This is a genomic window from Pseudonocardia nematodicida (assembly GCF_040105385.1).
Lineage (GTDB): Bacteria > Actinomycetota > Actinomycetes > Mycobacteriales > Pseudonocardiaceae > Pseudonocardia > Pseudonocardia nematodicida.
In genome coordinates this window covers 1-57,671 of sequence record NZ_JBEDNQ010000003.1, presented here as the reverse complement: position 1 = coordinate 57,671, position 57,671 = coordinate 1, and the positions used below count along the sequence as shown (strand labels likewise).

Genomic DNA, 57,671 nt, shown 5'->3' with positions numbered 1-57,671 from the left:
GGCGGCGTCGGCGAACCAGCGCAGCGACAGCCCCTCCGGCGGGAACGCCAGCGCGGTGCCCGCGGTGACCGCGATGCCGACCACGACGACGATCGGGAAGAGCAGGAAGAACACCGCCAGCCCGGCGACGAGCGTGAGTACGGGACGGCGGATCACCGGCGGGCCCCGATCGCCGAGACCCGGGACAGCAGCAGCGTCACGACCAGCAGGACGACGGTCATGATGATCGCGACCGCGGACGCCGCGCTCCAGTTCACCGAGGTGTTCGCCTCCTGGTAGAGCAGGGTGGCCAGGGTGCGGTTGCGGGTCCCGCCGAGCAGCGACGGCGTCGTGAAGGCCGTGACCGACCCGGCGAACACGAGGATCGCGCCGACCGCCGTGCCGGGCAGCGCCAGCGGGAAGACGACCCGGGCGAACACCGCGGTGTTGCCCGCGCCCATCCCGCGCGCCGCGTCCTCCAGAGCCGGGTCCACCGAGGCCAGCGAGCTGTAGGCGGTGAGGATCAGCAGCGGCATGAACAGCTGGGTCAGCCCGAGCACCATCGCGGTCTCGGTATAGAGCAGCTGCACCGGTCCGGAGGCGAGCCCGACGCCCTGCAGCGTCCGGCTGATCAGGCCCTCGCCGCCGAGCAGCACGATCCAGGCGAAGGTCCGGACGACGGTGCTCAGCAGCAGCGGGAACGTGACGGCCAGCAGGAGCAGTGCCCGCCACCGGGGCGCGGCCCGGCTGATCAGCCAGGCCACCGGGAATCCGAACAGGACACTGGCCAGCGTCGCGAGCCCGGCGACCCGGGCGGTGCGGGCGACGATCTCGATCACGTACGGGTCGGTGACCGCGGCCGCGAGCGCTCCGGGGACGTCCGGGTCCGGGTCGGCCGCCGGGGCGACGAGCATGGTCAGGTAGGGGTAGAGAAACCCGACGACGAGCAGGACGACGGCGGGCAGCAGCAGCGCCCCGGTCGCCATCCGTCGCATCGCGTCTCCGATCCCTCACTGAGTGCAACCGGTTGCTGCAACCGGTTGCGGCGGGACGCTACAGTTGCCCGGCACGGCGCCGCAATCCACTCGAACGGGATTTACGGCGGGGAAACATCGAGGGCGGGGGACTCGGCGAGTGATCAGGCTGGAGGACGTCGCCCGGGCCGCCGGTGTCTCGAAGTCGACCGCGTCGCGCGCGCTGAGCCGCCCCGACCTCGTCGCCGCGGGCACCCGGGAGAAGGTGCAGCGCCTCGCCGCGGAGATGGGTCTGAGCCTCAATCCGGCTGCTCGTGCCCTGTTCACGGGCCGCACCGGCACCGTCGCGATGGTCGTGCCGTCGCTGACCAACCCCTACTTCGGACCGATCCTCGCCGGCGCGCAGCGCGAGCTCTCGGCCTCCGGCGGGCACGCGCTGATCTCCTCGGCGTCCGACGGCGACCGGGAGGTCGAGCTCGCCGCCAGCCTGCTCGGGCACGCCGACGGGGTGTTGCTGGTCACCCCGCGCGCACCGGAGGAGCGGCTCCGGGAGCTCGCCACCCGGATCCCGCTCGCGGTGATCGACCGGCCGGTCCCGGAGCTGCCCGCCTACGTCGCCGACACCCCGCGCGGGGTGGGCCTGCTCGCCGCGCACCTGCTCGAGCTGGGGCACCGCCGGATCGGCTACGTCGGAGGGCCGGACGGCTCGTCGCTCGACCGGCTGCGGATCGACGCGGCCCAGGACCGGGTCCGGACCGCGGGCGGGCGCCTCGACGTCGTCGGGTCGGAGAGCCCGGACCTCGACACCGGGCTGCGGCTCGCGGCGCACTGGCCGTTCGACGACGACGTCACCGCCGTCGTCGCCTACTCGAGCTACATCGCGCTCGGCCTGCTGATCGGGCTGCGGGAGCGCGGGGTGGAGGTGCCGGGACGGATGAGCGTCGCGGCCGTCGACCACCTGGCCGCGGTCGGCGGGAACGGCTCGGGCCCCCTGCTCACCGCGCTGCGGGTGCCGCTGGAGGAGCTCGGCCGGGCCGCCGCGGCGGCGCTGGTCGGCAGCACCCCGGCCCCGGCCGAGGTGACCAGGATCGGCACCGAGCTGCTCCTGGGGCGCAGCACCGGCGCCCCCGCCCCACGATCACCGAGGGGTACCTGAGGGCTCTCGACGGCCCGCCCCACAGCCCTCACGTACCCCTCACCGGGTCGCGCCGGACCGCGCGGCACCCACCGGGCGTCCCGCGCGTCAGCGGGCGGCGCCGGGCGGGAGCAGCTTTCCCCAGCGGGGGTCGAGCTCCCAGGCCGCGATCGCCGCCGACGCGTCGGCGGCGATCGCGTCCAGGATCGTCCGCCCCTCGGCCGCGCTCGCCCCGGCCGGGTCCCCGAGCACCCCGTTCGGGCTGACCGCCGCGACCCCGCGCGCACGCAACCCGGGGAGCACCTCGCGCAGCGGCCGGGTGTCCCCGGCGGCCGCCCGGTCGGCCCGGACCCGGTCGGGCGCCAGGTGCAGCAGCAGCGACGTCTCGATCCGTCCGGCGTGCGCGTCGGCCGGGACGCCGGGCACCCGCGCCGCGCACGGCAGCCAGGCGGCGTCGCGGCCCTCCTCGCGCAGCAGGGTCACCGCCGACCGCAGCGCGCCGACGTTCCCGCCGTGCCCGTTCACGAACACCAGCCGGGCCGCCCACCGGCAGGCGGAACGGCCGTACTCGACGAGCACCCGGTGCAGGACCTCCTCGCCGATCGACACCGTGCCGGGGAAACCCTCGTGCTCGCCCGCGGCCCCGTACGGGAGCGCGGGCGCGAGCACCAGGGCCGGATCGGCGTCGTGCACGGCCGCCGCGACGACGGACGCGACGAGCGTGTCGGTGCCCAGCGGCAGGTGCGGGCCGTGCTGCTCGGTCGAGCCGACCGGCACGAGCACGGTACGCCGGCCGGTGTCCACATCGGTCCAGGTCAGGTCCGCGAGCAGCACGGGATCTCCGTTCCGGTTCAGGTGCGGCGCAGCGCGGTGAGCGCGAGCCCCACGACGGTGGCGAGCAGCCCCGCCGCGACCAACCCGATCGTCGAGAAGCCGGCCGTGAACGCGTCCCGGCCGGCGGCGAGCAGCGCGGCCCCGGCGTCGCCGGGCAGGGTCTCCGCGACGGTCGCGGTCGCGGCGAGCCCCTCGCGGGCCTGCGCGGCGGCCTCGGCGGACAGCCCCTCGGGCAGGACCAGCCGTCCGGTGTAGACGGCGGCGAGCACGCTCCCGGTGACCGCGACGCCGAGCGCCACCCCGAGCTCCCCCGCCGTCTCCGAGATGGACGCGGCGGAGCCGGCCCGGGCCGGCGGGACCGACCCGATGACCAGGTCGGTGGCCAGCACCCCGATCGGGCTCAGCCACAGCACGGTGCCGGTGACCAGCGCGACGACCGAGACGGTCGACCCGTCGAGCCCGACCAGCCAGAGCACGAGCCCACCCGTGGCGCCGAACCCGGCCGCGACCGCGACCACCGACGGCACCCCGAACCGCCGGGCCAGCGCCGGCGTGACCAGCGACCCCACCACGGTGACGCCCGCCAGCGGCAGCATCCACAACCCCGCGACCAGCGGCGACGCGCCCGCCACGAGCTGCAGGTACTGCGGCAGGACGAAGAACAGCCCGTTGACGGCGAGCAGCGAGACCAGCAGCACCGTGACGGCCGCGGTGAAGGCGGGCCGGGTGAACAACGCGACGTCGAGCAGTGGATCGGGCAGCCGCCGCTGGCGTCGCACGAACAGCACCGCGGCGAGCACACCGACGACGGCCGCGGCCCCGGCCCGCAGGTCCGGGCCGTAGGCGGCGGTGTTCTTCACGGCGTACACCAGCGGGAGCATCGCGACGAGCGAGAGCGCCACGCTGACCGCGTCGAGCCGGCCGCTGCGACTGCCGCGCTCCTCGGGCAGCAGCCACGGGCCGAGCACCAGCAGCACGACCATCACCGGCACGCCGACCAGGAACACCGCGCCCCACCAGTACGCCTCGACCAGGGCGCCGCCGACGAGCGGGCCGATCGCGACCCCGACCGAGAACGTCGTCATCCACACCGCGACCGCGAACCGGCGCTGGTTCGGATCCGGGAACAGCGTGCTGATCAGCCCGAGGGTCGACGGCATCAGGGTGGCCCCGGCGACACCGAGCAGCGCGCGGGCGGCGATCAGCAGCTCGGCGGTGGGCGCGAACGCGGCCAGCACCGACGCGACCGCGAAGGCGGCGCCACCGATCAGCAGCAGGCGTCGCCGGCCGATCCGGTCGCCGAGGGTGCCCATCGTGATCAGGAACCCGGCGATGAGGAAGCCGTAGATGTCGAGGATCCACAGCTGCTGGGTGGCCGACGGCGCGAGGTCGGCCGAGAGCGCGGGCGCCGCGAGGTAGAGGACGCTCACGTCGAGCGAGAGCACCAGCAGCGGCAGGGCGAGGACGGCCAGGCCCGCCCACTCGCGGGGGCCTGCCCGTTCCGGGGTCGTGGGTGTCTCCGTGTGCATGGTTCCCGACGCTAGAATCTAGAGTTCACTTCAGGTCAAGACCCGGTCGGGACGATCTCGGCACCCTCACGGATCGCGGCGTTCATCCGCCGCGGCGCGCACGCGTCGCCGATCCGGTGCACGGTCCACGGCCCGCCGCCGAGCTCGGTCCACAGCCGTGTGCACGCCATTGTGTACGACGCGACGACGACGGCCGCGACCTCCCGCCGCTCGGTCCGGCCGGTCGGATGGTGCAGCAGCTCGACCGTCCCACCGGTCGTGATCCCGAGCACCGCGCGGTCGGTGCTGCACCGGATCCCCGCCTCGTACGCCCGCCGGCGGAACCCGGGGCGGTCCAGGGTGAGGCCGAGGTCCTGCCCGACGACCAGCGCCGGCGTGACGATCTCGACCGGGTGCCCGCGGGCGGCGAGCAGCTCGGCGACCGAGGTCGCGTCGTGGAACCCCGAGGTGTCGACGACGAGCACCGGCCCGTCGGGCGGTGTCGCGCCGGCGAGGACGTCGCCGGCCCCGAGGGACAGCCCCTCCGGGTCCCACGGCGGCGGGACCGAGCGCGCCCCGGTGGCGACGACGACCTCGTCCGCCCCGTGCGCGGCGACGAACGCACGGTCGACGGCGGTCCCGAACCGGATCCGCGCCCCGGCGTCGCGGGCCTCGCGCAGCAGGTCGTCGACGACGTGCGCCAGCTCGGCCCGGCCGGGTGCGCCGGCGGCGAGGGCCAGCCGGCCGCCGGGGGTCTCCGCGCGCTCGCAGAGCAGGACGTCGTGGCCGCGGCGGGCGAGCGACGCGGCGGCCGAGAGCCCGGCCGGTCCGGCCCCGGCGACGAGCACCCGGCGCGCGGGCCCCGCGACACCCGGGCGCCCCGCCAGGCCGGCCGATCCCGCGGCTGCGACGGGCCGGACCGGCGCGGGGCTCTCCCGGCGGCGCTCCCGCGTCCGGACGGCCGGCTCCGCGAGCCACTCGCGTCCGGCGGCAGGGTTCACCGCGCAGGTCAGCGGGAGGTTCAGCCCGACCCGGCCGATGCAGTCCTGGTTGCACCCGACACACCTCCGCACCGGGGTCCCGGCGAGTGCCTTCGCCGCGAAGTGCGGGTCGGCGATCTGCCCGCGCGCGACGCCGACCAGGTCGCACTCCCCCCGCTCCAGGGCCCCGGCGACCTGTTCCGGCGTGGTGAACCGCCCGACGCCGATCACGGGTGTGTCCGAGCCCGCCGCACGCACCGCGCGGCGCACCGTCGCGGCGAGATGGCCGGCGTACCCGGACGCGGTGTGCATGGACGGCTCGATCAGGTGCAGCGTCGAGGTCGCGACGCCGATCGAGGTGTTGAGATGGTCGACCTGCCCGGTCGCGACGAGGCGGCGGGCGAGGTCGGCGCCGTCGGCCGGGGTGATGCCGCCGGGGATCCCTTCGTCGACACCGATCCGCAGGCCCAGCACCGGATCCGGCCCGATCGCCTCGCGGACGGCCGCGACGACGTCGAGCACGAGCGTCGCCCGGTCGGTACCCCAGGCGTCGGTGCGCCGGTTCGTGGCCGGGGAGAGGAACAGCCGCAGCAGCGAGGCGTGCGAGCACTGCAGCTCGACGCCGTCGAACCCGCCGGCGACACAACGCGCGGCGACGTCGGCGAACCCGGCGACGATCTCGGCGATGCCCGCGGAGTCGAGCTCGGCGGCGACCTCGCGGAACATCGGGTCCGGCAGCGGGGACGGCCCCGGCACCGGCTCGCGGGAGTACATCCCGGACCCCTGCGCACCGTTGTGGTTGAGCTGGGCCAGCACGACGGCGCCGTGCGCGTGCACCGCGTCGGTGATCGCCCGGTAGCCGGGGAGCACGGCCGGGTCGTGGCCGCGGATCAACCGCTCGTAGGGCCGGTCGTGCGGGTGGACGGCGTGCTCCTCGGTGATCACGAGTCCGGCGCCGCCCGCCGCCCGGGCCGCGTAGTACGCCGCGTGCCGCGCGGTGGGCATCCCGCCCTCGGCGAACCCGGTCAGGTGCGCGGTGAACACGATCCGGTTGCGCAGCTCGCGACGGCCGAGGCGCAGCGACTCGCCCGCCGCGACGGGCGCGCCGGACCCTGTGGCACGGCCACCCCGGCCCGGCACGTGCCCGCCGGTCACGGCGCGCGAGGGTGACTCCCGGTGGCGCGCGCTCCCGTCCGGCACGGTCCCGGCCTGCTGCCTCCCGTGGTGATCGGACGCCGCGACCCGCCCGGCCGACGCGATGCCGAGCGCTGCCCGGCGCCCCTCCCGGACGGCGTCGGCGAGCGTCCGCGGCGCGACCCGGTCACCGGCGCTCCACCGCCCGTCCGCGTCCGGGATCGCGCACTCCGGCAGCCGGGCGCCGCAGTCGACGACCGCGGCGCACGCCACCCGGGTCGTCTCACCGGTGTGGGTGTCGACGATCTCGGCGACCCCGTCGCGCACATCTCTCAGCTCGGTGGACAGCGCCCGGACGACACCGGCCCGCTCCAGCCGGACGTTCGCCGGGGCCAGGTCCCCGCAGCGGCCCAGCTGGTGCCCGGCGACGGCGTCCGGTGTGGACAACGTGACCCGGTACCCCGCGACGGCGAGCAGCTCGGCGAGCCCCGGACCCGTCCAGTCCCCGAGCGGGTCGCGGACCAGCACCGGGCCGCCGTGCGGCACACCCGACCCGGCGAGGACCACGCGCACCGCCCGCGCGGACGGGGAGACACCGTGCCCGCCATGGACGCCGTCACCCTCACCCACCCCGTGGTGCGGCGCGCCGTCCGCGACGGCATCGCCGAAGCCGGCGACCGCGGCCGCCAGCTCGGCAGCGGTCCACACAGGAACGTCGACCGGGTACTCCACGGACGCCGCCCGCGACCCGGTCGCAGACAGCACGGTCTCACCCCGCTGCTGCGCGGCGGCGACCATCTCGTCGTCCACAGCGGACCCGAGACGCACCCCGACGCCCAGACGCGCGAGCTCCCGCTGCCACCAGGCGATCGGCAGCGCCATCCGGGCCCGGCCGGGGAGCACGGCCGCGGCGTGCAGCATCCCGCCGAGCCGGTCCGCACGCTCGTGCAGCACGACGGGGTGTCCGCGCAGCGCCAGGGTGCGCGCGGCCTCCAGCCCCGCAGGCCCGCCCCCGACGACGAGCACCGGGGCCGCGGTCCGGGCCACGATCGTCCGCTCCGCGATCTCCGGATCGGTGGTCTCGTGCCCGGCCCGCGGCTCCAGCTCGTCGCCGACGACCGGGTTTCGGGGATCCCGCGCCGCGGCCAGCGCGTGCGAGAGCGTGCACGGCCGGATGCGTTCCGGGGTACCGGCCCGGACGAGCGCCACCAGATCCGGATCGGCGACCTGCGCTCTCGTCATCTCGACGATATCGGCGTCGCCGCAGCTCAGAGCCTTCTCGGCGAGCGAGGGCGAGGCGACGCTCCCGGCCAGCACGACGAGCGCCGCGCCGTCCACCGCCCTGCGCACCTCGGCACATCGGGCGCGCAGGAAGGCCTCGGGGGTGTGCAGGTCGGGCCGGGTCGCCCCGACCGACAGCCCACTCCCGACGACCGGGACGAGCAGGTCCACCCTCGGCGCGACCTGCCGGGCGAGCGCGAGGCCGTCGTCGGGGGTGATCCCGGCCCAGGGGGCGAACTCGTCGACACACAGCCGCAGCGACAGCAGCGGTTCCGGGCCGATCGCCTCCCGGACGGCGGCGAGCACTTCGCGCAGCAGGAGAGAGCGGTCCCGGCCGTAGCGGTCGGCGCGGTGGTTGGTCAGCCCGGAACAGAACTGGCGGAGCAAGGAGTGCTGTCCGGCGGAGATCTCCACACCGTCCACACCGTTGTCCACAGCGGATCGGGCTGCGTCGGCGAACCCCCGCACGACGGCGTCGATCCCCACCCGGTCCAGCGCGACCGGGGTCTCCCGGGACACCGCGTCCGGCACCGGCGACGGCCCCCACAGCGGGTGTCCCGAGTGCGCCGTCGATCCCTGCGCGCCGGCGTGCGCGAGACCGGCCAGCACCAGGGCCCCGTGCGGCCGGCACGCGGCGACGACGGCCGCCCACCCCGGCGCCAGGTCTCCCCTCACCGGATCGTCCGTGCCCGGACGGTCCCCGCCGAGATACGCCTCATCGGGCTCCGGAGATCGACAACTCCCGCTGAGACGTATCTCGGCGGGGATCCGGAGTGCGTCCGGGCGGGACGAGGCGCCCGGGTCGGGCGAGGCACGCGACGGGTCGCCGGCCCCGAACGCGGCGGGCGCGTAGGCGTAGGGGTGGTCCGACCGATGCACCGACGCCGGCTCGACCACGACCAGGCCGGCACCCCCGGCCGCACGAGCGGCGTAGTAGGCGACGTGCCGGTCGGTGATCTCCCGGGCCGCGTTGCCGAGGTTCGTCTCGTGCGGCCCGAACAGCACCCGCGACGGGGCCCGCCGACCACGCAGGTCGACGGGCCCCGTCAGCAGGTCCGTCTCAGCTCCCGGCTACGGGAACGGCCGGTACCTGCGGGGAAGCGGACGTCGGTGCGAACCCGGCGAGCGGGTTCTCGTCGCAGGCCCGGTCCGGCCGGCGCGGCGGCGGGGCCAGGGACAGCATCGTCGGCTGCTTCGGCGTCCGCGAGTTCCGCGGCGCCGACCGCGAGTGGTCCACATCGGACTTCGGGATCACGGTCCCGGCGTCACGGGCCGCGAGCATCTGCTCGCCGTAGCCCTGCACGCACTCCGGGTCCGGGCCGTCGAGCGGGAGGCCGGTGAAGAACTTCGCCGCCATGCAGCCGCCCTGGCACGAGTCGTAGTGCGCGCACGACGAGCAGGCCCCGCCGGTCTGCGGCTTGCGCAGGTCGGTGAACAGCTCGGAGTTCGTCCACACCTCCCCGAAGCCACCGGCGTCACGGACGTTCCCGGCCAGGAAGTTCTCGTGGATCGCGAACGGGCAGGCGTAGACGTCGCCGACCGGGTCGATCAGGCACACCACCCGGCCCGCGCCGCACAGGTTCAGCCCGGGCAGGGCCTCGCCATAGGCGGAGAGGTGGAAGAACGAGTCGCCGGTGAGTACCTGGTCGCCGTGCGCGACCAGCCAGTCGTAGAGCTGCTTCTGCTGCGCCTGGGTCGGGTGCAGCTCGTCCCAGACGTCGGCGCCACGCCCGGACGGGCGCAGCCGGGTGATCCGCAGCTGGGCGCCGTACTTGTCGGCGATCGCCTTGAACTCGTCGAGCTGGTCGACGTTCTGCCGGGTCATGACGACCGAGATCTTCGGTGCGGTGAACCCGGCCTCGGCCAGGTTCTCCAGCGCGGTGATCGCGGTGTCGAACGAGCCGGGGCCGCGGACGTGGTCGTTGACCTCGGCCGTCGCGCCGTCCATGGAGATCTGGATGTCGACGTAGTCGGTCGCGGCCAGCTGCGCGGCGCGGGCCTTGTCGAGCTTGACGCCGTTGGTGGAGAACTTGACCCCGACGTCGTGCGCGATCGCGTAGTCGAGGAGCTCCCAGAAGTCCGGCCGCACGGTGGGCTCGCCACCGCCGATGTTGATGTAGAAGACCTGCATCCGCTGCAGCTCGTCGATCACCGCCTTGGCCTCGGCGGTGGTCAGCTCACGCGGGTCGCGCCGGCCCGAGCTGGACAGGCAGTGCACGCACGCGAGGTTGCACGCGTAGGTGAGCTCCCAGGTCAGGCAGATGGGCGAGTTCAGGCCGTACTGGAAGTGGTCGACCAGCTTCACGGGCACACCTCGTTGGATCGCGGTGGTGGGGGTCTAGCGGGCGACGATCGTGCGGGACCGCAGCAGCCCGGCGAGCGCTCGCAGGTAGGCCTCGTGCTGCGCGGGCGGGACACCGGCCGCCTCGACCGCGGCGCGGGCGTCGGGATGGTGCTCGAGGCCACGGACGACCTCGACCAGCTCCGGGGTCTTGAGGAACGACAGCTTGCGGGTGACGAAGTCGTACACCAGGGCGCCGAAGGGCTCCGGGCGCAGCGAGACGCTCTCGCTGACGCGGTACGGGGCCGCGGGGTCGAACGACCCCGCGGCGCCGTCCGGGCTCGTGCCCGGCACCGCGGTGTCGACGGGCTTAGTAGACACCGCACATGCCGTCGATGGAGACCTCCTCGACGAGGGTCTCCTCGACCAGGGGTTCCTCGGTGCGCTGCTCGTCCATGGGACTACCTCCGCGGGATCGGCTCTGTGACGAGAGAGGTGGAACCGCCCCCGCCGGCCGGCGTGGGCAGCGGATCGGACGGTATTGGCACCCGGTGCCGGAAATCAAGGCTCCGTCATTGCGCCCGTCCGTTCGGACGGGCGGGCATGCTGCACCCATGGCGGTGGACACCTCTCCCGAACCCGATCCGGCCCCGGCGGTCCTGCTCCACCTGTGCACCCCGGGCGAATGGCGGTCCTGGCTCGACGCGGGGCGGATCGCGCCGGCGTCGCTCGACGAGGTGGGCTTCGTGCACCTGTCGACCTCCGACCAGGTAGCCCTGCCCGCACAGCGCCTGTTCGCCGGCCGGACCGACATGATCCTGCTGGTGGTCGATCCGGCCGTACTGGAGACCGCGGGCGTCGAGGTGCGCTGGGAGCCCGGCGTCCCGACCGACCCGGCGTCGATGGTCTTCCCGCACGCCTACGGTCCGATCCCGGTCCCGGCCGTCCGGGCGGTGCTGCCCTACCGGCCCGGCCCGGACGGGTTCACCGCGCCGGAGCCGCCGGTGCCCGACGACGACGGGTTCCGTGCGGCCCACTTCGAGCCGTCGATGCTGCGCCGGGTGGCCGACGCCGAGGAGCCGGTCACCGGTGGCGTCGCGATCCGGACCGCGACGTTCCCGGCGTCGCGGGTGCACAACCGGCTGCTGATCGACCGCGCGCACCTGTCCGACTCGGACACCCTCGTCGCCGAGGCGGAGCGGACCCTGACCGCGCACGGACTCCCCGCGGCAGCGCTGCTGAACGGCCCGGGCGCCCGCGAGCTCGCGACCGACCTGACCGCCGCGGGGTGGGAGGTCCACGAGCTCGAGCTGCTCGCCGGACCGGCGGGGCGGGACGCGACCGGCGCGGCCGCGGTCGTGTCCGAGGTCGCCCTGGACGACGTGCGGGAGTTCCGGAAATCCGCGTGGGGGACCGACCCGGCCGGGTTCGGACCCGACGAGCTCGCCCAGCTCGTGGAGCGGACCGGCGACGAGGACCGGGTGCTGGCCGTGCACCTGCTCGCGGTGGTCGAGGACGGAGCGGTCGTCGCGGCCGCGACACTCCGGCGGGACGGCGCGACGGCCTGGGTCGAGGGGATGGACACCGCGCCGGAGCACCGCGGTCGCGGGCACGGCCGGGCGCTGCTAGCCCGGGCCCGCGAGCTGGCCGCCGAGCACGGGTGCGACCTCGTCGCGCTGTCCGCCGACGTCGCCGACCGGCCACGGGACTGGTACCTGCGGGCGGGCTTCGCGGTGGTCGGCACTCGGTTCCAGGCGAGGCGGCCCGGCTGAGCGCACCGAAGATCCACCCACCCCATCCGGTTGTCACCCGGAACGGGCATTCTGTGCCCGTGCCCCCGCTCAGCCGACGCTCGTTCCTGCGCGCCACGGGTGCCGCCGCGGCACTGGCCGGGATCCCGGCGCTCGCGGCCTGCGGGGCTCCGGCGGACACGGTGGCGCCGCGGTTGCGGGTCGCGTTCGCCGGCGCGGGCCCGCTGGCGGTGCCCGACCCGCACCTCGTCCCGCGGGCGGTCGACCGGGCCCGGGCGGTGGCCGTCGCCGACACCCTGATGGCGTGGGCACCGGACATGAGCGCGGTGCCGCACCTCGCCGAGTCGGTCGAGCCGGACCCGACGGGCACCGTGTGGCGGGTCCGGCTGCGGCCGGCCGTCGCGCACGACGGGGCGCCGCTCACCGCCGCCGACGCGCTGGCGTCGCTGACCCGGGTCGCCGATCCGGCCAGCGGTGCGACCGCCGCGCCGCTGCTGGCGAACGTCGACCTCACCGCGAGCCGGGCGGTCTCCCCGACCGAGCTCGAGCTCGTCCTGGGCGCGCCGGACTTCCTGTTCCCGCTGGTCCTGGGCGCGCCGGGAACCGGCGTGGTGCGCGACGGCCGCGGGGACCGGCCGGTCGGGTCCGGCGCGTTCCGGGTCGACGACACCGCGCCCGAGATCCTGCGCCGGCACGACGGGCACTGGGACGGCCCGGCCGCGTCGTCCGAGCTGGAGTTCCTGGTCGACGACGACGAGGAGCAGCGCTACCAGTCGTTGATCGACGGGCACGTCGCCTACGCGCACGACCTGTTCCCGCACAGCGTCCGGCGGATGCTGAGCCGGATCGCCGTCGAGGTGCTGTCCGCGCCGGGCTCGGCGAGCCGGTTCCTCGAGACCGGCAGCGGTCCACCCGGGGCGGTCGGCCGCGGCGACCTGGGCGGCCCCGAGGACGGCGCGCCCGACGGCCCGGCGACCCCGTTCGACGACCCGCGGCTGCGCGAGGCGGTCCGGCTGGGCATCGACCGCGAGGTGCTGGTCCGCCGGGTGCTGCTGGATCTCGGCGACCCCGGCGACGACCTGTACGGGCCCGGTCTGGCCCACCACCCGGACGGCCTGGCGCCGGTGGAACGGGACGTCGCCCGGGCCCGCGAGCTGGTCGGGGCGGCCGGGGTGGGCGACGCCGTCGTCCCGCTGCGGCTCGACCCGTTCGACCCGCTGTCCAACCTGGCCGCGCCGCTGGTCGCCGAGCAGCTCGACGAGATCGGCCTGCGCACCGAGATCCGGCTGCCGGACGACCCGGACGCCGCCGGCGGACTCGCGTTCCGCAAGGTGGGCGCCCAGCCGATCCCGCTGCATCTGCGGGGCATCGCGCAACCGCCCGCCGAGGCGGAGCAGGCGCCGCGGACGGACGTCGCGGAGCTGCTCGCCACGGCCGCCGGCACCCCGGAGGACGCGGTCCGCGCGGACGCGCTGCGGCGGGCGCAGGTGCTGCTGCGGGACTCGACGACGGCCTGGTCGGACTGCCCCGAGCACGTCGGGATCTCCGCCGACCTCACCGGCGTGGAGGCCGCCCGGCCGGACACCGCCGCCTGGGCCCGGTTCCACCGCGCCCGGCTCGGCTGACGCGCCACCGGGACCCGCGCCGAGATGCACCCCACGGCGCTCGCGAGATCGACACATCGCCCTGACGTGCATCTCGGCGAGGATCCCGACCCCACGCCGCTCCCGGCAGCGCCGGGCAGGGAGACACGCCCTACGCCGTCACCGACGACTCCCGGAGCAGCGCCGCGGTCTCCCGGGTGACCTCCGCGTGCAGACGGCAGTGCTCGTGATGGTCCGCGTGCGCCGCGCAGGCCGTCGACGCCGCCTCGCAGGCGATGACCGCGGCCGACGCGGCGGCCTCGGAGACCGAGCGGTCACCCTCCCGGCGGCCGAGCACCCGGGCCGCCGCCGCACACATGTCCGCGCAGTCGAGCGCGAGCAGGACCTCCCGCTCCATGCCGCCGAGCGCGGCCATCGCCGAGGCGCAGGCGGTGCTCGCCCGTTCGGCGTCGTGCAGCTTCTCGACGACCGCCGCGGGCGCGGCGACGTGCGCGGCCTCCAGCACGTGGTGGCTCATGCTCGTTCCCTTCGCAGATGGTTCGGCCGCACAGAGGGTTCCCGCGACCCCGGGCCGCCACTCGCCACCTGCGGCGTGAGAAATCACCTCGTACCTGAACAGCCCCTCATGTGTCACGTAGCCTCCGCACCGTGCCCGCACTCCCCGCCGTGACGGTCTGCCGCGGCTGCTGCTGTGGCTCGGGCCGGAGACACCCTGGCGTCGACCACGCCGCCGTGCTGGACCGGCTCGCCGCGGGCACCGACGGCCACGCCCGGCTGCGCACCAGCGAGTGCCTCGGTCCGTGCTCCGACTCCGACGTCGTCGTGGTCGTCCCGGCCCCGGACGCCCGGCGGGCGGGCGCGCGGCCCGTGTGGCTGCGCCACGTGCTCGACGTCGCCACCGCCGACACGGTCGGCGTGTGGGTGCGCGCCGGAGGCCCGGGGACGGCCGAGTGCCCCGCCGCCCTGGACGAGCACGTGTTCACGCCCGGCCCCCGAGCCTCCGACACCGGACGGGCGGCCGGCTGAACCCTCGGGGCCGCGATGATCGTCACCCCACGCAAGTGTCGGCTCGCGACACTGCGCACCCCCCACCGCACCGGACCAGCACCCTTCACGGCGTGTGACGATCTCGACCCCAGAACCGGACAGGTAGGGGCCTCCAATGGGGACCGACCCAAGATGTAGTGTCGGCCGTGCTGGTGGTTCACCGTCCCGCCCGGGCCGGTGAGGCAAGAGGGAACCCGGTGCGAATCCGGGACTGCCCCGCAGCGGTGAACGGGAACGACCGCCGTCAACAGCACTGGGAACACTCCCGGGAAGCGACGGTCAGTAGGTGGGCGGCTCCGCCGCCTGTGAGTACTTTTCGTGGCTCCGGCAACGAAAAGTACTCACAGGCGCGAAGCGCCTGGGCCCGTGAGTCCGAAGACCTGCCACCGGTGCGCGTACCGCCGGTGCGCGCGCTCCGGGCCCCGCGGGAGGGCGCCAGGCTGCGGCGGGCACGCGTGTCCCCGGGTCTCCTTCTCGCGCACGGTCACGGACCGACGGCGACTCGCGAGGAGAGAGCCCGTGACCATCACCGCCCCACCCGCTCTCCGGGTGATCAGACGCGACGGCTCCGAGGCGGCGTTCGACGCCTCGAAGATCTCCGTCGCCGTGACCAAGGCGTTCCTGGACGTGGAGGGGAGCTCCGGGGCGTCGTCGTCCCGGCTGCACCCTCTCGTCGCCGGGCTGACCGAGCAGGTCGTCGCCGCGCTGAGCCGGCACCCGAACCCGGTGATCCACATCGAGCAGATCCAGGACCAGGTCGAGCTCGCGCTGATGCGCGGCGAGCACCACAAGGTCGCCCGCTCGTACGTGCTCTACCGGGAGCAGCACGCGCAGGCCCGTGGGGACGCCGACGAGAGCACGGCTCCGGTCGTGCACGTCACCCGGCCCGACGGCACCCGGGCCCCGCTCGACCGGAAGCGGGTCGAGACGGTGCTCGCCGAGGCCCTGGACGGGATCGACGATGTCGAGGCCGACCCGGTGCTGTCCGAACTGGACCGCACCGTCTACGACGGCATCACCACCGACGAGCTCGCCCAGGCCCTGGTCATGGCCGCCCGGACGCTGGTCGAGCGGGAGCCGGGATACTCGCTGGTCGCGTCCCGCCTGCTGCTGGACCGGCTGCGCGCCGAGGCGGTCTCGCATCTCACCGGCACTCCCGAGACGCCGGACCAGGCGACGATGGCCGAGCAGTACCCGTCGTACACGAAGGACTACCTGCGGCACGCGATCGCGATCGGGCTCGTCGACCCGGAGCTCGCGACGTTCGACCTGGACCGGGTCACCGCCGCGATCCGCCCGGAGCGCGACCTGCAGATCGGTTTCCTCGGGCTGCAGACCCTCAACGACCGCTACTTCCTGCACGAGCACGGCGTCCGGTTCGAGCTGCCGCAGGCGTTCTTCCTGCGGGTCGCGATGGGACTGGCGGTCCGCGAGGTCGACCGCGAGGCCCGGGCGATCGAGTTCTACGAACTGCTGTCGAGCTTCGACTTCATGGCCTCCACCCCGACGCTGTTCAACTCGGGCACCACCCGGCCGCAGCTGTCGTCGTGCTTCCTGACCACCGTCGACGACGACCTGGACTCGATCTTCGGCGGCTACCGGAACAACGCGCTGCTGGCCAAGTACTCCGGCGGGCTGGGCAACGACTGGACCCCGGTCCGCGGGCTCGGCGCGCACATCCGCGGCACCAACGGCGTCTCGCAGGGTGTCGTGCCGTTCCTGAAGATCGCCGGGGACACCGCCGTCGCGGTGAACCAGGGCGGCAAGCGCAAGGGCGCGGCGTGTGCCTATCTGGAGACCTGGCACGTCGACATCGAGGAGTTCCTCGACCTGCGCAAGAACACCGGCGACGACCGCCGGCGCACGCACGACATGAACACCGCGAACTGGGTGCCCGACGAGTTCCTGCGCCGGGTGGAGGCCGACGCGACCTGGACGCTGTTCTCCCCCGACGAGGTGCCGGACCTGCACGACCTCTACGGCAACGCGTTCGCGGCGCGCTACGCCGAGTACGAGGCGGCCGCGGAGCGCGGCGAGATCCGGGTGCACCGGACGGTCCGCGCGGTGGACCTGTGGCGCCGGATGCTGACCATGCTGTTCGAGACCGGGCACCCGTGGATCACGTTCAAGGACCCGTGCAACCTGCGCAGCCCGCAGCAGCACGCCGGGGTGGTGCACTCGTCGAACCTGTGCACCGAGATCACGCTCAACACCAACGCCGGTACCGACGACGGCGAGGTCGCGGTCTGCAACCTCGGCTCGGTGAACCTGGCGGCGCACGTCGGGCGGGTGGGGGACGGCACCGCGCTGGACGCCGACAAGCTCCGTCGCACGGTGACCACGGCGGTCCGGATGCTGGACAACGTCGTGGACATCAACTTCTACACGATCCCGGAGGCCCGCCGGTCCAACCTGCGGCACCGGCCCGTCGGGCTGGGGATGATGGGCTTCTCCGACGCGCTGTTCCTGCAGCGGATCGCGCCGGGCAGCGAGGCAGCCGTGGAGTTCGCAGATCAGAGCGCTGAGCTGCTGAGTTTTCATGCGATCTCCGCGTCGTCCGGCCTCGCCGCCGAGCGCGGCCGTTACGCGAGCTTCGGCGGGTCGCTGTGGAGCCGCGGGATCCTGCCGATCGACTCGCTGCAGCTGCTGGCCGACGCCCGCGGCCCCGGCGAGCTCGAGATCGACCGGTCGTCCAGGCTGGACTGGGACGGGCTGCGGGACACGGTCCGCACCCAGGGGATGCGCAACTCCAACGTGCTGGCGATCGCGCCGACCGCGACGATCTCCAACATCTGCGGGGTCGGGCAGTCGATCGAGCCGATCCACCTCAACCTGTACGTGAAGTCCAACATGTCCGGCGACTTCACCGTGGTGAACCCGCACCTGGTCCGCGACCTCAAGGAACGCGGGCTGTGGGACAAGGTGATGGTCTCGGACCTGAAGTACTTCGACGGGTCGCTGGCCGAGATCGACCGGGTGCCGGCCGAGCTCAAGGAGCTGTACGCGACGGCGTTCGAGATCGAGCCGCGGTGGCTGGTCGCGGCCGCGTCGCGCCGGCAGAAGTGGCTCGACCAGGCGCAGTCGCTGAACCTCTACCTGGCCGGGCCGAGCGGGCGGAAGCTCGACGAGCTCTACCGGCTGGCCTGGCGCAGCGGCCTGAAGACCACCTACTACCTGCGGACGCGGGCGGCGACGTCGGTGGAGAAGTCGACGCTGAAGGGCACCGACGGGCGGCTCACCGGCGTGCCCAGCGGCGGCGCGGTCACCAGCACCGCCCCCTCACCGGCGGCCGCCGTTCCGGCCACGCCGCCGCCCGCACCGGCGACCGGCACCGCGCCGACCGCCGGCACGGAGCTCGACCTCGATCCCGCCGCCGCCTGCTCGATCGACGACCCCGACTGCGAGGCCTGCCAGTGACCACTGTGGAGCACAGCACCGACACCGCCGACGACCCCGACACCACCGGCCTCGGCGAGATCGCCCGCGGCGCCGCGCCGATCGACGCCGACGACAAGCGCATGATCAACGCCCGCGCCGACGTCAACCAGCTCCTCCCGCTCAAGTACCACTGGGCCTGGGACAAGTACCTGGCCGGCTGCGCGAACCACTGGATGCCCACCGAGGTCGCGATGCAGGCCGACATCGCGCTCTGGCGCACCCCCGGCGGCCTCACCGACGACGAGCGCCTGATGCTCACCCGCAACCTCGGCTTCTTCGCCACCGCGGAGTCGCTGGTCGCGAACAACATCGTGCTCGCCGTCTACAAGCACCTGACCAACCCGGAGTGCCGGCAGTACCTGCTGCGCCAGTCGTTCGAGGAGGCCGTGCACACGCATACCTTCCAGTACGTCTGCGAGTCGCTCGGGCTCGACGAGGGCGAGCTGTTCAACGCGTACCGCGAGGTCCCGTCGATCACCGACAAGGACGCGTGGGCGCTGCGCTACACCCAGGCACTGTCCGATCCGGACTTCCGGACCGGGACGCCGGAGAACGACCGCGCGTTCCTGCGCGACCTGGTCGCGTTCTACGTGATCTTCGAGGGGATGTGGTTCTACACCGGGTTCGCGCAGATCCTGGCGCTGGGCCGGCGGAACAAGATGGTCGGCGTCGCGGAGCAGTACCAGTACATCCTGCGCGACGAGTCGATCCACCTGAACTTCGGCATCGACTGCATCAACCAGATCAAGATCGAGAATCCACACCTGTGGACCGACGAGTTCGTCGCCGAGATCCGCGGGATGCTGCACGAGGCGTGCGAGCTGGAGGTCGCCTACGCCCGGGACACGATGCCGCGCGGGATGCTGGGACTGACCGCCGGGTCGTGCGAGCAGTACCTGCGGTTCATCACCGACCGGCGGGCCGAGCAGATCGGGATCGCGCCGCTGTTCGGCGAGCCCGAGAACCCGTTCCCGTGGATGAGCGAGGCGATGGACCTGCGCAAGGAGAAGAACTTCTTCGAGACGCGGGTGACCGAGTACCGCACCGGCGGCTCGCTGGAGTGGGACTAGGGCGGCGGGGCGCCTCAGCGGATCAGGTCGAGGGCCACGTAGTCCCAGCCCAGCGCGGTGGTGGCGCCGACCTCCCAGCCGGCCCGGCGGGCGAGCTGCGCGTAGCGGGTGGCGTCCCGGGACCCGGTGCCGGTGGTGACGAGCTGGCGCAGGTCGTGCTGCCTGCGGTGCGCGAGTCCGGCCGGACCGGTCCGGGTCACGGCGTCGACCACGACCACCCGGGAGCTCGCCCGGTGCAGGTCCCACAGCAGGTCGACGACCTCGCCGTCGTCGCGGTGCTCCAGCTCCAGGGTGCTGACGAGCAGGTCGCACGGTCCCGGCTCGGCCGCGGCCTCGAGCCCGAGCGACCGCGCCGCATCCGCCAGGAGCTCCCCCGGGGACCCTGCGGTGCAGATCTGCAGCCCGGCACCCGGACCGCCCGGACGGGCCAGCGCGGCCCGCGCCAGCGACGGGGCGCCCGGACCGCGCAACACGACGTCGCCGCCCCAGGCCGGTATCCCGGTGAGCCCGGCCGCGACGTAGGCGAACGAACCGGCGTCCTGCATCCGGTCCCCGTAGAGCCCGATCTCGCCGGCCACGGCCGCACCGAGCCCGGGACCGAACACCCTCCGCCACCCGCTGCTCCCGGTACGCATGGCGGCGGCCAGGTCGATCGCGGCCCGCAGCGTCCGACCGGGCAGCCCGTCACCGAGCAGATCCTCGCGCAGGTTGTCGGAGCCGAGCAGCTCCTCGGTGGCCCGGTTGGTCCGTACCCCGTCCGGCCCGTCGTCCAGCACGCCCGCGTGGTCGAGGTAGCCGGTGAGCGTGCGCAGGTCCGCGACCGCGACCCCGGCCCGCTCGGCGAGCGTGTCGTGGTCGGTGGCCTCGCCGTCCAGCAGTTCCAGCACGCCCAGCTGGTCCAGGGCCCGGGCGGCCAGCCACGGCATCGGGTCCAGCAGGGTCCGGACGGCGGGGACCCGGGTCCCCGAGGCGTGCCAGTAGCCGGTGATGCTGGTGTGCGACGCGGGCACTCCGCGGTCGCGGCGCAGCCAGCTGCGCAGCGGCAGCAGCGACCGGCACTCCCCGGCGACCCACACGAAGGGCCTGCCCGGCAGCCACTCGACCCCGCGGACCGCCTGCTCCAGATCCTCGGGCCGATCGGTGCACACCCAGTCGATCCGGTCGCCCGGCCCCAGCCGGAGGTCCTGCCGCGCATCGTCCGAGGCCACGGTGATCACGATCCGGGCCGGGACCGGGAGGGGCCGCTCGTCGAGGTACCGCCCGATCGCGGGCAACGCGGTCTCGTCGCCCGCGAGCAGCACCCAGTCGACGTCGCGGGGCACGATCAGTGACGACTTCGGCCCGGCGAACCAGAGCTCGTCGCCGGGGCGGGCCCGCTCGGCCCATGCCGCGGCCGGCCCGTCGCCGTGCCGGAGGAAGTCGAGGTCCAGCTCGCCGCGGACCTCGTCCCAGCGGCGCAGGGTGTAGTCGCGGCCCCGCCGGGTCTCGCTGACCGGCCAGTCGATGCTGCGGGCGCGCTGCACGGGGAGGGCGGCGGCGACGTCGCCGTCCGAGGCGAAGACCAGCTTGACGTGGTCGTCGAACGCCGGGGTGGCCAGCGGCGGATGGAGGTGTTCCCCGTCGTGGAACAGCCCGAGCTGGTCCCCGGTCAGGGTCACGCGTCGCATCCGGGGGGTCACGTCGGTGACCCTGTCGACCCGGGCCCGGCGGAGCACGAGGGGGTGGGAGAAGAGGTCGTGGTGCGCCATGTCGCCACCAGCCTAGGGTCGCCCGATCCGGGTGGTATGTCCGGACCGCCCGCGCGGCGCCGAAGAACCGGCGACGACGTCCGGGTGTGAATCCTGGGTGACGGATCGCCCGGCGCGGTCGGACTGCACCGCGGGTTCTGCTCGACTGGCCCGATGGCCCCTCTCGTCCCGCACGACGCACACCGCCACCTCGGGGTGCTCCCGTCCTACCCGTTCTACGGCGGCCCGCCGGTCAACCCGGACGTCTCGGCCCGCGCGACGGTCGCCGAGCTGTCCCGCGACCTCGACGCCGAGGGCACCGAGCTGGCCGTCGTCATGCCGAACTACGGGGTGCCGGACCCGGCGCCGTCGTTCGCGCTCAACCCGCTGTGCCTGGAGGCCGCCGCGGCCGACGAGCGGGTCCGGGCCGGGATCTGGGCCTCGCCCCGGCCGCAGGACGCCGACGGGACCGCCGCCGCACTCGCCCTCGCCGGCGAACCGGGCGTCCGGATCCTCAAGATCAGCTTCCTGCTGGGCGGGCGGGCGTCGGACCCGGACTGCCTCCCGCAGCTCGACCGGATCTTCGCCACCGCCCGCGAGCACGACCTGACGGTGCACGTGCACACCTCGCCCGGCGGAGCGTCGGACGTCGACGAGGTCGGGCACCTCGTCGAGCGCTACGCCGACGACGTCCGGCTGCACCTGGTACACCTCGGCGGCGGGATGAGCGGGCACATCAAGCTGGTCGGCGGCAGGTTCTTCGACTGGATCGACGCCGGCAAGCAGGTCTACACCGACACCAGCTGGGCGATCGGGTTCGCGCCGCGGTGGCTGGCCGCCGAGATCGAGAAGCGCGGCATCGGCGCCGACCGGGTGCTGTTCGCCAGCGACGAGCCCTGGGGTGACCGGGAGGGCGAGCTGGCCCGGCTCGTCGCCGCCTGCGGGGACGGGGAACTGGCCCGGGCGATGCTGCGGGGGAACGCGGAACGCCTCTACGGCTGACCGGGGCGACCTCATCGAAAGGTGAGGGGACGTACCGGACACCGCGTCGCACCCGTCGCCAGAACCTGGCACCTGCGGTTTCGTGGTGGAACAAACGGTCGGCCATGTGCGACACAGTTCCTGTCGCCCGCCCGGGCGACACCCCGTCGCACCCGTCCGGGAGTCGTGCCATGGCCGTTCCGAACCCGTCCGCCACCACCCGGACACGGATCTCCGCCGCCCTGGACCGGCACGACCGCCGGTCGCTGTCCGGCATGTTCGGCGTCGTCGCGCTGCTGCACCTCGTCGGGTTCGGCGTGCTGATCCTCGTGGTCGCGCCCGCACACTACGACCTCGGCTCGAGCGGGATCTACGGCGTCGGTCTCGGCGTGCTGGCCTACACGCTCGGCATGCGGCACGCGTTCGACGCCGACCACATCGCGGCGATCGACAACACCACCCGGACCCTGCTCGCCCGTGGTGGCCGGAAGCCGCTGTCGGTCGGCTTCTGGTTCTCCCTGGGCCACTCGACGGTCGTGTTCGTCCTGACCGTCCTGCTGGCGATCGGCGTGCGGGCGCTGGTCGGCCCGCTGGAGAACGACAGCTCGACGCTGCACGTGGTCACCGGCACCATCGGATCCTCGGTGTCCGGGGTGTTCCTCTGGCTGATCGGGCTGCTGAACCTCGCGGTCCTGATCGGCATCGTGCGGGTGTTCCGGAAGATGCGCCGGGGCGAGTTCGACGAGGCCGAGCTGGAGGCGCAGCTCGACCGGCGCGGGTTCGTGAACCGTGTCCTCGGCGGGCTGGCGACCTCGATCCGGGCGCCCTGGCACATCTACCCGGTCGGTGTCCTGTTCGGACTGGGTTTCGACACCGCGACCGAGGTCGGCCTGCTGGTGCTGGCCGGTGGCGCCGCGGCGTTCGCGCTGCCGTTCTACGCGATCCTGGTGCTGCCGATCCTGTTCGCGGCGGGGATGAGCCTGCTCGACACGGTCGACGGCGTCGTCATGAACTTCGCCTACGGCTGGGCGTTCGCCCGACCGGTCCGCAAGGTCTACTACAACATCACGATCACCGCGCTGTCCGTGGCCGTCGCTCTGGTCATCGGCACCATCGAGCTGGACGGCGTGCTGGTCGACCAGACCGGGATCGAGTCCGGGCCCCTGGCGGCGATCGCGGACATCCCGCTGGACTACGTCGGCTACGGGATCGTCGCGCTGTTCCTGCTCGCCTGGATCGTCGCGCTCGCCGTCTGGCGGTTCGGCCGGATCGAGCAGAAGTGGGGCGCCATCCGCCCGTGAGGGGTCATCGCGGGCGTGGCCGGGGTAGCACCAGCGGCGTGCCCGTCAGCGGATCGGCCGTGACCAGCGCGTCCACCCCGAACACGGTCGACACGAGCTCCTCGGTGACCACGGAGCACGGGTCGCCCTCGGCGACGATCCGCCCGCCGGACATCGCGATCAGGTGGTGCGCGTAGCGGGCCGCGAGCTCCAGGTCGTGCAGCACCATCACGACCGTGCGGCCGTCGTCGGCGTTGATGCCGCGCAGCAGCTCCAGCACGTCGAGCTGATGGGCGAGGTCGAGGAACGTCGTCGGCTCGTCGAGCAGCATGGTGCCCGGGCCCTGTGCGAGCACCAGCGCGATCCAGGCCCGCTGCCGCTGCCCGCCGGACAGCTCGGCGACCGGGCGGTCCGCGAGCCCGTCCAGCCCGGTCGCGGAGAGCGCGCTCTCGACAGCGGCCTCGTCGTCGGCCGACCACTGCCGGAACCAGCGCTGGTGCGGGTGCCGGCCCCGTCCGACCAGGTCGGCGACGGTGATCCCGTCCGGTGCGGTCGGCTGCTGGGGCAGCACACCGATCCGGCGGGCGACCTCGGTGGCCGGGAGCCGCCGCAGCTCGCCGCCGTCGAGCAGCACCCGTCCGGCGTCGGGCTTCATGAGGCCGGCGAGCCCGCGCAGCAGCGTCGACTTGCCGCAGGCGTTCGGGCCGACGATCACGGTGATCCGCCCGGCCGGGAGCGTGACGGACTGGCCGTCGACGACCGTCCGCTCGGCCCCGTAGCCCAGCCGCAGGTTCTCGCCGGTCAGGGTCATCCGCTCGCTCCGATCCGATGGGCGCGCACCAGCAGCGCGATGAGGACGGGCGCCCCGACGAGCGCCGTGAGGATCCCGACGGGCAGCTCGCGGGGCGTGAACGCGGTCCGCGCGACCAGGTCAGCGGTCACCACGACGAGCGCGCCGGTCCCGGCCGAGGCGAGTAGCCCCGGGCTGCGCTCGCGCAGCACCCGCCGGACGATCTGCGGCGCGACCAGCGCGACGAACCCGACCGGCCCGGCAGAGGCGACGGCCGCCGCCGACAGCCCGACCGCGCCGGCCAGCAGCGCCACCCGGGCCCGCCCGATCCGGGGCGACAGCGCACGGGCGAGGTCGTCGCCCAGCTCGAGGACGCCGAGCCGTCGCACCAGAACGAGCACGAGCGGCAGCAGCACGCACAGCGCGACGCCGACCGGCACGACGTCCGGCCAGGACCGGCCCCGGAGACTGCCGACCATCCAGACGGTGGCCTGGTAGGCGGCGTTGACGTCGGCCCGGCCGAGCATGAACGTCGCCGCCGCCGACGACATCGCCGCGACCCCGATCCCGACCAGCACCAGCCGGTAGCCGGCGAACCCGTTCCGGTAGGCGACCGTGTACACCGCCGCGGCGGCGACCGCGGCGCCGGCGAGCGCGCCGCCGGTGACCCAGGCGGCCGAGGCGCCGAACCCGAGGATCATCACGACCGCACCGGCCGAGGCGCCCGCGTTGATGCCGATGACGTCCGGACTGACCAGCGGGTTATGTGCGAGCCGCTGCAGCACCGCGCCGGCGGCGCCGAACGCCGCTCCGACCAGCACCCCGGTCAGGGCGCGCGGGAGCCGGTGGGTGACGACGACGTCGTAGGTGATCAGGGTGCCGTTCCCGGCGAGCGTCTCCAGGACGGCGGGAAGCGGTACCGGGTACTCGCCGAGCGTGATCGCCCAGAGCGCGACCGCGACGGCCCCGGCCCAGACCGTCGCACCGAGGGCCAGGCCACGCACGGACCACCGGGCCGAGACCGGGCCGCGGCGCAGCACCAGCTGCGCGCTCACAGCGCGGCCACCGTGCGGGTCCGCACCAGGTACAGGAACACCGGCCCGCCGAGCAACGCGGCGGTCACTCCGATGTGGACCTCCTCCGGGGCGACCACCACCCGGCCCGCGACGTCGGCCAGCAGCACCAACCCGGCCGCGAGCAGCGCGGAGAGCGGCAGCACCCGGTGGTGCGCGATCCCGACGAGCGCCCGTGCCGCGTGCGGCGCGACCAGCCCGACGAAGGCGACCGGCCCGGCCACCGCGGTCGCCGTCCCGGCCAGGACGACGACCGCGGCCAGCCCGGTCCCGCGGGTGAGACCGGGCCGGGCGCCGAGACTGCGGGAGGCGTCCTCGCCGAGCGCGACCGCGTCCAGCCGCCGGACCAGCAGCACCGCGAGCACCACCCCGGCGACGGCGAACGGCACCGCCTGCCCGACGGTCGGCAGGTCGGCCCGGGCCAGCGATCCGATGACCCAGAACCGGTACCGGGCGAACAGGTCCCGGTCCAGCAGCACGAACGCCGACGTCACCGCGGTGATCAGCGCCGACGTCGCCGCCCCGGCGAGCGCGAGCTTGACCGGCGTCACCCCGTCCCGCCCGGACCCGCCGATCGCGTAGACCAGCAGCGCGGCGAGCGCACCGCCGGCGAATCCGAACCAGACGTACCCGGTCAGCGAGCCGACCCCGGCCAGCGAGATGACGGCGATCATCGCCCCGGCGGCGCCGGCGTTCACCCCGAGCGTGCCCGGTCCGGCCAGCGGGTTGCGGGTGATGCCCTGCGCGACGGCCCCCGCGATCCCCAGGCACGCCCCGGCGATCAGCCCGGCGATCGTGCGCGGCAGCCGCACGTGCCGGACGACGATGTCGGACTGCGTAGCGGAGAACCGCAGCAGCCCGTCGGCGAGCTCGGACCAGGCCAGCGGCCGGGCGCCGACCTTCATCGACAGCACCACCCCGGCCAGCACCACGACCGTGGCCGCCGGCAGCGCCCACGGCGCGGCCGCACGCGACCGCGCCGGGGCAGCCGTCTTCACTCGGGGTGGACCAGGTCCGCGACCCGCTCCGCCGCGTACGGGGCACGCACCCCGGCCGCGCGGTCGGCGAACAGGAACGGGAAGACCCGGCCCTCGCGCACCGCGGTGCTGCCGGACAGCGCCGGGTCCCCGGTGATCGTCGCGACGTCGGCGGCGCCGTCCGCCTCGGTGGTCGCCGGGTCACAGCAGGTGGAGGTCAGGATGAAGTCCGGGTCGCGGGCGATCAGCTCCTCCTTCGACACCGGGACGTGCCGGCGCGCATCGAGGTCGGCGAACGCGTTCTCGGCACCGGCCATCTCGAGCACCTTCGTCCCGAAGTCGATACCCGAGGCGACCCGGTAGCTGCCGTCGTCGTCGTTCAGCAGGATCGCGACCCGCGGGCGCGGCAGGTCGGCCACCCGCTCCTCGACCGCCGTGACCCGGGCCCGCAGGTCGGCGACGAGCTCCTCGGAACGCTCCTGCGCGCCGAGCAACCGGCCCAGCGAGGTCAGGTCGTCGTAGACGGTGTCCATCGAGACCTGCCCGGGGTCGATGGCCTCGTCGGACAGGCCGTCCTCGGACGGGCAGAGCGGTGCGTTGATCCAGCTCCGGACGCCGAGCGCGGTCAGGTCGGCCCGGGTGCTGACCGTCTCGGCGCCGGTCGAGGCGAACGCGTTGTTGTAGCCGGAGATCACGAACTCGGGCTCCGCGGCGAGGAGTGCCTCGCGGCTCGGCAGGTCGGGGATGTAGGGCAGCCCTTCCTGGGCCGTCGTGAACTCCTCCAGCACCGGCGCGTCGAGATACGCCGTGCCGACCAGCCGGTCGGAGAGCCCGAGCGCGTGGACGGTCTCGATCGCCGGCTGGTAGAGAGCGTAGATCCGCTCCGGCGGGGCAGGGACCTCCACCGGGATACCGCAGTTGACCTCGGTGACGGCACCCTCGGCGTCGCCGGCCACCTCCGGGGCGGGTGGGCCGCCGCACGCCGCGAGCAGGGCGCCGGCGGCGAGCAGCGCGACCGGGATCAGGCGGCGGAGGGAGCGGGCGGGCACGGGACCTCCACGAGGAGCATCGTCATCTGACGAGATGTTCATATGTGAAGACCGGGTGCCGCGCCACACCTCACGCGGCGAGAGTTCGGAAGATCACGTCACCCGACGGCCGCGCGGTCCCGCCCCGCGACCCGGTCGCGCTCGCCGGCCAGGGTCCCGAACACCGCGGCCAGCACACCCCACAGCACCAGGTGCCCGCCGAGCGCGGCGATCCGGAAGTCGTAGAGCACCGCGGCCGGGAAGTCCGCCGGGGTCTCGACCACCGCGGGGAGCAGCGCCGCCACGATGAGCATCACGACCACGTAGCCGGCGGTCGCGGCGAGCACCGCGTTCCACCAGCCGGCGCGCTCGGCGAGCCGCCGGGCCAGCACCACCGCCGCCACCGCGACGGCCACCGAGACCAGCACGAACAGCAGGTAGAACCCGGTCCGCGAGCCGATCGTGTCGTCCTCGGTGGAGGCGGGCGGGTTGGCCGGGTACTGGAACAGCGGCACCAGGATCGCCGAGACGAAGCCGAGGAGCGTGACCACGACCGCGGTGCCGCGGGCGCCGAGCGGGCCGAGCCGCCCGCGCGCGACGGCGAACGCGAGGGCGACGATCCCGCCGATCGCGACGCCGTAGACGACGTAGGCGACGCCGAGCCCGATGCCTGCCTGTACCCCGCGGCTCACCAGCTCCTCGTGCTCGTGCGCCCCGGACGCGGCCGCCATCGCGTCCTCGTAGGCGATCCCGCCGTCCAGCGCGGGCTCGCCGACGACCCGGGCGAACACGAACGCGACCAGCCCGGCGATCAGGCCCGCGACCATCCCGCGGACCAGCAGTGACCTCACCATCTCGCCCCTCCCCGACTCAGTGGCCGCGACATCAGTGACAGGGGAAGCCGAGCAGGTGCCGGCCGTCGTGGATGAACTCGTGGACCATCTCGCCGGGGATCAGCGTGGTCACCCCCTGGTCGAACCCGACCAGATAGAGCAGCACGAGCACGACCACCCCGGCGAACAGGGCCCAGGGCGCGATCTCCCGCAACGGGATGGGTGCGGGCGCGGCCCCGGCGACCGGCACCGGTACGGCGTGGGTCATGACGACTCCTCGATCACGGACGTGTACACCTGAACAGATGCACGGACGAATGGTGATCCCCGGTCACCGGCCGGTCAAGTGACGCCGGCCGGTCACCATCTCACCCTGCTGGTGCACGCGGCGACGGCGAGCACCCGGGATGCCACGTTCCCGGCGGACGAACCGCTCGACCGGTACGGAACCGCCCACGCGACCCGCCTGCAGGGCCGGCTCCCGCGTGCCGTACATCACCTCCGGTCCCCGGACCGGGCCTGCGCCGGAACATGCGCGGCGCTCGGCCTGACCGCCGAGCCGGACCCCGCGCTGCGCGACCCGGACCCCGGACGCTGGGCCGGGCAGCGGCTGGACGACGTCGCCGCGGCCGAGCCGGACGCCGTCGCCACCTGGCTGTCCGACCCGTCCGCCGCGCCGCACGGCGGCGAGTCGCTGGTGGACCTGCTCGACCGGCTGCGGAGCCGGCTCGACACCCTGCCCGTCGGGCACACCCTGGCCGTCGTCGGACCGGCGGTCGCGCGGGCCGCCGTGGTGCTCGCGATCGGGGCACCGCCGTCCGGGATCTGGCGGGTGGACGCGGCCCCGCTGACGGTGACCGACCTCCGCGGCGGACCCGGCCGGTGGACCGTGCGGATGACCGGCCGACCCCTTGATTCAGAAGGTTAGCCTCGCTTTACTCATCCGATGCCGTTCCTCATCGAACCCGAGGCCGCCGCCGGACCGCTGGACCGCCGGACCCTGTTGGGCCTGACCGCGGGCGCGGCCGCGACACTGGTCCTCGGCGGGTGCGGCACGACCGGCGGCACCGCCCCGGAGCAGGAGACGCGCACCGAGGAGGGCGCGTTCGGCCCGGTCGAGGTCCCGGTCTCGCCGGAGCGGATCGTGGCGACCGACTTCTACACGACCTACGCCTTGCTCGACGTCGGCGTGACGGTCGTCGCGACCGTGGAGGCCGCGACCGGTGGCGTGCTGCCGAGCCTGCAGGCCGCCTACGACGCGATCCCCAAGGTCGGGCGGGCACAGGAACCCTCGTTGGAGGCGATCGCCGCGCAGGAGCCGGACCTGATCCTCGGCACGCTGACCCCGGCGCTGCCCGAGGACCTGCCGGAACGCCTGTCCGGTGTCGCGCCGACACTCATGCTGCCGGCCGACGGCGCCCCGGGGACCTGGCAGCAACGTGCGGTCCGGGCCGCCGAGGTCGTCGGACGCGGGCCGGAGGCCGAGGCGTTGCGCGACCGCTACGAGCAGCGGGCCCGCGAGATCGGCGAGCGGCACCGCGACCTGCTCGGCAGGATCCGGATCGGGCTGGTCCGCGGCGGCGCGCCCGGGATCGCGCAGGTCGACCTGCCCGACTCCTGGGGCGGGGTGGTGCTCGGCGCGATCGGCGCCCGGATGCCGGCGATCGCCGAGGGGAAGCCGGGCGCGTCCGAGGAGGTCTCGTACGAGGACCTCGGGGTGCTCGACGACTGCGACATCCTGCTGCACCACGCCGACACCGACGGCGGGATCCAGGGCAACACCCGGCGGATGCTCGACGCCCCGACGTTCCAGGCGCTCCCGGCCGTCACGGCGGGCCGCCTCTACCCGCTGCCGAACTACTACGTCGCCCACTACGGCCAGGGCGAGGCGGTCCTCACCGAGCTGGACCGGATCCTGGGCGAGCAGGGCTGACCGCGGGCAGCCTGCTCGCCCCGGCCAGGGCGAGCAGGCAGAAGCCCAGCACCCACCAGAACGTCTGCCCGAACGCGAGCGCTGCGCCCCCGTCCCCGTCCCCGAGCGCAGCGAGCCGGGACTGCAGGATCACCGCGACCAGCGCGGTCCCGACGGAACCGCCGACGGTGCTGAGCAGGTTCAGCGCGCTCGCCGCGCGCGGGATCATCTCCTTCGCCATCGTGCGGTAGACCAGGGCCATCACCGGCGCGCCGATCAGCGCCCCGCCCGCGCCGCGGACCAGCAGCGACGCGGTGACCAGCGCGTCCGACGGGTCGCGGTGCAGCTGGGTGAACACCACCGTGCCGAGCGCGACCATCCCGATCCCGGTCAGCACCAGCCGCCGCGGGGTGACCCGGTCGACGAGCCTGCTGACCAGCACCGACCCGAGCAGCGCGCCGAGTCCCTGCGGCGCGAGCAGCAGGCCGGTCTCCCAGGCGTCGAGCCCGCGTCCGGTCTGCAGGTAGAGCGGGAGCAGGAACGTCGCCCCGAACACCGAGAGCCCGAGGATCACCAGGGCGAGCGCGGCCGGGCCGAACGGGCTGCGCGCGAACAGCCGCGGGTCGATCAGCGGGGTGCCGCGGGTGCGCAGGCCGTGCACGACGAACAGCACCAGCATCGCCGCCCCGGCCAGGCTCATCGGCACCCCGGGCAGCGCGCCGCCGGTCCGTTCGACCTCGGTCAGCCCCAGCACGAGCAGCGCCAGCCCCGGGGAGAGCAGCAGCGCGCCGCGCAGGTCGAACGCGGTGCCGCGGGCCGGGGCGTCACCGCGCGGCACCAGCAGCAGCGCCGCGACGGCGGCGCCGATCCCGATCGGCAGGTTCACCCAGAACAGCCACGGCCAGGGAGCCACCCCGAGGATCGCCCCGCCGGCCAGCGGGCCGAGGACCGGCGAGAGCAGCGGGACGACCGCGACGATGCTGATCACCCGCCCGATCCGGGCCGGTCCGGCGAGCCGGGCGAGCACCGCCTGCCCGGTCGGCGGGAGCAGCCCGCCGGCCAGGCCCTGCAGCACCCGGAACGCCACCAGCGAGGTCAGCGACCAGGCCAGCGCGCAGAGCAGGGACGCGCCGACGAAGCACAGCACGGCGGCGATCCAGACCCGGCGGCCGCCGAACCGGTCGACCAGCCAGCCGGACGCCGGGACGGCCGCGACGACGGCGAGCAGGTAGCCGGTGCTCACCCACTGGACCTCGACCGGGGTCGCGTCGAACTCGGCGGCCAGCGTGCTGACGCCGACCGCGACGATCGTCGCGTCCAGTGTAGCCATGAACGTGCCGAGCACCAGCACGAACGCGGCCCGGACCAGCGGAGCGTCGATCCGTTCCGGATGGTGTACTCCCGAGCTCAGTGCTCGTGGTCGTCGTCGAAGTCGGTGACGCCGCGTCTCCAGTAGCCGGTCACGTCCCGGTCCTCGGCGCCGATCCCCAGTTCGTCGCGCAGCCAGCCGCGCAGGGGCTTGATCGCCGTCGTCTCCCCGGCCACCCAGGCGAAGACGCGCTCACCGTCCGGCGGGCGGAGCACGGTCACCACGCGCTCGAGCGCGTCCGAGACGCCCGGCTCGGCGCCGCCACGGTGCACCCATGTGACCTTGACGCCGTCCGGCGCGATCAGCGGGATCTCCTCGGAGGCGTCGGCGACCTCGACGAACGCCCATCCCCGGGCGTCCGCCGGTAACCGCTCCAGCAGCCGCGCGATGGCGGGCAGTGCCGAGAGGTCCCCCGCGAGCAGGTAGCGGTCGTAACCGTGCGGGACGGCGAGCCCGCCGGGCGGGCCGGCCACCGGCACCCGGGCGCCCGGCGCGACGGACCGCGCCCACTCCGAGGCGAGCCCGCCCGGGTGCAGCACCAGGTCGATGTCCAGCTCACCGGCGTCCGGGTCGTACCGGCGCACGGTGTACTCGCGCGAGACCGGGCGCGGCCGCGGCCAGTTCAGCATGTCGCCGTCGGGCACGGGCAGCCGCAGCACGCCCTCGTCGTCCGGGAACACCAGCCGGACGTGCTCCTCGTCGCAGTGGCTGTGGAACCCGTCCAGCCCCGGCCCGCCCAGGGTGAGCCGGACCAGCGACGGCCCGACCGGCTCGGTCCGCAGGACCTCCAGCTCGCGCAGCCGGATCGGGTAGGGGACCTTCGTCGCCCCGGTCTCCTTCGCGTAGGCGAGCGCGAGGTTCCCCGCCACGTCGCCGCGGTCGGCGCCGCCCCTCATCCGGTCCCCGCCCCGAAGATCGCCTCGATCCGGTCCAGGGTGTCCATCGCGCCGTCGAAGTCGGGCCGGTAGCTGGTGGCCGGGAGCTCCCACACGGTGCCGGCCCGGAAGGACGGGAGCTGGGCGTACGCCGGGTCGCGGCGCAGCTCGTCCAGCCCTCGCCCACCGGCGTTGACGACGATCGCGTTCGGCGCGTCCGCCACCCCGCCCAGCAGCTCCGGGCTGATCTCCATCGCGTCGCCGGTGCTGGCCAGCCGGGCGTCCGGGACCCGGGACACGACGTCGACCGCCGTGATCCCGACCTCGCCGACCAGCGCGGGCAACGCCGCGTCGGACGGGACGAGGTAGTTCGTGGGCGAGGAGAACGATCCGATGTAGACGACCTCGCCGTCGGGCGGGGTGATCGCCGTGCGGACCTCGGCGACCCGGTTCTGATACCGCTCGATCAGGCCGGGCACCCGGTCGGTCGCGTTCGTCGCGTCGGCGACGGCGTCGAGCTGGTCCTGCCAGGCGGTCAGCGTGCGCGGGACGAGCACGGTCGGCGCGATCCCGGCGAGCCGGTCGTATGCCTCCTCGGCCTGCACGGCGGTGATCCCCTGACCCCCGCCGATGATCAGGTCGGGTTCGGCCGCGGCGACCGCCTCGATGCTCAGCTGCTCACCCGCCGGGAGCTGCTCGGTACCCGCGGCCTGCGCCGGCTCGGCCCAGGCGGGCGGGAACCCGCCGTCGAAGTTCGTGACGCCCAGGACCCGGGTGTCCGTCGCGACCGGCGGGACGTCGAGGGCGTAGAGGTAGCCGGCGAGGCCGCCGGACAGCACCACGATGCGCTGCGGGTCGGCGGGGACCTCGAGTTCGCCGCGGTCGGTGGTGATGGTGCGGGTCCCCGAATCCACATCGGACCCAGCGGCGCCCCCACCGCCTGCCGAGCAGCCGGCCAGCGCCAGTGCCCCCGCGAGCAGCGCCGCCACGAGGCGTCCCCTCCGCCGTTCGGACATCTCGACAGTCCCCTCTCGTTCGACCCCGACGGACCAACCCAGGAAGTCAGCTTCCCTCATCAAGAGCCAGGCTCAGCAGAACCGATGGGAGAGATCACCCGTGGGCCTGCTCGGTCGCGTCCGCCACGTCCTGCTCGGTCGGGGCGTCGTCCTGGGTGAGCTCACGGCGCCAGTACCCGGTGAAGGCGACGGCCCCCCGATCGATCCCACGCTCGTCGACCAGGTGCCGGCGCACCGCCCGCACCGCGGACGCCTCGCCGGCGACCCAGGCGAACACCGGCCCGTCCGGGAGCCGCACCTCGCGGACGGCCTCGAGCAGCACACCGGTCCCGCGGTGCACCCAGTGCACGTCCACCCCGGCCGCGGAGGCGAGCGTCTGCTCCTCGGCGGGCCCGGACACCTCGACGACCGCCACGGCGCACATCCCGGCCGGCAGCGTCTCCAGGATCGCCCCGATCGCGGGCAGCGCCGTCTCGTCACCCACCAGCAGCCGGACCGGTTCGTCCGACGGCATCCGGTACCCGGCGATCGCGGGCCCCAGCACGCCGACGACGTCGCCGATCCCCGCCCGGGCCGCCCACCGGCTCGCCGGACCGCCGTGCCCGGAGTCGGGGTGCACCACGAAGTCCACCGTCATCCGGCCGGCGGCGGCGGCGAGCGCGCGGACCGTGTAGGACCGCATCCACGGCCGCCGGTCCTCCGGCACGGCGAGGTAGCGGGCGTACCAGCCGGCGACACCGCTCCCGTCCTCCGGCGGCGGCGGGATCTCGGGGATCCCGCCGTCCCGGGCGAAGAACAGCTTCACCTGCTGGTCCGGCGCCACCTCGACGACTCCGACCAGGTCGTCGGATTCGAGAGTGATCCGGCGCATCCGCGGGGTCAGCGGCTCGACACCGGTGACCCGGCACACCGCGTACCCGGGCAGTTCCTGGCTCACATCGCCTCCTCGGCGGTCGCCCTCAGCCGCCAGCCGCGGGCGCGGCGGCGGGTCTCCCGGAACGCGGCGTAGCGCCCGCCGCGGGCCAGGAGCTCGTCGTGGGTGCCCTGCTCGACGACCCGGCCGCCGTCGAGCACGACGATCCGGTCGGCGGCGGTCACGGTGTCCAGCCGGTGCGCGATCACCAGCACCGTCGAGCGCCGGGCCAGCGCCCGCATGGAGTCGGTGAACACCCGCTCGTTCTCCGGGTCCAGCGCGGCGGTGGCCTCGTCCAGCAGCACCACGTCGGCGTCCTTGAGCAGCGCGCGGGCGATCGAGACCCGCTGGCGTTCCCCGCCCGACAGCGAGGTGCCGCCCTCACCGACCCGGGTCGCCCAGCCGTCGGGCAGCCGCTCGACGATCTCCGTGACCCCGGCCAGCCGGGCCGCCTCGGCGAGCTCCGTCGCGCTCGCCCCGGGCCGGCCGAGACGGACGTTCTCCTCGAGGGTGCCGTCGAACAGGTAGACGTCCTGGAACACCAGCGCGAGCTGGGCCATGAGGTCCTCGGTGGTCTGGTCGCGGACGTCGGCCCCGCCGACCCGGACGGTGCCGGACCCGGTGTCGGCGAACCGGGCGATCAGCCGGGTCACAGTGGTCTTGCCGGACCCCGAGGCACCGACCAGGGCCAGCGTCGAGCGGGGCGGGATCGTCAGCGACACCTCGCGCAGGAGGGGCGTGTCCGGGTCGTAGCCGAACGTCACCCGGTCCAGCTCGACCGTCCCCGGTGCCGGGCGCGGAGCCGACGCGGCGGGTTCGGGCAGCGGCGGCTCGGAGAGCACCGCGACCAGCCGGCGCAGGTCGTTGCGCGCGATCCGGACGACGCCGGCGTGGTCCCCGACCTCGGCCAGCGGGCCGGTGAACCGGGCGGCCAGCGCGACCAGCGCGACCATCCGGACCGGGTCCAGCGCGCCGCCCAGCGCGAGGTAGGCGCCGGTGAGGATCAGCGCACTGAACGCGACCTGGACGGCGAACCCGCCGGCCACGATCCCCGCGGTGGCCAGCCACACGGACCGGCGCCCGGCCCGCTGCTGCGCGGCGATCGCCTCCTCCAACGGCGGGTGGCCGGCGGTGCCGCGCCCGAAGGCACGCAGCACCCGCTGGGTGCGGGCGAACTCGACGACCCGGTTCCCGGCGACGACGGCGGCGGCGTCGTCCAGCTCGTCGCCCCGGCCCACCCAGCGGGCGGCGCGGGTGAAGGCCAGGTACAGCAGCGGGACGCAGACCAGCGTCGCGAGCGCGAGCCGCCAGTCGAACAGCAGCATCGCCAGCACGATCGTCGCCGGGGTCGCGATCGCGACCACCAGCGGCGTCATGAGGTGCGCGAACAGGCCGGCGACCATCATCGTGCCGCCGGTGACCAGCCGGGACAGCCGGCCCACCCGCTCGCCGGAGAACCAGCCCAGCGGCAGCGACGACACGTGGTCGCCGAGCCGGGCGTGCATCGTCTCCAGCACGACCAGCGCGACGGCGAACCCGCGCATGGCCTGCACGTGGTAGACCACGCACGCGGCCGCGACCGCGACCAGCAGCACCCCGGTCCAGGCCCACGCCCCGGCCGTGTCCCCGGCGAGCAGGGCCTCGAGGAACGGCACCAGCAGCACCGTCGCGACCCCCTGCAGGACGCCGAACGCGATCACCCAGGCCAGGTAGCGGTACAGCCGGCCGCGGTGCGCGGGCCCGAGGATCAGCAGCAGGTCGGCGATCATCGGTCGTCCCCCGTCCGGTGGGCGGCCCACATCGCCGCGTAGCGGCCGGCGGCACCGGACAACGCCGTGTCGAGCAACGCCGTGTGGGTGCCGGACTCGACGATCCGGCCGTCGTCGACGACGGCGATCCGGTCGGCGCCCGTGATGGTCGAGAGCCGGTGGGCGACGACGAGCACGGTGCGGCCGCGGGCGAGCACGGACAGCGCGTCCTGGATCTCGGCCTCGGACTCCGGATCGGCGAACGCGGTCGCCTCGTCGAGTACGAGGACGGGCGTGTCGGCCAGCAGCGCGCGGGCGATCGAGACGCGCTGGGCCTCCCCGCCCGAGAGCAATGCGTCCTCGCCGACGACCGAGTCGTAGCCACGCGGGAGGTCGAGGACCCGGTCGTGGATCCGGGCCGCCCGGCAGGCCGCGTGCAGCTCGCCGTCGCTCGCGTCGGGCCGGCCGAGCCGGACGTTCCCGGCGACGGTGCCGTGCAGCAGCGCGACGTCCTGCAGCACGAACCCGACGTGCCGGTAGAGCACGGCCGGGTCGATCTCGCGGACGTCCACCCCGCCGATGCGTACGGAACCGGCGGTGACGTCGTGGAACCGCGCGACGAGCGTGGCCAGCGTCGTCTTGCCGGCCCCGGACGGCCCGACCAGCGCGGTGACCGTCCCCTCCGGACAGTCGAGGTCGACGCCCCGGATCACCTCGGAGCCGTCGGCGTAGGCGAACCGGACCCCGGCGAGCTCCACCCGGTGCCCGGCGGGCTCGCGCGGTCCGGCCGGGACCGGCAGCACCGGGGTGGCCAGCAGCGCCTGGATGCGGAGGGCGGCCGCAGCGGCCGTCCGCCGGTTCGACGCCCCGAACCCGAGCGCGGTGACGGTCGTCGGCACGACCATCGCGACCAGGATCCCGGTCATCGCCTCGACCGGGGTCACCCAGCCGGCGCCGACGAACCAGGCCACCCCGGCGCAGGAGGCCAGCAGCACCACCGGTGCCGAGATCGCCATCGTCGCGAACGCCTCGACCTGCAGCATCGGGCGGACCCACTCGGCGTAGAACCGGCCGAAGTCCCGGGCCGCGTCGGCGTAGCCGCGGTGCGCCCGGCGGGCCTGGCCGAAGGTCTTGACCACCGCGATGCCGGAGACGAACTCGACGACGGCCGAGCTGATCCGGGCGTTGCCGGCGTTCATCTGGTCGACCTTCTCGGTGTACCCGCGCATCATCCACGCGTATGCCGCCGCGTAGCACGGCAGCGTGACCAGTGCGAGCAGCGCGAGCCGCCAGTCCAGCCAGGCCAGGTAGCCGACACCGGCGATCGGCAGCGTCCAGGCCGCGACCCACTCGACGGGATGGTGCGCGACGGCCTGGTGGAGGTCGTGCACGTCGTCCTGGGCGCTCTTGCGGACCACCCCGGAGGAGCGTTCGGAGAACCAGCCGAGCGGGACCCGGCCGAGGTGGGCGACCATCCGGCGGCGCAGGTCGGCCTGCAGCCGGACGTCGGCGAGATGGGTCAGTGCGAGCCCGGCGCCGGTGATGGCGCCCCGGGCACCGAGCCCGGCGACGATCAGCCAGACCGCGCCGAGGACGGCACCTCGGTCGACCGGCCCCGGTTCGAGCAGCGTGCCCGCCAGCCCGGCCAGCGCGACGAACGGGACCAGCCCGGCGACGGCACCGATCCCACCGAGCACCCGGGCGAGCCGCAGGGTGCCGGCGACCGGGCGGCACAGCTCGGCCAGCGCTGCGGCCTCGGCCCGGCCGCGGGCCCTCGGATCGGCCGGTTCCGGCTCGGTCGCCGGCACCGGCGCGCGGGTCTCGGTGGTCGCGGACACGCGGACTCCCGTCGTCGAATTAGGTAAACCTTAGCTATCCATGAACGTGATTCGCAATCCTCGTGACGTACGGTTCGCAGGTGCCGACGACACCGGACGCGCGGGCCGGGCGACGGCCGGGGCCCAAGCCGCGGCTGACCCGGGACGAGATCGTGGAGGCCGCCGTCGCGGTCGGGGTCGACCGGCTGTCCGTGGCGGCGGTGGCCGACCGGCTCGGGGTCGCCCCGGGCACGCTGTACCGCTACGTGGGCGGCCTCGACGAGATCGCCACCGCGGCCGTCGCCCTGGTCCTCGCTCGCACGCCGCTGTCTCGTGTGGATGGCGGGTGGCGGGCCTTCCTGGAGGCCGAGGCGGCGCTGAGCTTCGACACGCTGCTGCGGCACGCCGCCCTGGTCCGGGATCTCGACTCCGATCTCGGCGCTGTCGCGGCCGACCGGATGCAGCGGATCATCGCGGTGCTGCGCGCGGCCGGGTTCGGGCTCGGCGCGGCCACCCGGGTGGCGGACGCGGTGCTCGACATCGTCGCCGACGGCGTGCACCAGACCCACTGGGTGAACGACGGGCACGGCGAGCTCACCGGACCCGCGCGGACCTACCTCGCGACGCTCGAGGAGCCGCTGCGCGGGTCGGTGGCTGCGATCATGAACGCCCCGCGGGCGCACGTGCTGGACAAGGTCGCCCTGGTGCTCGACGGCGTGGAGCACCGGCGCACAGGCGGCCACGAGGGATACGCCGACATCGAGTGATCGCCGGTGATCACCCGGCGTTGCGGTCGCCAGCCGGGTCGAGCAGGTCCGGCTCCGGGGCGGCCCGGCCCCGCCAGGCGGCGAGCACGCCGGGGTCGGCACCGGTGTGGGCCAGCACCCGGAGCGCGACGGCCTGCGCCGCCCGCCCGGCCGGACCCGACGGCCGCGGTCCCGGCTCCTCGCCCGCGACGACGGCCCGGGTCACCTCGGCGGTGACGGCCTGCTGGTCCGGATCCCCGAAACGCTCGAGCAGCCGGTCGAACGCGGCGAGCCGGGCCGGGTCGAAGGGACGCGGACGCCCTGCGAGGTCTGTCAGCGGGTGCGCCGGGTAGAGGTGCGCGCAGGGCAGGTAACCGTCCGGGACCGGGACGGTGGCGGCGTGCGTGCGCCCGGACCGGAGGATGTCCGGCAGCAGGTGGGTGTGCGGTCCGTCCGGGGAGCGGCCGTCCGGTGCGGGGATCGCGGCGTGGACCTCGACCCGGCCGACCGCCGTCGTGAACACCCGGTGCGGGCCGGCCGCCACCAGGGTCGCGGTCAGTGCCCCGTCGAGCGGCCCGCCCTCGGCGGCGCGCAGCACGGCGAGCAGCTCCGGGTCCGCGGTCCGTACGCAGACGTCCACGGTGGACGTCCCGAGGCCCAGGTCGACGAGCACGGCCTCCCGGTCGGCCGCGCGCAGCGCCTCGCCATCGGGCCCGAGGACGGTGACGGCGGTCCGGGTCGCCCGGCGGGCCCCGGTGACCGGCAGACACAGCGCCACGGCGTGGTTCCAGTGATCGCCCGGACCGACCGGGGTCCGGTAGGCGACCGGCCGCAGCCCCTCCGGTGACGTCAGGCGGATGCCGCCGCGGTCCGTCAGGACGGTGCCCGGACCGGTCTCCGCGGGCTCGTCGGCGAGCCGGACGAACTCGGCGATCGCGCCGGGGGCACCCATGCTCCACCCCGTCCCCGGGTCGGCCAGGTGATCGGTCAACAGCTCCGCGACTCCGGTCATGCCCGCACCCTGCCCTCTCCGTCCGGAGGGTCGACACCCGCCCGGCCCTGTTGCACATTGCTTGCAGTTGTCCCGAGGAGGCGTCATGGAGGAGCACCCGCACGACGGCCAGGAGTGCGCCGGCTGCGAGTGGGAGCGGCGACCGGAGGCCTTCCGCTGGTTCCCCGAGCTCGGCCCGCCGCTGGACGTCGAGAACCGGGCTGCCTGATCACCAGGGACCGGTCCGGTCCCACCGGCGTCCCCACGACAGGGCCGTCCCGGCGGTCAGGACCACCGCGACCGAGGGCACGAGCACCACATGGGGCGCGGTGAACAGGTACTCACGGCCCTCGGCCACCATCGCGCCCCACTCGGCGGTCGGCGGCTGGATCCCGAGACCGAGGAACGAGAGCCCGGACACGGTCAGCAGCGTGCTCGCGAACCGCACGCAGGCGTGCGCCGCGAGCGGCGGGACGAGGTTGCGGCCGACGTGGTGGACCAGCACCCGGACCGGCCCGGCCCCGAGCGCCACGGCCGCCGTCACGTAGTCGCGGCCCCGTTCGGCGCGCACGAGCAGGAAGGTCTGCCGGGCGAACGGCGTCCAGGCGATCGCGGTGACCGCGACCAGCAACGACGCCGTGCCGGGTCCGAGTGCCACCGCCGCGACGAGTCCGAACAGGACCACCGGGATCGCCGCGAGCACGTCGACGAGCCGCATGAGCAGCCGTCCGGGGCCACCGGTCGCGGCGGCGAGCATGCCCACCGCCACCCCGGCTACGCCGGTGGCCAGCACGGCGAACAGGCTCAGCCCGATCGTCAGCCGTCCACCGTGGACCAGCCGCGCGAGCACGTCGCGGCCCAGCTGGTCGGTTCCCAGCGGGTGCGACGACGACGGCCCGGCGAGCAGGTCGGCGAAGTCCGCGCGGTCGGGCTCGGGCAGCAGCAGCGGCCCGATGAGCAGGACCAGCGCGACGACGACGATGGCGGCGGCGGTCCCGATCCGCACCGTGCCGGCCACCGCCGGTGGCGTGACCGCCGTCCGGGGCGCAGCGCCCGCCGCCCGCCGGCCCGCCCTCACCGCACTCCCTCCGCCGTGCGCTGCACCGGGTCCAGCGAGACGGCGAGCACCTCGACGAGCACGCCCGCGAGCACCGCGACCGTCACCACCAGCAGCGTCCCGGCCTGGATCACCGGCAGGTCCTGCGCCGTGACGGCCTGGTGCAGCGTCCGTCCGAGGCCGGGGATCCCGAAGACCACCTCGACCACGACGGACCCGCCGAGCAGCCCGGCGACCAGCATCCCGGACAGCGCCGTCACCGACGTCGTCGCGAGCCGGGCGCCGTGCCGCCACAGCACCGCCTGCTCCCCCAGTCCGCGCGCCCGTGCGGCGCGGGCGTGCGGGCGGGCGAGCGCCCCGGCCGTCTCCACCCGGACCAGCTGTGCGGCCAGCGCCCCCGGATAGGCCGCCAGGGTCAGCACGGGCAGCACGAGGTGCTCCGGCCCGCCCCAACCGACGGCGGGCAGCGCACCGAGCCCGACCGCGAAGACCAGCACCAGCCACGGCGCGAGCACGAACTCCGGCACCGCGACGCCGGCCACCGTCGCACCGCCGAGGAACCGGTCCAGCAGCCCGCCGGGGCGGCGCGCGGCGTACACCCCGGCCGGGATCCCCGCCGCGGCCGCCACCGCGAGCGCGAGCAGGGCGAGCAGGCCGGACACCGCCGCCGCGTCGCCGACCTGCTCGGCCACCGGGGTCCGGGACACGTAGCCGAGGCCGAGGTCGCCGCGCAGCACGGTGCCGACCCAGCGCAGGTACTGCTCCACGACGCCGTCGTCCAGGCCCAGTTCCGCCCGCACCCGTGCCTCGGTGGCCGGGTCCGGCACCGCGTCGGCGGTGCGCGCGCGCAACAGCGCGCGGGCCGGGTCCACGCCCGTCGTCCTGGGCAGTACGAACACCAGCACCGAGGCGGCGAGCAGGACCGGCGGGACGACGAGCAGCCGCCGGAGCAGCAGGCGGATCACCCCGTGGGCGTCAGCTGCGGCAGGACCGGGCGGATCTGCAGCGGGTCGGGGACGAACCCGGTGGCGCCGCGCAGTACGGCGGTGTTGAGCGGGTGCACCAGCATGACGCCCACCGCGTCCTCGGTGAGCAGGCCGGCGGCCTCGGTGAACATCCGCTGCCGCTGCTCGGGATCGGCGGTGCGGTTGAGCTCCGCGATCAGCGCGTCGTAGTCCGGGTCGCAGTACTGGTCGATCGCGTAGCTGCCGTCGCAGGTGTAGTCCGAGGTCAGGGTGCTCGCGGCGTCCGGGAAGTCGGAGAGGTAGCTGCGCGAGTTGAGGAACATGTCGTAGTCCCCGGCCAGCACGTCGGGCTCCTGGGCCTCGTAGCTGCCGACGGTCACCTCGACCCGCACCCCGGCCTCGGCGAGCATCGCCTGGATCGCGTTGGCCAGGGTCGGCAGCTCCGGCCGGTTCGGGAACGTCCACAGCCGCACCGTCAGGGGGTTCTCCGGGCCGTAGCCGGCCTCGGTGAGCAGTCGCCGGGCCTGCTCGACGTCGGCACCCGGAGGCGGGGCGGTCGCGCCCCACGGCACCGCGGTGCCGAACAGGTCGGCGGCGGGCGCCGCACCGCCGGCGAGCACCTGGCCGGCCAGCACCGGCCGGTCGATCGCCGCGGTCACGGCCCGCCGGACCCGCACGTCGGAGAACGGCTCCGCGGACTGGTTCAGCTGCAGCGGGACCGTCCGGGCCCCCGCGTACTCGATCACCTCGGCGCCGGCCGAGCGGACCTGCTCGAGCTGTGCCCCGGGCAGTCCCTCGGCGAACTGGACGTCGCCGGCCTGCACGGCGAGCGCGCGGGCCTGCGGGTCCTCGACGTAGCGGACCGTGACCCGGGCGGCGCCGGCCGGCTCGCCCCAGTAGCCGTCGAACCGGGTGAGCTGCGCCGACGCGGCCCCGTCGACCTCGGTCAGCACCAGCGGTCCGGTGCCGCTGCGCAGGTAGTCCGGAGCACCGCCGCCGGCGTAGGCGGCCGGGGCGAGGATCCCGAGGTTGCCGCTGGACAGGCGCAGCGGCATCACCGGGTCCGGCTCGGTCGTGGTGATCCGGACGGCGTCGGGCCCGTCGGCCTCGATCGCGAACCCGATGTCGGCGATCGCTCGCGGGGGTGCCTCGACGCCGGCCACGTAGCTCAGGGCGGTGACCACGGCGTCCGGGGTCAGCGGGGTCCCGTCGTGGAAGGTGACGTCCGGCCGGAGGGTGAACCGCCAGGCGTCGCCGTCCTGCTCCCACTGCGTCGCCAGCAGCGGGGCGGGACGGGCCTCGTCGTCCACCGTGGTCAGGGTCTCGACGGCGCCGAGCGACTGGAGACGGGCGCCGTCGTCGGCGTCGAAGGCGTAGTCCGAACGGGGCGGGAACTGCAGCGCCACCGCCAGCTCGCCGTCCAGGTCGGGACCGTCACCTCCCCCGGGGGCGGCGCCGCATCCGGCGAGGACCAGGGCGAGCGCGACGACCGGCAACCGGCGGCGGAGCGTGGGGAGCACAGCGCACTACAACATCTGATGAGTTGTTCAATCAATGTGACGGTGCCCCTGCCCCCAGGACGGTGCAGCCGGGCGGGACGGGGAAGCCGGCCGCGTAGTCGATGAAGATCTTCGCCTGGCGCGACGGCGGCGTCAGGCACGGCACGAACAGCGCCACGTCGCGGACCGCGATCGGGTCGTCCACCACGGTCACGTGCAGCCCGTCGGTGCCCGCGGTGCGCAGCCCCAGCAGGGTCGACACCCCGACGCCCAGGCCGGCGCGCACCAGCGCGACGAGCGAGTGCGGGTGGCTGACCTCGTAGGCGATGTTCGTCGTCCCCATCGACGACCAGAACGGGTGGGCCAGCAGGCCGCCGGGCAGGAACCGTCCGGTGACGATCAGCGCGGCGCCGGCCAGCTCGGCCCGGCGAACCGGCCCGGGCCGCGCGGCCAGCGGATGGCCGGGCGTGACGACGGCCTGGAACGGCTCCCGCCACAGCGGATGGGCCCGGAAGCGCGCCTCGGGCAGTGGCGGCGTCGTCTGTCGCAGGAAGCAGTCGAGCTGGCCGTTCTCCGCCGCGACCGGCAGGTCGGTGCCGCCCATCTCGACGAGCTTGACCTCGACCAGCGGGTGGTCGGCCCGGAACCGGGGCAGCAGCTCGGCGAGGAAGTTCGTCGTCGCACTCGAGTACGTGCCCACCCGCACGCTGCCGGTGATCACGTCCGAGTCGGCCCGCACCCGGTCCCGCAGCTCCGCGGCGAGGGTGATCATGCGCCGGGCGTCCCCGGCCAGGATCTCGCCGGGACCGGTCAGCCGGGCCGGACGGTGGCCACGGTCGAACAGCTCGACACCGAGCGAGCGCTCCAGCGAGCGGACCGTCTCCGACACGGTCGACTGCGAGCAGAACGAGCGCTCCGCGGCCGACTGGAAGCTTCCCGCGTCGACGACCGCCAGGAAGATCTCCAGCTCCCGGATCTCCATGCGCCCGACAATATCGATGATCCCGATGATTTGTATGGAGAACATCGCCTGGTGCGATCTCCTGGCCGCTCCTAGCGTCCGATCGAGCCAGACGGAACGGACACCGGAGTTCAGATGAGCATCATCAAGTCGGTCACCACCCTCACCACGTCGGTCCCGCTGCCGGCGCCGGTCGGCTTCTCGAGCCGCACGGTCACCCGCCGCGAGTACACGCTGGTCCGGATCACCACCGAGCAGGGCGTCTCGGGGATCGGGTTCTGCTACCCCGGTCACGCCGCAGCCGAGCTGTCGACCATCGCGGTACGGGATCTGCTCGGCCCGCTGCTCGTCGGTGAGGACTGCGCCGACATCGAGCGACTCTGGAACCGGATGTACCAGGAGGCGCTGCTGCACGGCCGGACCGGCTCGGTGATGCGCGCCCTGTCGGCGATCGACATCGCGCTGTGGGACGCCAAGGCCCGCGAGGCGGGCCTGCCGCTGCACAAGCTGCTGGGCGGGCACGCCGACCGTGTCCCGGCGTATGCCAGCGGCGGCTACTACCTCGACGGCAAGGGCCCGGACGGGCTCGCCCGGGAGCTCGCCGGCTACGTCGAGGCCGGGTTCACCGCGGTGAAGATGAAGATCGGCCGGCTGGACCACCGCGGCGAGCTCGACCGGCTCGCCGCGGCCCGGGAGGCCGTCGGCCCGGACACGCTGCTGATGCTGGACGCCAACAACGCCTTCTCGGACCTGCCCACCGCACTGCGCGCGGTGCGGGCCTGGGAGCGTTTCGACCCCTACTTCGTCGAGGAGCCGTTCAGCCCGGACGACATCACCAACCACGCCCGGCTGGCCGCGCGGGTCGACGTCCCGATCGCGACCGGCGAGATCGAGGCCGGCCGGTGGCGCACCCGGGAGCTGCTGGAGCAGGGCGGGGCGATCATCCTCCAGCAGGACGCCGCGGTCTGCGGCGGGATCTCCGAGCTGCAGAAGATCGCGCACACGGCGTCGTCGTACGGGGTGACGCTCTGCCCGCACTGGTTCCACGACGTGCACGCACCGGTGGCCGGGGCGTTCTCCAACGTCCGGTTCGTCGAGTACTTCCCGCACAACGACGTCTTCAACTTCGGCGACCTGGTGGACCGGCAGCTGGTGGTGGACGGCGGCGAGCTCGTCCTGCACGACGCGCCCGGCCTCGGATTCTCCTTCGAGGAGGACGCCGTCGCCCGCTTCGCGCACACCGACTGGACCGCCGCCGAACTGCGGGACTGACCCCCGCCCACCGCACAAGGAGGTGCACCCGATGTCCACCGACGCGTACACACTCGACGCCGCGGACGTGCAGGATCCGCCGCGCACCCTCGCCGGGAAGCTGCGCTACCTCGGCCCCGGGATGCTGATCTCGGCCAGCGTCGTGGGCGCCGGCGAGCTGATCCTCACCACCACGCTCGGCGCGCAGGCCGGGTTCGTCCTGCTGTGGATGGTGATCCTGGCCGCCACGGTCAAGGTGTGGGTCCAGCTGGAGCTCGCGACCTGGACCATCCTCACCGGCCGGACCGCCATGGAGGGTTACAACCGGATCGGGCCCCGGCGCCGCGGCGTCGGCTGGATCATCGCGGTCTGGGTGATGTCGGACATCCCGCGGCTGCTGCAGCGCGGCGCCCTGATCGGCGGGGCCGCGGCGGCCGCCAGCATCCTGCTCCCGCTGTGGGGCGAGTCGCTGAGCCGCACCTCGCTCGTGCTGTGGACGGTGCTGCTCACCGCCGCCGTCGTCGCCGTCCTGGTCGCGAACCGCTACGCGCTGATCGAACGGATCGCCACCTACGCGGTCTTCGGCTTCACCGTCGTCACCGTGTTCCTCGCGGTGATCCTCCCGACCACACCCTTCGGCTACGGGCTCGGCGACATCGCCTCCGGGCTCACCCTGACGATGCCGGTCGGCCTGCTGGGGATCGCGATCGCCATGTTCGGGATCACCGGCATCGGCGCGGACGAGATGACCAGCTACAGCTACTGGTGCCTGGAGAAGGGCTACGCCCGCTGGACCGGCGAGGACGACGGCAGTCCCGAACGGCGGGCCCGCGCGCACGGCTGGATCTCGGTGATGCGCCTCGACGTCCTCGTCTCCTGGGCGGTGACGACGGTCTGCACCCTGAGCTTCTTCGTGATCGGCGCGGCCGTGCTGCACCCGCAGGACCTGGTGCCGCAGGGGAACGAGGTCATCTCGACGCTGTCCCGGATGTACACCGACACCCTCGGCCCGTGGGCGGAGCTGATGTTCGTCGGTGGCGCGCTGGTCATCCTGCTCTCGACGGTGCTCGCGGTCGGGGCGAGCGTGCCCCGGCTGTGGTCGAACGTGCTCGGCATCATCGGGCTGATCGACTTCCACGACGCCCGCCAGCGCGCCCGCGCCATCCGGATCCTGTCGGTGCTGGTCCCGTCGCTGTGGGCGGTGTCCTACCTGGTGGTCCAGTCCCCGGTGCTGATGCTGCAGATCGGCGGGACGGCGTCGGCGCTGTTCCTGGTCGCGATCGTGATCGCGGTCTGGAAGCTGCGCTACACCGACGTCCCCGCCGAGTTCCGCAGCAACCACGTGTTCACGGTCGCGCTCGCCTTCAGCAGCGCCGCGATCCTCGCGCTGGGGATCTACATCTTCCTGGACACGTTCGGGTTCCTGTGAGGCGCTGCGCACCTGTGAGTACTTTTCGTGGCCAGGGCCACGAAAAGTACTCACAGGCGGCGGAGCCGCCTACCGCACCCGGCGGGCGGCGGCGACCAGATTGGTCAGCGCCGCGACCGTCTCCGGCTCGCCCCGGGTCTTGAGCCCGCAGTCCGGGTTCGCCCAGAGCCGGTCGGAGCCGATGTGCCCCAGCGCCGCGGTCAGCTGGGTGGTCAGCTCGTCGACGTCGGGCACCTCCGGCGAGTGCACGTCGTAGACACCGGGCCCGAGCCCGCGCGGGACGCCCGGACCGAGGTCGGCCAGCACCTCCATCCGGGAACGGGCCGCCTCGACGGTCGTGACGTCGGCGTCCAGCCCGTCGATCGCGCCGACGACCTCACCGAACTCCGAGTAGCACAGGTGGGTGTGGATCTGGGTGGCGTCGGTGACCCCGCCGGTGGCCGTCCGGAACGCGTCGACCGCCCAGTCCAGGTAGGCCTTCCGGTCCCGCTCGTGCAACGGCAGCAGCTCGCGCAGCGCGGGCTCGTCCACCTGCACGATCCGGATCCCGGCCCCCTCCAGGTCGACGACCTCGTCGCGCAGCGCCAGCCCGACCTGGCGGGCGGTGTCGCCGAGTGGCTGGTCGTCACGCACGAACGACCAGGCCAGGATCGTGACCGGGCCGGTGAGCATGCCCTTGACCGGCTTGTCCGACAGCGACTGCGCGAACTCCGCCCAGCCGACGGTGATCGGCTCGGGCCGGGACACGTCGGAGTGCAGGATCGGCGGGCGCACGCAGCGGGAACCGTAGGACTGGACCCAGCCGTGCTCGGTGGTGGCGAAGCCGTCCAGGTGCTCGGCGAAGTACTGGACCATGTCGTTGCGCTCGGGCTCGCCGTGCACCAGCACGTCGAGGCCGATCTCCTCCTGGAGCCGGACCACGCGGACGATCTCGGTCCGCATCCGCTCGGCGTAGGTGTCGGCGGTGATGGTGCCGGTGCGGTGCGCCGCCCGGTCCTTGCGGATCTGCGCGGTCTGCGGGAACGACCCGATCGTCGTCGTCGGGATCTCGGGGAGGCCGAGAGCCTCCCGCTGCGCCTTCGCCCGGACGTCGGCGACCCCGCGGCGGTAGTGGTCGGTCCCGAGCTCGGCGAGCCGGGCACGTACGTCGTCGTTCCTGCGGGTGGTCTCTGCGACCCGGCGGCGGGTGCCCGCCGCCGCGTCGAACTCCGCCGACACCGCCGGGCGTCCCTCGTGCAGTGCCCGGCCCAGCAGCACCACCTCGTCGACCTTCTGCCGCGCGAACGCGAGCATGTCGGTCACCCGGGCCGGCAGCGCGGTCTCGGCCGACAGGTCGTAGGGGACGTGCAGCAGCGAGCAGGACGTCGAGACCTCCACCCGGCCGGCGACGCCGACCAGCCGCAGCGCGGTGACCAGCGCGGCGTCCAGGTCGGTGCGCCACACGTTGCGGCCGTCGACGACGCCGGCGAGCACGAGCTTGCCGCCGAGCCCCTGCACCCCGTCGATCCCGTCCAGATCGGACCGGCCGGCGACCAGGTCCAGCGCGAGTCCTTCGACCGCGGTCGACGCCAGCGCCGGCAGCGCGCGGCCGAGCTCGCCGAAGTAGGACGCGACCAGGATCTTCGGCCGGCGCGGGGCGGAGGCGAGCCGGTCGTAGGCCTTGCGCAACGCCGCGACCTCCTCGGACGTGCGGTCGGCGGCGAACGCGGGCTCGTCGAGCTGGACCCACTCCGCGCCGGCGTCGGCGAGCTCGGCCAGCAGGTCCCGGTAGACCTCGACGAGCGGGCCGAGCAGGTCGAGCGGGCGGAACCTCTCGGGGGCGTCGCCGGCCGGCTTGGACAGCAGCAGGAAGGTCACCGGTCCGACCAGCACGGGCCGGGTCGTCACCCGCAGCGCAGGGCCTCGCGGAACTCCTCGAGCGCCTTACGGCTGACCGGGGCCAACCGGGTCGCCGGCCCGACCTCGGGGACCAGGTAGTGGTAGTTGGTGTCGAACCACTTGGTCATCTCGCAGGCCGGGGCGCCGGGGCGGCCGCGGGCCATCGCGAACAGCCGCTCCAGCGGGTCGCCGATGCCGGCGAACCGCTCCGGGACCGCGTTCACCGCCAGCGCGGTGTCCAGCACGTGGTCGTAGAACGAGAACGTGTTGCCCGGGACCTGCCCCAGGCCGGCGTCGCGCAGCCCGGACCAGGTGTCGCGGCGCAGGCCCGCCGCCGTCGCGTGCAACGCCGACGCGTCGCTGCGGCCCGCCCAGAACGCCTCGGTGGCGCGCTTGAGCTCCCTGTTCGGCCCGATCCGGGGCCAGCCCAGCACGGTGCTGCCGGTACTCGATACGGACGAAGTCGTCACGGCTCTCTCCTCGCGAGCGCGGTGTGTGGTCCGCGGCCACACGCGAGGAGCGCACCGGCACGGCCGGGCTGTCACCGTCCACACCGGACACACGACGTCCGGCGGGCAGGGGTGGTGCCCGGTCGTCCGCACGGCCCTCCCGCGAGGCCTCGGACCCGCGTGCACCGGCCGGTGCACGCACCGGCGGCAGGTCTTCGGACTCGCGGGCCCAGGCGCTTCGCGGAGCCGCCTGCCTACTGGCCGTCGCTTCCCGGGATCGTTCCCAGTGCTGTTGACGGCGGTCGTTCCCACTCACCGCTGCGGGGCAGTCCCGGATTCACACCGGGTTCCCTCTTGCCTCGCGCCGGCCCCGTCGGGACCGCCGCGAACCGTCGGCGTACCCGACCCTAGATCAGGTACGGCGAACCGGCCAGGCACGTGCTTGCCATTGGATGCTTGTTGCCATATGTTGGCAGAACCTGTCGGGTCACCCGATCGGGGTCCGACCTGACCCTGTCCCCCTCCGGTCGGAGGGGTCTCCTGCCCGGACCTCCGAGGGGTAATCGGGATCATCCCTGTGCCTGGCGCCACAGCAGTCCTAGCGTGCGGAACCGACCCATCCGCCTGCCTCAGAAAGGGCTGACATGCAGGTAGACGAGCTGCTCAAGCCGTTCCCCATCAAGGAGTTCCACCCGTTCCCCCGGGCGCTGCTGGGTCCCGGCTCGCACGAGCTGATCGGTCCGGAGGCCCTCAAGCTGGGCTTCAAGAAGACCCTGGTGATGACGTCCGGCCTGCGCGGCACGGACATCGTCAACAAGATCGTCGAGTCGATGAAGTACCACGGCCTCGAGGTCGTCGTGTACGACAAGGTCGAGTCCAACCCCAAGGACTACAACGTCATGGACGCTGTGGGCCTCTACCAGCAGAACAACTGCGACTCCTTCGTCTCGATCGGCGGCGGCTCGTCACACGACGCCTGCAAGGGCGCCCGCGTCTCGGTCGCCCACGACGGCCGCAACGTCAACGAGTTCGAGGGCTTCAACAAGTCCGAGAACCCGGCCAACCCGCCGCACATCGCCGTCTCCACCACCGCCGGTACCGGCTCCGAGACGTCGTGGGCCTACGTCATCACCGACACCACGACCGACCCGGACAACCCGCACAAGTACGTGGCGTTCGACGACGCCTCGGTCACCACCCTGGCGATCGACGACCCGGTCCTCTACTACGACTGCCCGATCGACTACACCGCGCAGTGCGGCTTCGACGTGCTCGCGCACGCCTCCGAGCCCTACGTGTCCCGGCTGAACTTCCAGCCCTCGCTGGGCAACGCGCTGCACGCGATCAAGCTGACGTCCCAGCACCTGCGCGCCGCGGTGTGGAACGGCCAGGACCTCCCCGGCCGTGAGGGCATGATGTACGCGCAGTACATCGCCGCCCAGGCGTTCAACTCCGGTGGCCTCGGGATCATCCACTCGATCTCGCACGCGGTGTCGGCGTTCTACGACACCCACCACGGGCTGAACAACGCCATCGCGCTGCCGCGGGTGTGGGCGTTCAACATGCCGGTCGCCTACGAGCGGTTCGCCGACATCGCCGAGGCGATGGGCATCGACACCGCCGGCATGACCAAGCCGCAGGCCGCCGACGCCGCGCTCGCCGCGTCGATCCGGCTGCTGCGCGACGTGGGAATCCCGGAGAAGTTCGCCGACGTCACCAAGGACTCGTACTCGAAGAACCGGCTGGGCATCGGCCCGACCAAGTTCTACGAGAACGCCGGCACCATCGTCGGTGACGAGGCCGACGTCGACCGGATCACCAACCACGTCCTGGGCGACGCCTGCACGCCGGGCAACCCCAAGGAGTGCACCTTCGAGACGGTCCGCCCGGTCGTCGAGCACTCCATCAACGGCGATCTCGACGATCTCCTGACCTGATCGTCGAAGTCAGTACGTCTCGTTCGCACCAGCGGGCCCAGTCATCCGAGGGGATACTCGGGTGGGTGGGCCCGCTGGCTGCGTGCCCGTGACGCACCAGAGCCGGTGCGTCCAGCGAAGGAGATCTGAGCGTGTCCGAGGCTGTCGTCCCCTCTGCATCCGAAGCGGTCACCGCGATCGGCGAGGGTGGCCCGTTCGAGTCCGTCGACCAGGTGATCGAGGCGCTGCGCGAGCAGGGCTACATCGCCGACACCCGCCTGGCGACCACCGTCTTCCTGCTCACCCGGCTGGACAAGCCGCTGCTGCTGGAGGGACCGGCCGGAGTCGGGAAGACCGAGCTGGCGAAGATGCTCGCGCTGGCGACCGGCCGCCGCCTGCTGCGCCTGCAGTGCTACGAGGGCCAGGACGAGACCAAGGCGCTGTACGAGTGGGACTACGGCAAGCAGCTCATGTACACCCAGATCCTGCGCGAGAAGATCGGGCAGGTCGTCGAGGACGCCCCCGACCTGGCCACCGCCGTCGAGCGGATCGGTGCCCAGGAGAGCGTGTTCTTCTCCGAGCGGTTCCTGGCCCCGCGCCCGCTGCTGGAGGCGATCCGGTCCGAGCAGCCCACCGTGCTGCTGATCGACGAGGTCGACCGGGCCGACGAGGCCCTGGAGGCGGTGCTGCTGGAGACGCTCGGCGAGTACCAGATCTCGGTCCCGGAAGTCGGGACCTTCACCGCCACCCAGCGGCCCTACGTGCTGCTGACCTCGAACAACACCCGTGACCTGGCCGCCGCGCTGAAGCGCCGCTGCCTGCACCTGTTCCTGGACTACCCGTCGGCCCAGCGCGAGCTGGAGATCGTGCGCTCGAAGAAGACCGGGCTGTCCGACCAGCTGGCCGAGGAGCTCGTCAACGTCGTGCGCGGGCTGCGCGAGCTGGAGCTGCGCAAGGCCCCGTCGATCTCGGAGACGATCGACTGGGCACGCACCCTCGCGGTGCTCGGAGTGGACGAGCTGAACTCGCAGATCCTCTCCGACACCGTCTCGGTCGTGGTCAAGTACGACAAGGACGTCAAGAAGGCGCTCGACGCGATCCCGAACCTGGTCGACCCGAACGCCGTCGTCACCGAGCACGGGCACGGTCATGGGCACGGCCACGGACACGGTCATGGCCACGACGGCGACCACACGCACCCCGCCGACGAGCCGGCGACCCGCCCGGTGCGCACCGACGACGCGGACGACGGCGACGTCGACGGTCGCGCGAAGCGGGCCGCGAAGGACCAGGCCGGACGGCACGGCGGCATCTACGGTGGTCTGCCCGGCGGGTCGGCCCCGCCGCCGTCGCCGGTCCGGACGGTGACACCGGGCCAGGGGTCGCGGTCGTTCGGCGGCACCCGCAAGCGCCCGATCTGAGCCGGGGGCACGCGTGGAAGCGAGCATCCACCGCTTCGTCCGGCTCCTGCGGATCCGGTCGGTACGCATCTCGGTCTCGGAGGCGCTCGACGCGATGGCCTGCGCCGCCCAGCCCGGCGTGCTCGCCGACAAGGCGGTGCTCAAAGCGGCGCTGAGGGTCGCGCTGATCAAGGACCGGCGCGACGAGGCGACCTTCGACGAGGTCTTCGACCTGTTCTTCTCGCTGGTCCGGGTCGGGGAGGCGGAGACCGGGCACGGCCACGGGCACGGGCACGGCGACATGTCCGACGACACCCCGCTGCAGAACTTCACGCTGTCCGAGGAGCCGTCGGAGAAGCCGCAGGAGGGCCACGACCACGGCGCGCCGGTCGACATCCGGGACTACTTCGACCCCGAGGACCTGGCCGAGCAGTACAACCTGCACCAGGAGGCCAACAAGATCGATCTGGCGTCGATGACCGATGAGATCGTGCTCTCCAAGGAGCAGGCGGAGGACGTCTCAGAAGGGCAGCGGGTGCAGATCGAGACCGACCGGTTCTCCGGCGGCGGGCTGCCGGGTGACATCTCCCAGCAGCAGGGCACCCAGGTCGACGCCGACCTGTCGGTGGCCCAGCAGGACGCGCTGCTGGGCTGGCTCAACTCGGAGGAGGACACGCTCTCCGAGGCCGAGAAGGGCACCGAGGACGACGCGGCGGCGCTGCGGCGGCGGCTCACCGGGGTGCTGGACAACCTGCCCGAGCTGCTCAAGGCGCACCTGGAGAAGCTGCTCGAGATCGAGCAGCGGATCGTCGAGGGACACGACGACGCCGAGCGGGTCGCCGAGGTCGACCGGGCCTCGGAGGCCGAGCGGATGCAGCTCGAGGAGTCGCTGCGCCGGCTCGCCAAGTCGCTGCACGGGGCCCTGACGCACCGCCGGCGGGTGTCCCCGCGCGGGCGCATCGACTCGGCCCGGACCATGCGCAGGAACATGCGCTACGACGGCGTCCCGTTCACCCCGGTGACCGTGCAGCGCCAGGAGGACAAGCCCCGGCTGGTGGTGCTGGCCGACGTGTCGCTGTCGGTGCGCGCGACCGCCCGGTTCACCCTGCACCTGGTGCACGGCCTGCAGGACCTGTTCGGGCAGGTCCGCTCGTTCGCGTTCGTCGCGGACCTGGCCGAGGTCACCGACCTGTTCGCCGACCACCCCGTCGAGCACGCGCTCGGGCTGATCTTCGGCGGGGACCAGCTCGACGTCGACGCGAACTCGAACTACGGGCTGGCGTTCGGGCAGTTCCTGGAGGACCACGGCTCGGCGGTCACCCGGCGGACCACCGTGCTGGTCCTCGGCGACGGGCGCGGGAACGGAAACGACCCGAACATGGAGGCGTTCGTCGAGATCACCCGCCGGGCCCGGGAGACGATCTGGCTGACCCCCGAGCCGCGCTACTCGTGGGGCCTGGGTCGCTGCGACCTGCCGGCCTACGCCGAGTACTGCGACCGGGTCCGGGTGGTGCGCGACCTGTCCGGGCTGGAGACGACGACCAACGAGATGGCCGGGGAGCTGATCGGCCGATGATCGGGACCGACCGCCTCAGCAACGATCTCGCCGGCTGGCTGGACCGCACGCTCGTCGCGCCCGGGCTGCTCCCGGCGGACCGGTTCGAGGAGGCGTTCGTCGCCTGCGTCGCGAGCGCGGCGAAGGATCCCGAGTCCCCGGACGACGCGTGGCTCGCGTTCTACCGGAACACCCTCGACGCGCTGGCCGGCGAGCCCGAGCCGGGCGGCACCAACGCCGAGATGGCCCCGGTGCACGCCCGCGCCCGGTCGCTGGTCGTCGGCGACGACGTGCTGGAGCTGGGCTGCTGCTTCGGGTTCCTGTCCCTGCAGCTCGCCCGGGACGGGCACCGGGTCACCGCCACCGACCTCACCGGCGGCACCGTCGACCTGCTGACCCGGGTGGCGCCGCAGCTCGGCGCGGACCTGGAGACGCACGTCGCCGACGCCCGCGCCGTCGCGTTGCCGGACGGGTGCGCGGACACCGTGTTCGCGGTGCACCTCATCGAGCACCTGCCCGAGCCCGAGGGCGACGAGGTCGTCGCGGAGATGCTGCGGCTGGCCCGGCGGCGGGCGGTCGTCGCCGTGCCGTTCGAGGACGAGCCGAACCCGGCCTGGGGCCACGTCCGGACCTTCGACGCGGGAGTCCTGCACCGGGTCGGCGAGCGCACCGGCCGGCGGTTCACCGTGACCGAGCACCACGGCGGGTGGCTGGTTCTCGACCTCTGAACGGGGGCCGGTCGTCACCCGGTCACCGGCGAGGCTCGCCGGCGCAGCAGGGCGTGCGTCACCGCCTCGAGGGGCCCGCGGTCGTGGCGGCGCAGCCAGGCGGTCGCGCCGAGCGCCGAGAGCAGCAGCACCGCCGCCCAGACCCCGGCGATCGCCGCGGTGCGGGCCGGGGCGTGGACCGTCGCGAGCGCGGAGGCCAGGCCGAACCCCCAGGGGTGGAACAGCACCCCGGCGACGACGTTCTGCCCGACGTAGCAGGTCATCGCCGTCCGGCCGATGGCGGTGAGTGAGCCTGTGAACGAGCCGTCGGCGCCGCGCCCGCGCCGCGCCCGTCCGGCCGGGCCGCGCACCCGCAGCAGCACCGCCGGCACCAGCCCCAGCAGGCCGGCCGCGACCAGCGGCGCCACCAGGTAGCGCTCGACGAACAGCCACTCCGGGCCGGCGAGCACGGTGACCACGTTCAGCACGACGCCGAGACCCCCGACCACCACCAGCCGGCGGCGGATCCGGGTACCGGCGCCGTCGTCGTCGAACAGCCCGGCCCGCAGCAGCGCGGAACCGGCCAGGAACAGCACCACCGCCGACGGCACGATGAACAGCAGCTCGGCCCGGTACAGCAGCGGCTCGGTGAGCCGGACCCACACCTGGCCCGTCCAGGTCGGCGGGTACGGCGGCTCGTCGTCCGCCGACAGGTCCGCGGTCAGCACGAGCACGGCGGTCACCGCGCCGACCAGCAGGACCACGAAGCCGCCGGCGAGCACGCCCGCCGTGATCCGCACCGCGCGGGACCGCCCGACCAGCCACGCCACCAGGACCGACGCGATCGCGTAGCCCATCAGGACGTCGAACTCGAAGATCAGGACGTAGTGCAGCAGCCCCTCGGTGAACAGGATCGCGGCCCGCGCGAGGTAGCGGCCGGGCCAGCGCATCCCGCGCCGCACCGCGGACCGGTACTGCAGCTCCATCCCGATCCCGAAGAGCAGGGTGAGCAGGGCCAGGAACTTCCCGTTGGACAGGGCCAGCAGGACGTCGTCGACCCACCAGCCGCCGGCGAACCCGCCGAGCACCGCGCCGGGGCCGCGCGGGTCGGCGAACACCCAGACGTTGGTGGCGAACGTCCCGGCGATCGCGATGCCGCGCAGGACGTCCGGGGCGGCGAGGCGATCACCGGCCACGTGCGGCCTCCCGGTCGCCGGCGCCCGGGAACACGGTCGCCCACCCCGTCACGAGCCGGGACCGGGCTCGGCGGCTCCGATCGATGACCGGCAGCGGCTCGGCCCGCAGCGCATTGCCCATGCCGGTCGATCATGCCCGGGCCGGACGGATCGGGCGTCCGGCGGGCGACCGATCCGGGGGTACCTCCTTCGACCGACGCGGCGGCGTCCGCGCCGTGCTGGGATGGCGGGGTGATCCGTCACCTGGAACGGCGTTCCCCGCGCGTGCGGTTCGCGGTCCAGGACGCCGGGATCGCGATGACCTACCTCGTCTGCGGGCTGCTCGTCGTCCGTGTGGTCCCGGAGGTCCGGATCAACTGGGAGCACCCGGACACCGGCCCGTCGGTCGCGACCGTCGTCGTACTCGTCGTGGGGTGCGCCGCGGTGCTGCTGCGCCGGACCGCCCCGGTCACCGGGCTCGTCGTCGCCACGGCGACGCTGGTCACCGGGCTGCTCCTGCTCGACCGGTCCGAGCTCGGGAACGTGCTGGCCTTCGCCGATCTCCTCTACTGCGCCGTGCTCCACACCCCGCGACGGACGGCGTGGCGCGTCTCCGGCGTCGTGGCCGCGGCGGTGGCCGCGATCGCGCTGTCGGTGCTCGTCACGGCCGGTGGCCGGTTCGCGCTGCTCAGCCTGATCAACCTGTTGCTGCTGGTCGCGATCCCGCTGGTCTGGGGCCTGGAGGTGCGCCGCTACCGCGAGCTGGCCGAGGCCGAGCGGGCTCGCGCCGCGGAGGCCGAGCAGGCGGCGGCCCGGGAGCGCGACGCGGCGATCGCGGCGGAGCGGGCGCGGATGGCCCGGGACCTGCACGACGTCGTGGCGGGGCGGTTGTCGGCGATCGCGCTGCAGTCGGAGGCCGCCCTGCAGCCCGGCGCCGATCCGGAACTCGTCCGGCGCGTGCTGGGTACCGTCCGCGGGTCCGGGGTCACCGCACTGGGCGAGATGCGGACCATGATCGGGCTGCTCCGCAACGGCGGACCCGAGGACCCGCCGGAGGCGCCGGCCCGGCTCGCCGAGCTGGGCGACCTGGTGATCGGCGCCCGGCAGGCGGGTCTGGCCGTCCGGTTCGACGACGAGCGCCCGCCGGACGCCGCGATCCCCGCACCGGTGGAACTGGTCGGGTACCGGGTCGTGCAGGAGTCGCTGACCAACGCCGCCAAGCACGCGCCCCGGGCGGACGTGGACGTGCGCCTGGCGGTACGGGCCGCAGCGACTCCCGGCCGAGTGGCACACGACGTGACCCGCGACGCCTCCTCCGGACACGGGACGTGCCACTCGGACGTTCTGGTCATCGAGGTCCGCAACGGCCCCGGCCGGACCGCGACCGCGGGGCCGGGGCTGCACGGCGGCACCGGGCTGGACGGCCTGCGCGAGCGGACCCGCGCCGTCGGCGGGACCCTGCGGGCCGGCCCGGACCACGACGGCTGGCTGGTCCGGGCCGAGCTCCCGACCGGCGAAGGATGCCTGCGATGAACATCCGCGTCGTGGTCGCCGACGACCAGGAGGCCGTCCGCACCGGCCTCGTCATGATCCTCTCCTCGGTGCCCGACATCGAGGTCGTGGCCGAGGCCGGGGACGGGCTGTCCGCGGTGCGCGCGGCGGCCGAGCACCGTCCGGACGTCGTGCTGATGGACATCCGCATGCCCGGGATCGACGGCATCGAGGCGACCCGGCGGATCCTGGCCGAGGGCTCGGCCCAGGTCCTCGTGCTGACCACGTTCGACCTCGACGAGCTCGTCGACGGTGCGCTGGCCGCGGGGGCGGCCGGGTTCCTGCTCAAGTCGGTCGACGCGCCCCGGCTCACCGAGGGGGTGCGCGCGGTGGCCCGCGGGGACGGCGTCCTGGCCCCGGAGGTGACCCGCCGGGTGATCAGCCGCTACGCCGGGGAGCCCCGCCCGTCGTCGGTGCCGGGGCTCGAACTGCTCACCGCCCGGGAGGCCGACGTCCTCGCCGGGCTCGGGAGAGGACTGTCCAATGCGGAACTCGCGGCGGAGCTGGTGATCTCCGAGGGGACGACGAAGACACACGTCTCCCGGATCCTGGCCAAGCTGGGCCTGCGCTCACGCACCCAGGCCGCGATCGCCGCCCAGGACGCGGGCCTCAGCTGATCCCATCCGCCCCTCTGGCCCCACCCACCCCATCCGCCCCCGCACTCATGACTGTGAGGGTGGATGGGCCGGTCCAAAGATGATGGGCTGGTGACAGAGGCGGCGGGTGTGGCCCGACTCATGACTGACCTGTGTGTCTTTCGAGCGACTTGCCCACCTGCTGCTTCTG

General features: G+C 74.1%; 48 protein-coding genes, 1 pseudogene and 2 riboswitches (1 of these 51 running past the window's edge). Of the genes and pseudogenes, 20 read left to right on the top strand and 29 right to left on the bottom strand.

Annotated features, from left to right (window positions below; genetic code table 11):
• Together WIS52_RS07605 and WIS52_RS07600 are read right to left on the bottom strand one after the other, a co-directional pair.
• A protein-coding gene (locus WIS52_RS07605; protein ID WP_349297428.1) for an ABC transporter permease crosses the window boundary here: on the bottom strand, nucleotides 1–156 show its 5' end (the start). Its footprint begins 639 nt before the window's first position; the window shows 156 of its 795 coding nt (coding positions 1–156); the start codon lies at nucleotides 154–156; the stop codon falls past the left edge of the window.
• On the bottom strand, nucleotides 153–974 hold the full coding sequence (locus WIS52_RS07600; RefSeq protein ID WP_349297427.1) for an ABC transporter permease: 822 nt from the start codon (nucleotides 972–974) through the stop codon (nucleotides 153–155). Before WIS52_RS07600 ends, WIS52_RS07605 begins: the two co-directional genes overlap by 4 nt.
• Before the next feature lie 139 nt (nucleotides 975–1,113).
• Here WIS52_RS07600 and WIS52_RS07595 point away from each other — a divergent pair, with 139 nt between their 5' ends.
• Nucleotides 1,114–2,109 (top strand): LacI family DNA-binding transcriptional regulator, encoded by a 996-nt coding sequence (locus tag WIS52_RS07595; RefSeq protein ID WP_349297426.1) that lies wholly within the window; start codon nucleotides 1,114–1,116, stop codon nucleotides 2,107–2,109.
• Between the two features lie 87 nt (nucleotides 2,110–2,196).
• Here WIS52_RS07595 and mftE read toward each other — a convergent pair whose 3' ends face one another.
• The 6 genes from mftE to mftA are packed head-to-tail and all read right to left on the bottom strand — an operon-like array spanning nucleotide 2,197 to nucleotide 10,563.
• Entirely contained in the window at nucleotides 2,197–2,922 is a 726-nt protein-coding gene (gene mftE / locus WIS52_RS07590) for a mycofactocin biosynthesis peptidyl-dipeptidase MftE (protein WP_349297425.1), read from the bottom strand.
• 17 nt (nucleotides 2,923–2,939) lie between these two features.
• A complete protein-coding gene (locus tag WIS52_RS07585; RefSeq protein ID WP_349297424.1) occupies nucleotides 2,940–4,451 on the bottom strand; it encodes an MFS transporter in 1,512 nt (503 codons plus the stop codon).
• 35 nt (nucleotides 4,452–4,486) lie between these two features.
• A complete protein-coding gene (locus tag WIS52_RS07580) occupies nucleotides 4,487–8,830 on the bottom strand; it encodes an oxidoreductase (protein ID WP_349297423.1) in 4,344 nt (1,447 codons plus the stop codon).
• 55 nt (nucleotides 8,831–8,885) lie between these two features.
• Nucleotides 8,886–10,130, bottom strand: coding sequence for a mycofactocin radical SAM maturase (gene mftC, locus WIS52_RS07575; protein ID WP_349297422.1), 1,245 nt, complete (start codon nucleotides 10,128–10,130; stop codon nucleotides 8,886–8,888).
• Between the two features lie 33 nt (nucleotides 10,131–10,163).
• On the bottom strand, nucleotides 10,164–10,487 hold the full coding sequence (gene mftB, locus WIS52_RS07570; RefSeq protein ID WP_379612134.1) for a mycofactocin biosynthesis chaperone MftB: 324 nt from the start codon (nucleotides 10,485–10,487) through the stop codon (nucleotides 10,164–10,166).
• Complete coding sequence (gene mftA, locus WIS52_RS07565; protein ID WP_349297927.1) at nucleotides 10,477–10,563, bottom strand: mycofactocin precursor MftA; 87 nt, start codon at nucleotides 10,561–10,563, stop codon at nucleotides 10,477–10,479. Before mftA ends, mftB begins: the two co-directional genes overlap by 11 nt.
• 157 nt (nucleotides 10,564–10,720) lie before the next feature.
• On the opposite strand from mftA, the gene WIS52_RS07560 reads away from it, so the two are divergent.
• The gene (locus tag WIS52_RS07560; protein WP_349297421.1) at nucleotides 10,721–11,878 is read left to right on the top strand and encodes a GNAT family N-acetyltransferase; all 1,158 of its coding nucleotides are present in this window, start codon (nucleotides 10,721–10,723) and stop codon (nucleotides 11,876–11,878) included.
• Between the two features lie 59 nt (nucleotides 11,879–11,937).
• Entirely contained in the window at nucleotides 11,938–13,482 is a 1,545-nt protein-coding gene (locus WIS52_RS07555; RefSeq protein ID WP_349297420.1) for an ABC transporter substrate-binding protein, read from the top strand.
• A 130-nt stretch (nucleotides 13,483–13,612) separates the two neighbouring features.
• Here WIS52_RS07555 and WIS52_RS07550 read toward each other — a convergent pair whose 3' ends face one another.
• Nucleotides 13,613–13,978 carry a hypothetical protein gene (locus tag WIS52_RS07550; RefSeq protein WP_349297419.1) on the bottom strand — a complete coding sequence of 122 codons (366 nt, stop codon included), beginning with the start codon at nucleotides 13,976–13,978 and terminating at the stop codon, nucleotides 13,613–13,615.
• 131 nt (nucleotides 13,979–14,109) lie between these two features.
• On the opposite strand from WIS52_RS07550, the gene WIS52_RS07545 reads away from it, so the two are divergent.
• The 3 genes from WIS52_RS07545 to WIS52_RS07535 all read left to right on the top strand — a co-directional run bounded on the left by WIS52_RS07545 (nucleotide 14,110) and on the right by WIS52_RS07535 (nucleotide 19,016).
• Nucleotides 14,110–14,487, top strand: a complete 378-nt coding sequence (locus tag WIS52_RS07545) for a hypothetical protein (RefSeq protein ID WP_349297418.1) — start codon at nucleotides 14,110–14,112, stop codon at nucleotides 14,485–14,487.
• A gap of 157 nt (nucleotides 14,488–14,644) precedes the next feature.
• Nucleotides 14,645–14,910, top strand: a riboswitch (cobalamin riboswitch).
• 117 nt (nucleotides 14,911–15,027) lie between these two features.
• Entirely contained in the window at nucleotides 15,028–17,925 is a 2,898-nt protein-coding gene (locus WIS52_RS07540) for a ribonucleoside-diphosphate reductase subunit alpha (RefSeq protein WP_349297417.1), read from the top strand.
• On the top strand, nucleotides 17,922–19,016 hold the full coding sequence (locus tag WIS52_RS07535) for a ribonucleotide-diphosphate reductase subunit beta (protein WP_349297416.1): 1,095 nt from the start codon (nucleotides 17,922–17,924) through the stop codon (nucleotides 19,014–19,016). Before WIS52_RS07540 ends, WIS52_RS07535 begins: the two co-directional genes overlap by 4 nt.
• Before the next feature lie 14 nt (nucleotides 19,017–19,030).
• Here the strand turns inward: WIS52_RS07535 and WIS52_RS07530 are convergent, their stop codons facing one another.
• Entirely contained in the window at nucleotides 19,031–20,764 is a 1,734-nt protein-coding gene (locus WIS52_RS07530) for a siderophore-interacting protein (protein WP_349297415.1), read from the bottom strand.
• Nucleotides 20,765–20,917: 153 nt separating this feature from the next.
• On the opposite strand from WIS52_RS07530, the gene WIS52_RS07525 reads away from it, so the two are divergent.
• A complete protein-coding gene (locus WIS52_RS07525) occupies nucleotides 20,918–21,745 on the top strand; it encodes an amidohydrolase family protein (RefSeq protein ID WP_349297414.1) in 828 nt (275 codons plus the stop codon).
• Between the two features lie 170 nt (nucleotides 21,746–21,915).
• Entirely contained in the window at nucleotides 21,916–23,025 is a 1,110-nt protein-coding gene (gene nicT, locus WIS52_RS07520) for a Nickel transporter NicT (RefSeq protein ID WP_379612138.1), read from the top strand.
• 4 nt (nucleotides 23,026–23,029) lie between these two features.
• On the opposite strand, the gene WIS52_RS07515 is transcribed toward nicT, so the two are convergent.
• The 6 genes from WIS52_RS07515 to WIS52_RS07490 form a co-directional block, all read right to left on the bottom strand.
• On the bottom strand, nucleotides 23,030–23,815 hold the full coding sequence (locus WIS52_RS07515; protein WP_349297413.1) for an ABC transporter ATP-binding protein: 786 nt from the start codon (nucleotides 23,813–23,815) through the stop codon (nucleotides 23,030–23,032).
• Nucleotides 23,812–24,849 carry a FecCD family ABC transporter permease gene (locus tag WIS52_RS07510; RefSeq protein WP_349297412.1) on the bottom strand — a complete coding sequence of 346 codons (1,038 nt, stop codon included), beginning with the start codon at nucleotides 24,847–24,849 and terminating at the stop codon, nucleotides 23,812–23,814. The genes WIS52_RS07515 and WIS52_RS07510 overlap by 4 nt, the downstream gene beginning before the upstream one ends.
• Nucleotides 24,846–25,865 (bottom strand): FecCD family ABC transporter permease, encoded by a 1,020-nt coding sequence (locus WIS52_RS07505; protein WP_349297411.1) that lies wholly within the window; start codon nucleotides 25,863–25,865, stop codon nucleotides 24,846–24,848. The genes WIS52_RS07510 and WIS52_RS07505 overlap by 4 nt, the downstream gene beginning before the upstream one ends.
• Complete coding sequence (locus WIS52_RS07500; RefSeq protein WP_349297410.1) at nucleotides 25,862–26,893, bottom strand: ABC transporter substrate-binding protein; 1,032 nt, start codon at nucleotides 26,891–26,893, stop codon at nucleotides 25,862–25,864. The genes WIS52_RS07505 and WIS52_RS07500 overlap by 4 nt, the downstream gene beginning before the upstream one ends.
• A gap of 98 nt (nucleotides 26,894–26,991) precedes the next feature.
• On the bottom strand, nucleotides 26,992–27,726 hold the full coding sequence (locus WIS52_RS07495) for a CbtA family protein (RefSeq protein WP_349297409.1): 735 nt from the start codon (nucleotides 27,724–27,726) through the stop codon (nucleotides 26,992–26,994).
• Nucleotides 27,727–27,757: 31 nt separating this feature from the next.
• Nucleotides 27,758–27,973 carry a CbtB domain-containing protein gene (locus WIS52_RS07490; protein WP_349297408.1) on the bottom strand — a complete coding sequence of 72 codons (216 nt, stop codon included), beginning with the start codon at nucleotides 27,971–27,973 and terminating at the stop codon, nucleotides 27,758–27,760.
• 78 nt (nucleotides 27,974–28,051) lie between these two features.
• Here WIS52_RS07490 and WIS52_RS07485 point away from each other — a divergent pair, with 78 nt between their 5' ends.
• Both WIS52_RS07485 and WIS52_RS07480 read left to right on the top strand, forming a co-directional pair.
• The gene (locus WIS52_RS07485; RefSeq protein ID WP_349297407.1) at nucleotides 28,052–28,633 is read left to right on the top strand and encodes a histidine phosphatase family protein; all 582 of its coding nucleotides are present in this window, start codon (nucleotides 28,052–28,054) and stop codon (nucleotides 28,631–28,633) included.
• Between the two features lie 18 nt (nucleotides 28,634–28,651).
• Complete coding sequence (locus tag WIS52_RS07480) at nucleotides 28,652–29,638, top strand: ABC transporter substrate-binding protein (protein WP_349297406.1); 987 nt, start codon at nucleotides 28,652–28,654, stop codon at nucleotides 29,636–29,638.
• Here WIS52_RS07480 and WIS52_RS07475 read toward each other — a convergent pair.
• The 6 genes from WIS52_RS07475 to WIS52_RS07450 all read right to left on the bottom strand — a co-directional run bounded on the left by WIS52_RS07475 (nucleotide 29,601) and on the right by WIS52_RS07450 (nucleotide 37,376).
• Complete coding sequence (locus WIS52_RS07475) at nucleotides 29,601–31,028, bottom strand: DHA2 family efflux MFS transporter permease subunit (protein WP_349297925.1); 1,428 nt, start codon at nucleotides 31,026–31,028, stop codon at nucleotides 29,601–29,603. The genes WIS52_RS07480 and WIS52_RS07475 overlap by 38 nt on opposite strands.
• A complete protein-coding gene (locus WIS52_RS07470; RefSeq protein ID WP_349297405.1) occupies nucleotides 31,025–31,882 on the bottom strand; it encodes a siderophore-interacting protein in 858 nt (285 codons plus the stop codon). Before WIS52_RS07470 ends, WIS52_RS07475 begins: the two co-directional genes overlap by 4 nt.
• Nucleotides 31,879–32,877: an ABC transporter substrate-binding protein gene (locus WIS52_RS07465; protein WP_349297404.1), complete on the bottom strand. Its 999-nt coding sequence runs from the start codon at nucleotides 32,875–32,877 to the stop codon at nucleotides 31,879–31,881. The genes WIS52_RS07470 and WIS52_RS07465 overlap by 4 nt, the downstream gene beginning before the upstream one ends.
• 94 nt (nucleotides 32,878–32,971) lie before the next feature.
• A complete protein-coding gene (locus WIS52_RS07460; protein WP_349297403.1) occupies nucleotides 32,972–33,814 on the bottom strand; it encodes a siderophore-interacting protein in 843 nt (280 codons plus the stop codon).
• Nucleotides 33,811–35,559: an ABC transporter ATP-binding protein gene (locus WIS52_RS07455; RefSeq protein WP_349297402.1), complete on the bottom strand. Its 1,749-nt coding sequence runs from the start codon at nucleotides 35,557–35,559 to the stop codon at nucleotides 33,811–33,813. The genes WIS52_RS07460 and WIS52_RS07455 overlap by 4 nt, the downstream gene beginning before the upstream one ends.
• Entirely contained in the window at nucleotides 35,556–37,376 is a 1,821-nt protein-coding gene (locus WIS52_RS07450) for an ABC transporter ATP-binding protein (RefSeq protein ID WP_349297401.1), read from the bottom strand. The genes WIS52_RS07455 and WIS52_RS07450 overlap by 4 nt, the downstream gene beginning before the upstream one ends.
• Nucleotides 37,377–37,456: 80 nt before the next feature.
• Here WIS52_RS07450 and WIS52_RS07445 point away from each other — a divergent pair, with 80 nt between their 5' ends.
• Entirely contained in the window at nucleotides 37,457–38,122 is a 666-nt protein-coding gene (locus tag WIS52_RS07445) for a TetR/AcrR family transcriptional regulator (RefSeq protein WP_349297400.1), read from the top strand.
• A gap of 10 nt (nucleotides 38,123–38,132) precedes the next feature.
• Here the strand turns inward: WIS52_RS07445 and WIS52_RS07440 are convergent, their stop codons facing one another.
• Entirely contained in the window at nucleotides 38,133–39,113 is a 981-nt protein-coding gene (locus WIS52_RS07440; protein WP_349297399.1) for a DUF6925 family protein, read from the bottom strand.
• An 85-nt stretch (nucleotides 39,114–39,198) separates the two neighbouring features.
• Here WIS52_RS07440 and WIS52_RS07435 point away from each other — a divergent pair, with 85 nt between their 5' ends.
• Entirely contained in the window at nucleotides 39,199–39,321 is a 123-nt protein-coding gene (locus tag WIS52_RS07435) for a hypothetical protein (RefSeq protein WP_349297398.1), read from the top strand.
• Here WIS52_RS07435 and WIS52_RS07430 read toward each other — a convergent pair whose 3' ends face one another.
• From WIS52_RS07430 to WIS52_RS07415, 4 genes are read right to left on the bottom strand one after another with little or no spacing between them, the layout of a single operon-like run.
• Nucleotides 39,322–40,110 (bottom strand): ABC transporter permease, encoded by a 789-nt coding sequence (locus WIS52_RS07430; RefSeq protein WP_349297397.1) that lies wholly within the window; start codon nucleotides 40,108–40,110, stop codon nucleotides 39,322–39,324.
• Nucleotides 40,111–40,166: 56 nt separating this feature from the next.
• A complete protein-coding gene (locus tag WIS52_RS07425; protein WP_349297396.1) occupies nucleotides 40,167–41,114 on the bottom strand; it encodes an ABC transporter permease in 948 nt (315 codons plus the stop codon).
• The gene (locus tag WIS52_RS07420; RefSeq protein ID WP_349297395.1) at nucleotides 41,111–42,634 is read right to left on the bottom strand and encodes an ABC transporter substrate-binding protein; all 1,524 of its coding nucleotides are present in this window, start codon (nucleotides 42,632–42,634) and stop codon (nucleotides 41,111–41,113) included. Before WIS52_RS07420 ends, WIS52_RS07425 begins: the two co-directional genes overlap by 4 nt.
• A gap of 31 nt (nucleotides 42,635–42,665) precedes the next feature.
• The gene (locus WIS52_RS07415) at nucleotides 42,666–43,595 is read right to left on the bottom strand and encodes a LysR family transcriptional regulator (RefSeq protein ID WP_349297394.1); all 930 of its coding nucleotides are present in this window, start codon (nucleotides 43,593–43,595) and stop codon (nucleotides 42,666–42,668) included.
• Nucleotides 43,596–43,709: 114 nt separating this feature from the next.
• Between WIS52_RS07415 and WIS52_RS07410 the strand changes: the two genes are divergently transcribed.
• Nucleotides 43,710–44,846 carry a mandelate racemase/muconate lactonizing enzyme family protein gene (locus WIS52_RS07410; RefSeq protein ID WP_349297393.1) on the top strand — a complete coding sequence of 379 codons (1,137 nt, stop codon included), beginning with the start codon at nucleotides 43,710–43,712 and terminating at the stop codon, nucleotides 44,844–44,846.
• A 31-nt stretch (nucleotides 44,847–44,877) separates the two neighbouring features.
• The gene (locus WIS52_RS07405; protein ID WP_349297392.1) at nucleotides 44,878–46,254 is read left to right on the top strand and encodes an Nramp family divalent metal transporter; all 1,377 of its coding nucleotides are present in this window, start codon (nucleotides 44,878–44,880) and stop codon (nucleotides 46,252–46,254) included.
• 69 nt (nucleotides 46,255–46,323) lie between these two features.
• Here WIS52_RS07405 and metE read toward each other — a convergent pair.
• Nucleotides 46,324–48,602 (bottom strand): annotated as a pseudogene (gene metE / locus WIS52_RS07400) (5-methyltetrahydropteroyltriglutamate--homocysteine S-methyltransferase).
• Between the two features lie 168 nt (nucleotides 48,603–48,770).
• Nucleotides 48,771–48,990: riboswitch (cobalamin riboswitch) on the bottom strand.
• 235 nt (nucleotides 48,991–49,225) lie between these two features.
• On the opposite strand from metE, the gene mdo reads away from it, so the two are divergent.
• From mdo to mftM, 4 genes are all read left to right on the top strand, one after another.
• The gene (gene mdo, locus WIS52_RS07395; RefSeq protein WP_349297391.1) at nucleotides 49,226–50,518 is read left to right on the top strand and encodes an NDMA-dependent methanol dehydrogenase; all 1,293 of its coding nucleotides are present in this window, start codon (nucleotides 49,226–49,228) and stop codon (nucleotides 50,516–50,518) included.
• A 131-nt stretch (nucleotides 50,519–50,649) separates the two neighbouring features.
• Entirely contained in the window at nucleotides 50,650–51,918 is a 1,269-nt protein-coding gene (locus WIS52_RS07390; RefSeq protein WP_349297390.1) for an AAA family ATPase, read from the top strand.
• Nucleotides 51,919–51,931: 13 nt separating this feature from the next.
• The gene (locus WIS52_RS07385) at nucleotides 51,932–53,473 is read left to right on the top strand and encodes a VWA domain-containing protein (protein ID WP_349297389.1); all 1,542 of its coding nucleotides are present in this window, start codon (nucleotides 51,932–51,934) and stop codon (nucleotides 53,471–53,473) included.
• A complete protein-coding gene (gene mftM / locus WIS52_RS07380; protein ID WP_349297388.1) occupies nucleotides 53,470–54,180 on the top strand; it encodes a mycofactocin oligosaccharide methyltransferase MftM in 711 nt (236 codons plus the stop codon). Before WIS52_RS07385 ends, mftM begins: the two co-directional genes overlap by 4 nt.
• A gap of 14 nt (nucleotides 54,181–54,194) precedes the next feature.
• On the opposite strand, the gene WIS52_RS07375 is transcribed toward mftM, so the two are convergent.
• Nucleotides 54,195–55,355 (bottom strand): DUF418 domain-containing protein, encoded by a 1,161-nt coding sequence (locus WIS52_RS07375; RefSeq protein WP_349297387.1) that lies wholly within the window; start codon nucleotides 55,353–55,355, stop codon nucleotides 54,195–54,197.
• A gap of 231 nt (nucleotides 55,356–55,586) precedes the next feature.
• Between WIS52_RS07375 and WIS52_RS07370 the strand changes: the two genes are divergently transcribed.
• On the top strand, nucleotides 55,587–56,867 hold the full coding sequence (locus WIS52_RS07370; RefSeq protein ID WP_349297386.1) for a sensor histidine kinase: 1,281 nt from the start codon (nucleotides 55,587–55,589) through the stop codon (nucleotides 56,865–56,867).
• Nucleotides 56,864–57,502, top strand: a complete 639-nt coding sequence (locus WIS52_RS07365; RefSeq protein ID WP_349297385.1) for a response regulator transcription factor — start codon at nucleotides 56,864–56,866, stop codon at nucleotides 57,500–57,502. Before WIS52_RS07370 ends, WIS52_RS07365 begins: the two co-directional genes overlap by 4 nt.
• Nucleotides 57,503–57,671 lie beyond the last annotated feature (169 nt).

Bases quoted from the DNA above. Each gene is read 5' to 3' on its own strand.
- WIS52_RS07530 (WP_349297415.1), bottom strand. From the start codon at position 20,764: ATGGCGCACCACGACCTCTTCTCCCACCCCCTCGTGCTCCGCCGGGCC.
- WIS52_RS07405 (WP_349297392.1), top strand. From the start codon at position 44,878: ATGTCCACCGACGCGTACACACTCGACGCCGCGGACGTGCAGGATCCG.
- WIS52_RS07415 (WP_349297394.1), bottom strand. From the start codon at position 43,595: ATGGAGATCCGGGAGCTGGAGATCTTCCTGGCGGTCGTCGACGCGGGA.
- WIS52_RS07550 (WP_349297419.1), bottom strand. From the start codon at position 13,978: ATGAGCCACCACGTGCTGGAGGCCGCGCACGTCGCCGCGCCCGCGGCG.
- WIS52_RS07490 (WP_349297408.1), bottom strand. From the start codon at position 27,973: ATGACCCACGCCGTACCGGTGCCGGTCGCCGGGGCCGCGCCCGCACCC.
- WIS52_RS07515 (WP_349297413.1), bottom strand. From the start codon at position 23,815: ATGACCCTGACCGGCGAGAACCTGCGGCTGGGCTACGGGGCCGAGCGG.
- nicT (WP_379612138.1), top strand. From the start codon at position 21,916: ATGGCCGTTCCGAACCCGTCCGCCACCACCCGGACACGGATCTCCGCC.
- mdo (WP_349297391.1), top strand. From the start codon at position 49,226: ATGCAGGTAGACGAGCTGCTCAAGCCGTTCCCCATCAAGGAGTTCCAC.
- WIS52_RS07465 (WP_349297404.1), bottom strand. From the start codon at position 32,877: ATGTCCGAACGGCGGAGGGGACGCCTCGTGGCGGCGCTGCTCGCGGGG.
- WIS52_RS07365 (WP_349297385.1), top strand. From the start codon at position 56,864: ATGAACATCCGCGTCGTGGTCGCCGACGACCAGGAGGCCGTCCGCACC.
- WIS52_RS07435 (WP_349297398.1), top strand. From the start codon at position 39,199: ATGGAGGAGCACCCGCACGACGGCCAGGAGTGCGCCGGCTGCGAGTGG.
- WIS52_RS07585 (WP_349297424.1), bottom strand. From the start codon at position 4,451: ATGCACACGGAGACACCCACGACCCCGGAACGGGCAGGCCCCCGCGAG.
- mftA (WP_349297927.1), bottom strand. From the start codon at position 10,563: ATGGACGAGCAGCGCACCGAGGAACCCCTGGTCGAGGAGACCCTCGTC.
- mftM (WP_349297388.1), top strand. From the start codon at position 53,470: ATGATCGGGACCGACCGCCTCAGCAACGATCTCGCCGGCTGGCTGGAC.
- WIS52_RS07560 (WP_349297421.1), top strand. From the start codon at position 10,721: ATGGCGGTGGACACCTCTCCCGAACCCGATCCGGCCCCGGCGGTCCTG.
- WIS52_RS07440 (WP_349297399.1), bottom strand. From the start codon at position 39,113: ATGACCGGAGTCGCGGAGCTGTTGACCGATCACCTGGCCGACCCGGGG.
- WIS52_RS07600 (WP_349297427.1), bottom strand. From the start codon at position 974: ATGCGACGGATGGCGACCGGGGCGCTGCTGCTGCCCGCCGTCGTCCTG.
- WIS52_RS07455 (WP_349297402.1), bottom strand. From the start codon at position 35,559: ATGATCGCCGACCTGCTGCTGATCCTCGGGCCCGCGCACCGCGGCCGG.
- WIS52_RS07525 (WP_349297414.1), top strand. From the start codon at position 20,918: ATGGCCCCTCTCGTCCCGCACGACGCACACCGCCACCTCGGGGTGCTC.
- WIS52_RS07480 (WP_349297406.1), top strand. From the start codon at position 28,652: ATGCCGTTCCTCATCGAACCCGAGGCCGCCGCCGGACCGCTGGACCGC.
- WIS52_RS07410 (WP_349297393.1), top strand. From the start codon at position 43,710: ATGAGCATCATCAAGTCGGTCACCACCCTCACCACGTCGGTCCCGCTG.
- WIS52_RS07470 (WP_349297405.1), bottom strand. From the start codon at position 31,882: ATGAGGGGCGGCGCCGACCGCGGCGACGTGGCGGGGAACCTCGCGCTC.
- WIS52_RS07495 (WP_349297409.1), bottom strand. From the start codon at position 27,726: ATGGTGAGGTCACTGCTGGTCCGCGGGATGGTCGCGGGCCTGATCGCC.